Below are 55076 nucleotides of genomic sequence, written 5' to 3' on the forward strand. Positions count from 1 at the left end.
CCAGCAACGGCTTGCCGGCAAACTGGCCGCAGAGGTCGATCCGCTCCTGGCTGCGCAGCTTCGGCAGCTCGCCCTGCAGCAACGCTGGACAATCAGCCGCCAGGGCCGGCGCGGACAAGGCCAGGAGCATGGTGCTCAGAACAAGGGAGCGCAGCATGGCAGACACCTCGAGAGTGGAAGAAATTCAGGCTACTCGCCGGACAGGCAGGCGGCAATTTTCGCCTGGTAACAAAACGCTATGGACTGACGACACAGCAGCCGGCTCAGCACACGCCTATGCCCAGCTGCAAAAAAGCTAACCCACTCTGCCGCCAGGCCCACCACAACAGCCCCAGGCAGAGTAAAGCCGCCAGTGCCGCCAGGGCGCTCAGGTAATGCTTGCGCATCATGCCGCTACCCCCTGGTTACGCAGGCGCGCCACCGGCTGCTCGCGCACCGGCCAGTTCAGCGCCGCCGCCAGCAGGCTGAGGACAATGGCGATCTGCCAGACCAGGTCATAGCTGCCGGTGCGGTCGAACAGATAACCGCCCAACCAGCCGCCGAGAAAGGCCCCCAGCTGATGGAAGAGGAAGACGATGCCACCGAGCATCGACAGATTGCGCACGCCGAACATCGTTGCCACCGTGCCATTGGTCAAAGGCACCGTAGACAGCCACAACAGGCCCATGGCGATACCGAAGGCATAGGCACTCCACACCGTCAGCGGAGCCATGACAAAGGCGCTGATCACCAGCGCCCGAGTCAGGTACAGGGCACTGAGCAGACGCGGCTTGGACATGCGCCCGCCAAGCCAGCCGGCGATATAGGTGCCGAAGATATTGAACAGGCCAACCAGCGCCAGCACCGTGGTACCGACCAGCGCCGGCAGGTGCTGATCGACCAGAAACGCCGGTAGGTGCACGCCGATAAACACCACCTGGAAGCCGCAGACGAAAAAGCCCAGGGCCAGCAGCCAAAAACCCGAATGGCTGCAGGCTTCACGCAGGGCCTCGCCCAGGGTCTGTTCGTGACCCAGCAGCGGCAGCGGATTGTCCTTGAGCATCGCCGCCAGCGGCACGATCAGCGCCACCAGCAGGCCCAGGGCGAGCAGCGCCGCTGACCAGCCGAGCCAGCCGATCAGCCCCAGGGTCCCGGGCAACATGGCGAACTGGCCGAAGGAGCCGGCCGCAGCAGCGATGCCCATGGCCATGCTGCGTTTTTCCATCGGCACGGCGCGGCCAACCGCACCGAGAATCACCGAAAACGAGGTGCCGGACAGGCCGATACCGATCAACAGCCCGGCGCTCAGGGACAGGCTCAGCGGCGAGTCGGCCAGGCCCATGCAACCCAGACCGATGGCATACAACACGCCGCCGACAATTACCGTGCGGCGGGCTCCGAAGCGGTCGGCCAGCGCCCCGGTAAAGGGCTGAGTCAGGCCCCAGATCAGGTTCTGCAAGGCAATGGCGAAGGCAAACACCTCACGCCCCCAGCCAAACTCGGCGCTCATCGGCGGCAGAAACAGGCCAAAGCCGTGACGAATGCCCAGCGACAGCGCCAGGATCAGCGAGCCGCCTAACAGCAGCCATAGGCTGCTGCGTGCCAATGTTTTCATGGAGCGGCCTCCGGGCCATTTACCGAGCCGCACAGATTGCCCCGCAGCAGCGCCCGGGGCAAGGCGACTCTAGTCGAAGATCGATGCTGTGGCGCTGGCCCGCTGGCGCAAGAACGTCAGCAATTGCGGCCAGTGGTGAGCGAAGACATAGTCGAGGCGGCGGTGGCTGACCAGCAGCAGATTCTCCCCAGCCAGGCTGCCGCCCAGGGCCTGCATGCGACCTTCGCGCACCGTCTGCTACAAGCGCGGGTGGATATCGCCGGGTAAAACCGACTGGCGAAAGGGTGCCGGAACATCGGCAAAAAACTGAACATAGGATTGCCAGGGCCGGTCAACCGATATCCCCAGCTGATTTAAAGGAGTTCGCCATGACCCCGCCCAAATATGCTTCCTGCATCCAAGCCTGCAGCGCCTGCGTTATCGCCTGCGAGGTCTGTGCGTCGGCCTGCCTGCAGGAAGAGGATGTAGCGATGATGGCCAACTGCATCAAACTCGATCGCGACTGTGCAGACATCTGCCGCCTGGCCGAAACCCTGATGGCTCGCGAGAGCGCCCTGGTCGACGAATTTTGCCGACTCTGCGCCATTGTCTGCCAAGCCTGCGCGGAAGAATGCGCCAAGCATCGCCACGAGCACTGCCAGCAGTGCGCCCAGGTCTGCCAGCGTTGCGTGGAGGAATGCGAGGCCATCAGCATGGCCACCTGAGTCGTTTACCAACAGGCCGTTGAAGAATCTGGGCGAGGCAGCCGAGCCTGTTTTAAGCGCCCTTATCTTTTCAAGAAGCCGGGCAACCCAGCTCGCTTGTCAACGGCCTGCCAGGGCCAGGGCCAGCAGCACGGCGCATTCGGCTATTTCCAGCAGCGCCCCGGCGGTATCGCCGGTGGTGCCGCCCAGGCGCTTGAGCATCATGCTGCGCAGCCAGAGGAAAATCCCACCAGCCACCAGCAAGGCGAGCAACGCCGGCCAGCCCAGCAGCACCATAAGCGCAACGTTAGCGACCAGCACCCAGGGCAGCTGCCGACGCGGCAGATGCTCGGCCAGGGCCTGACCCAGGCCACCGGCCCGCACATAGGGGGTGGTAAGAAACAGCAGCGGTAACAGGCAACGCGCCAGCCAGGGCACCAATAACAGCAACAACCCTGAGCCGCTTTCCAGCAAGGCCACCAGCGCGGCAAACTTGAGCAATAGCAGCAGTACCAGCACCACCACCGCAATCGGCCCGCTACGCGGGTCTTTCATAATGGCCAGGGTGCGCTGTGTATCGCCAAAGCCGCCGACCCAGGCATCTGCGCTATCAGCCAGGCCATCCAGATGCAGGCCACCGCTGATGCCCACCCACAAGGTCAGCAATAACGCCGCCTGCAGCAGCACGGCGCTATCGCCCAGCAGTTGCTGCGCGGCGAGCAGCAACAGGCCGATCAACAGCCCCACCAGCGGATAGAACAGCAGCGAGCGGCCGATCTGCTCAGGCGTCGGCATGCCGGCCAGGGTCACCGGCAGGCGGGTAAGAAACTGCAGGGCGATCCACCAGGGCGTCATCTCAACTCCCGGAGTTCGCCCTGTTTATCCAGGCATAGCTGATAACGCTCGGCATGGCCCACCGCCACCTGCAGCAGATCATTGCGCGGCAAGCCACGGGCGCGGGCCAACAGCAGGCGAATTACCCCGCCATGGGTCACCAGCAGCAAGCGCTCGCCGGCATGGCGTGCCTGCAAACGTTGCAATGCGCCCAATATCCGCGCCTCGAAGGCCAGCAGCGTCTCGCCTTCGGGCGGGGTAAAGCCGTAGGGATCGCTCCAGAAACGGCCGAGTTCGGTGGCACTGGTCTGCATCAGTTCGGCGGTACTGCGCCCTTCCCACGCACCGAAATGCAGTTCCTGCAGATCGGGCTCCAGGCTAAGCGGCACGCCGTGCTGCGTCGCCAGCTCCTCGGCAAAGCGTGCGCAGCGCTGCAAGGGCGAACTGATCAGCCGATCCCAGCGGCTGCCGTCAGCCACCGCCGCGCGCAGCTGCGCCCAACCGGTTTCGGTCAGGGCATCGTCGAGGCTACCGCGCAGGCCACCGCCCAGCTCGGTTTCACCGTGGCGTAGCAGTTCCAGATAGACCGTCATGCAGGGCGCTCGGCCACCTCCGCCTCGGCAAAGGTGGCCATATCGTTGTGCAGGCTGCAGGCCAGTTGCAGCAGCGGCACGGCCAAGGCGGCACCACTGCCCTCGCCCAGGCGCAGGCCCAGATCGAGCAGCGGTTCGGCCTGCAACACCTTGAGCACCCGCTGATGGCCGGGCTCCGCGCCAGTGTGGGCAAATAGCAGCCATTCACGGCAAGCCGGATTCAGCTGTACCGCCAGCAAGGCGGCAACGCTGCAGATATAACCATCCACCAGGGCGGTAATGCCCTGCTGCGCGCAGGCCAGATAGGCACCGCTCAGCGCGGCAATCTCGAAGCCGCCGAGGCGTTGCAAGATGTCGATGGGCTCGCTGATCGCCGGGCGATGCAGCTCCAGCGCGACCTCGATCACCTCGGCTTTATGCGCCACGCCCGCGCTGTCCAGGCCAGTACCAGGGCCGACCAGCTCCCGCGCCGGACACTCCAGCAGCAGGCAAGCCATGGCCGTGGCCGCGGTGGTGTTGCCGATGCCCATCTCGCCGCCGATAAACAGCTGGCTGCCGGCTTCACGGGCGCGCTGCACGCTGGCCTGGCCGGCATCCAGGGCCAGCAGTAACTGCGCGGCAGTCATCGCCGGGCCCTGGACGAAATTCTGCGTACCCTCGCCAATATGTAGATGACGCACACCACGCAGCGGCTCCAGCGGCAGCGCGGTGCCCAGGTCGATCACTTCAAGCGTCGCGCCCAGCTGTTTGGCCAAAACGCTGATAGCCGCACCACCGCTGACAAAGTTGCGCAACATCTGCCCGGTAACCGCCTGGGGGAACGCAGATACACCTTCGGCGACCACGCCATGGTCGCCGGCAAATATGCTGATCCACAGTTGCTCGACTTGCGGCCGCTGGCTGCCTTGCATCGCCGCCAGGTCAATCGCCAACTGCTCCAGCTGGCCGAGCGAGCCGGCCGGTTTGCTCAGCTGCTGCTGGCGCGCCTGCGCCTTGTTGCGCGCGGGCATATCCAGCGCCTGACAGCCCTGTTGCCACCATTGCTCACTCATAGCGCACTCCCCTTGAGAACCATCGGCAAACCCGCCACGGTAAACACCACACGCTCACAGCGCTCGGCCAGGGCCTGATGCAGCCAGCCCGCCTCGTCGACATAACGCCGGGTCAGCTCGCCCAGCGGCACCACACCCAAACCGGTTTCATTGCTGACCAGAATAACCCGCCCCGGCAGATCGACCAGGCATTCGAGCACGGCATCGCGCTCGGCACTTAAGCGCGATAAGTCATCCAGCATTAACAGATTGGTCAGCCACAGGGTCAGACAATCGATCAGCAAACACTTATCCGCGGCGGCCTGCTCGCACAATACCCGGGCCAGGGCCAAAGGTTCTTCCACCAGACCCCAGTGCGCCGGACGACGTTCGCGGTGATGCTGGATACGCGCATCCATCTCGCCATCCAGCGCCTGGCTGGTGGCGATATAGGTCACCGCCAGGCCGGACTCGGCCGCCAGCCGCTCGGCCAGACGGCTTTTGCCGGAACGGGCACCGCCGAGTATCAGTTCATGCATGGTTCACCTTGTCTCCCTGTAGGGTGGATGTCGTTTTTTACATCCACCATCGCGCCGCAAATGGTGGATCGATAAAGCGTGATCCACCCTACAGGCCACATAACGTTCGCAGTTTTGTCGTATCCAGATGCGCCTCGACCAGATCGGCAAGGCGTTCGATATCGCGTTCACGCAAGGCGTGGTAATCCACCTGCTGCACCTCGCGCAATCCGGCCCAGCGTAGCAAGGCGCTACAGGCCTCAGGGCTTTCAAACAGGCCATGCAGATAGGTGCCGAGCACCTGGCCATCCGCGCTCAGGCCACCATCGGCGCGGCCATCGTCGAGGCGCACAGCCGCGTTCAAACCTGCGCCCGAGCTAACTCCAGCATGAATCTCATAGCCACTGATCGGGGCATTTTCCAGGCACAGCTGGCCGCGCACATTACGCAGCTGCTTCTCAGGCTCCAGCACGGTGCTGAAATCCAGCAGCCCCAGTCCCGGGCTTGAGCCCGCAGCGCCTTCCAGGCCATGGAGGTCGTCGATCTGCGTACCGAGCATCTGCAGCCCGCCGCAAATGCCCAGCAGTTTTCCGCCATAACGCAGGTGCTTGGCGATAGCCGCCGGCCAGCCTTGCTGACGCAGGAAGGCCAGATCGCTGCGTACGCTTTTCGAGCCGGGCAGGATAAGCAGGTCGGCTGCGGGAATCGCCTGGCCGGGGCCGACAAAGGTCAGTTCGACCTGCGGATGCAGACGCAGCGGGTCGAAATCGGTGTGGTTGCTGATGCGTGGCAATACCGGCACCACCACCTTGATCACTTCGGCCGCCTTGGCGCTCTGGCGAATATCGATGGCGTCCTCGGCTTCCAGATGGAAATCCATCAGGTAAGGCAATACGCCGAGTACCGGTTTGCCGGTGCGCTGCTCCAGCCAATCCAGCCCCGGTTGCAACAGAGCGATATCGCCGCGAAAGCGGTTGATCACAAAGCCCTGTACCCGCGCCTGCTCGCTCTCGGAGAGCAACGCCAGGGTGCCGACCAGATGGGCAAACACCCCACCCTTGTCGATATCGGCAATCAGAATCACCGGACAATCCACCGCCTCGGCAAAGCCCATATTGGCGATATCGCCAGCGCGAAGATTGATCTCCGCCGGCGATCCCGCGCCCTCCACTATCACCACCGGATAGGCCGCGCTCAGACGCTGGTGCGATTGCAGAACCGCCTGCATCGCCACCTTTTTGTAATCGTGATAAGCCACGGCATCCATGCAGCTAAGGGCGCGGCCATGGATGATCACTTGGGCACCTGTGTCGCTATTGGGCTTGAGCAGCACCGGATTCATATCGGTGTGCGGTGCCAATCCAGCGGCCTGGGCCTGTACCGCCTGAGCCCGACCGATTTCACCACCGTCGGCGGTGACTGCCGAGTTGAGCGCCATATTCTGCGGTTTAAACGGCACCACGCTAACGCCCTGGCGCTTAAGCCAGCGGCATAGGGCGGTTACCAAGGTGCTTTTGCCGGCATCCGACGTGGTGCCCTGCACCATCAATGTAGTCATTGCGATTCCTTGGCAAAGCTTGCAAGGGCTTGCTGTAAACGCTGCCAGCCTTGCTCGTCGGCCGGCAGACCAAAACGCAGGCTGAGCGGGCTGGCAAACAGCCGAGTGAGGATGCCTTGCGCGGCGAGAAATTCATGCAGCTCGGCAGCACTCGGCGTGCAGCAGAACTGAAATAGCGCACAGCCCCCGGTGGGCGCAAAACCTTGCGCACTGAGCAACGTGGCCAGGCGCTCGCCATCGGCCAACAACCGCTCGCGCTGCAAACGCTGGCCAGCGTGATCCTGCAGCAGCGCGGTGGCCACCACCCGGCTCGGCCCACTGATCGCCCAGGGCCCGAGCAATTCGGCCAGTTGTTCCAGCACGGTCGGCTGAGCCAAAACAAAGCCCAGACGAATGCCGGCCAGGCCGAAGAATTTGCCAAACGAGCGCAGCACGATCAGCCCCGACCGTTCGCTAAAGGCCGCCAGGCTGTGCTCGGGGGTGCAGTCGATAAAGGCTTCATCCACCACCAGCCAGCCGCCGCGCTCGGCCAGGCGTGCGTGCCAGCTCAGCAGTTGCTCGGGGGCAAAACGCCGGCCCGTGGGGTTGTTCGGGTTGATCAGCAGCAGTACATCGAGACGTTCCAGGGCGCGATTAACCCCCGCTTCGCTAAGTTCCAGCAGGCGGTGACCTTCGCGCTGCCAGGCCGCCGCATGCTCGGCATAGGCCGGCGAGAGGATACCGACCCGAGCATCACGCACCAGGCGCGGCAATGCCTGGATCGCCGCCTGGGAGCCGGCCACCGGCAGCAGATTGCTCACTCCGTAGTAATCGCGAGCGGCGACTTCCAGGCCATCGTGCTGCTCGGGCAGACGCGTCCAGGCGCTAGCGGGAATCGCCGGCAAGGGCCAGCCATAAGGCGCGATACCGGTGGACAGGTCCAGCCAGTCGGCCAGAGCAACGCCATAACGCTGCGCCGCGGCGCGCAGGCGGCCGCCGTGCTCAAGCCCGCCCTGCTCAAACATAGAAAGCGCCCCACAACAACAGCAGCGCCAGCCACAGCAGCACACCGGCGTACACCAGATTAAGCGCCCGTTCGATATCCCGCGCCCTGGGTTGTGGCCCTGCACCCAGCTCGGGCCGCTGATGCAACTCGCCATGATATTCCGCCGCGCCGCCCAGGCTAACGCCCAGCGCACCTGCCCCAGCCGCCATCACCGGGCCAGCATTGGGGCTGTCCCACAAGGGTGCCTGGGTACGCCAGCAGCGCAGCGCCAGGACCGTCTTGCCGAGCAGCGCATAGGTCAGTGCCACTAAACGCGCGGGAATGTAATTGAGCCCATCGTCGATCTTCGCCGCGGCCCAGCCGAAGCGCTCGAAACGCTCATTGCGATAGCCCCACATGGCGTCCAGGGTATTGCTCAGGCGATACAGCACTACGCCCGGCGCACCGGCAATCACAAACCAGAACAGTGCGGCAAATACCGCATCAGAGCCGTTTTCCAGCACCGACTCGCTGCCCGCCCGCGCCACCCCGGTGGCATCCAGCTGCGCGGTATTACGGCTGACCATATAACCGACCCGCTCGCGCGCCAGACGCAGATCGCCCAGACGCAGGGCCTGGGCCACTGGCAGGGCATGCTCGCCCAGGCTGCGCAGCCCGAGCGCCGCATAGAGCGCGGCAATCTCCACCGCCCAACCCAACCCGCTGATCTGGCTCAGCAGCCAGGCCAGCAGGGTCAGCGGCAATACCGCCAGGCACCAGGCGCTAACGCCATGGCTGCGCCAACCGCGCCCGGCCGGATTGAAACGCTGCTCGATACGCTCAGCCATACGCCCGAACGCCACCAGCGGATGCCAGCCCTTGGACTCGCCAAACAGCGCATCCAGGGCGACCCCGGCGCAGGTGCTGAGAACCAGGCTCATGCTGCGCCCCACTGATTCTCGAACAGCAAAGCACTGAGCGGCCGTGGCGTGGCCCAGCCTTGCTGCACCAGCATCGGTGCGTCATAAAACTCCGTCACCGGCCCCAGGCACAGCACCGCCAGGGGTTTGCTGCCAGTCGGCATGCCGAGCAGATCCGCCAGAGCCTGGGGCTCGAACAGCGATACCCAGCCCATACCCAGCCCTTCAACGCGGGCGGCCAGCCAGAGGTTCTGGATCGCGCAGGCCAGGGATGCCAGGTCCATTTCCGGCAAGGTACGCCGACCGAACACATGGGCCTCGCGGCCGTCCATCAGCGCCACCACCAGCAGCTCGGCGCAGTCGCGAATGCCCTCAACCTTCAGCTGCATAAATTCGTCGCTGCGCTCACCCAAGGCCTCGGCGGTGCGCACACGCTCCTCGTCCACCAGGCCGTAAATCGCCTCGCGCAAGGCCGGGCGGCTGATGCGGATAAACCGCCAGGGCTGCATCAGGCCGACGCTGGGGGCCTGGTGCGCGGCTTCCAGCAGGCGCGCCAGTACCTCGGGAGCCACCTCGCCGCCGCTGAAATGGCGCATATCGCGGCGTTCGGCAATGGCGCGGTAGACCGCGGCACGCTCCTCGGGACTAAAGGCCTGCTCGTTCATCAAGGCTCACCGGGTAGAAACAGCGCGGCCGCCGCGCGCGGCGCGGACGGCAGATAGAAGTGGATATAGGACGCGGTCAACCGGCCAATACGATAAACCGCTTCGGCCGTGCGTCTGTAGTTGGGGCACTCGCCCCGAGCGATGGGCTCCAGGGCGCTGCTCAGGGCCGAGTGGTGGAAAGTATGGCCGCGCAGGCTGCCTTCCGGCAATTCGACTTGCTGCAGGGCCAGCGCCACCAAGCGCGGTTGCAGACTCGCCTGGCCCGGAAGCAGACCGAGCATGGCGGCGCTGGCCCCCTGTTGGTCGGTCAGCTGCTCGAGCAGGTAAAGCATGCCGCCGCACTCGGCATGGATCGGCTTACCGGCCGCATGGTGCGCACGAATCGCCTGCGCCATGGCCTGGTTGGCGCTCAGTTGCTCCAGGTGCAATTCGGGGTAGCCGCCAGGCAGATAGAGGCTATCCACCACGGGTAGCTGGCTATCGCTCAAGGGCGAGAAAAACTGCAATTTGGCCCCCAATTCCTCCAGCAGATCCAGGTTGGCCTGGTAGAGAAAGGCGAAGGCGCTGTCGCGGGCCACGCCGATACGCACGCCGTCCAACAACCGCGCGGGGCTTGCCGGCTCGGGGGCGGCAAAGCTGACTGGCGGCGGCAACGCGACATCGGCACTGATCGCCAGGGCATCGGCGGCAGCGTCCAAGCGAGCATCCAGGTCGGCGAGTTCGCCAGCCTGGATCAAACCCAGATGGCGGCTCGGCAATTGCACCTCGGCGCTGCGCGGTAACGCGCCGTACCAGCGGATCGAGGCCGGCAAGGCATCGCGCAATATCTCACCATGGCGCGTGCTGCCGACCCGGTTGCCGAGCACCCCGGCGAACGGCAGGTCCGGCTGAAAGGTCGCCAGACCATGGGCCATAGCACCAAAGGTCTGGGCCATGGCCGAACCATCGATCACCGCCAGCACCTGCACACCGAAGTGCCGGGCCAGATCGGCCGCCGACGGCGTGCCATCGAACAGACCCATCACCCCCTCGATCAGAATCAGGTCGGCCTCCCCCGCTGCCTGCCAAAGCAAGCGCCGGCTCTCCACCTCGCCGACCATCCACAGATCCAGCTGATACACCGGCGCGCCGCTGGCCTGGGCCAGCACCATGGGGTCGAGAAAATCCGGCCCACACTTGAACACCCGCACGCGCTTGCCCTGGCGCGTATGCAAGCGCGCCAGGGCGGCGGTCACCGTGGTTTTGCCCTGGCCCGAGGCCGGCGCGGCGATCAGCAGCGCCGGGCAGTGCCGGGCTACTTGCGGCACCTCGGGCGCAGAGCCACCCCCGCTCATTGACCCGCGACCCGCCGCGGGGCGAACGAGCAGGCCCGCGCAGCGCTATAGAACAGCGCGGCCAGCCCGACATACAGGGCCAGGCTGCCCAGGTAACGTGGGTAGTAAAAGCCGATACGCTCGGCCAACAGGGCCAGGGTCGGCTCGGGGTAACGCCCGGAGAAGTACAGAAAGCCGCCGCCGGAGAACAGGTAACAGACCAGGGCACTGGCTGCGACCGTTGCCGCCAGCACCGCCAGGCTGCTTACCCGGTCACGTTGCCAACCTGCATACAGGCGACCACCCAGCCACAGCGAGGCGTAGGCCGGCAGCAGCATCCAGTAGGCCGGCGACATGCACCAGGCGCTGACGTCCGCCCACTGGATGGAGGCGAAATCCAGCAGCGAGGCCTCGACAAACAATCCGGCAAACACCCAGCGCGGCTTGAGCAGCACCCCGGCAAGGAAGAACACCGCCCAGGAGGCACTGGGCAGGTTCAGGGTGGCGAAATGCTGACCGCGGGTCATGGCCAGCAGCGCCGCCAGGGCCAGGCCAATCAGCAGCTGGGTACGGGGTGTCAGGTTCATTCATTTATCTCCGGCTAAACAACTAGGGTGCAGCCTGTTAGAGCGCCTGATAACGCACCGTCAGATAGACCGCCTGGCCAGGCTGGTTGAAGCCTTCGGCAGTCTGATAATCGGCATCCAGCAGGTTGGCCAGCCGCGTTTGCAGACGCCACTCGCGGTTCAGCCGGTACTCGCCACGCAGGTCCAGGGTGGCGAAGCCGGCCAGCTCACGCTGGTTCTCCAGGTCGTCGTAGGTCGAGTTCTGCGCATGCAGGCTGGTACCGACGCTGAAGTCGCCAAAGGCGCGGTCGATGTCCAGGTTGAACAGTTGGCTCGGCCGGCGGTTGAGCTCCTTGCCGTAATAGGCGATGCCGGCGCTGCTGCTGCGGCGAGAGCGGTTCTCGGCATCCATCAGACTGTAGTTGGCGCTCCATTGCCAGCCGAACAACTCGCTGCCCAGCAGCAGCTCCAGGCCGCGGATGCGGGCCTCGTCCACCCCCTCGGCCTGGAGGTTGCCGTCGACCCGCACGTTGGCGATCAGGTTGTCGATTTGCGTGCGGTAAGCATTGACCGCCCAATGGCCCCAGCCGTGACGGCCGGCCAGACCCAGCTCGAGGCTGCGCGACTGCTCGGCCTGCAGCTCCGGGTTGCCGAAGCCGGGGAAATACAGCTGGTTGAAGGTCGGGGCCTTGAACGCCGTACCGTAACTGGCGGTCAGCCGCAGCGCGTCGCTCAGGGCATAGCCCCAGGCGATATTGCCGGTGTCGTGGCGACCGAACTGTTCGTTGTCGTCGTGGCGCAGGGACAGCTGCCAGTCCTGCGCCCCGTGCTGACCGAGGTACTGGACGAAGGCTCCCTGGTTGTCGCGACTTTCCAGGGCATAGGCGACAGTGCCGTTGACCTCGTCACGCTGATAATCGGCCCCCAGGGTCAGGCTGTGGCCGTCGGTCAGGTTCAGATCGTTCTGCCAGCTCAGGCTGTCGCGACGGCTGTCGAAACGCGAGTTGAAATCACCGTCCTGATAATGATCGGCCTTGTCTTCACTGCGCCCGGCCTGCAGGGTCACCTGCCAGGGCTCCAGCGGGGCAAAACGCGCACGCCCGCCGACGACACTCTGCACACCGTCGGAGTTGGCGGAAAAGCCACTGGTGCGCTTGCTGTTGACCTGGTCGTAGTCGCTGTGGGACTTGCTGCGCAGCAGGTTGCCATCCAGCTCCAGGCCATTGTCGAAGCGATAGCCGCCGCTCAGCGTCCCGGATAGGCTGCGAAAGCCGTCGGCATCGTTTTCATAACCGCTGGCACCGACCTGCTTGACGTTGATGCCGTCAGTATCCAGGCCGCTGAGGCCGAGGCTGTACCAGCCCTGCTGACCGCCACCGGTCACTCCGGCGCTGCCGCTGTAACTGTCATGGGTACCAAAACCTGCGGAGAAGAACGGCTTGGCCCCCTCGCCCCGGGCCTTGCGGGTGAAGATCTGGATCACCCCGCCGATGGCTTCCGAGCCATACAGGCTGGAACGCGGCCCGCGCACCACCTCGACCCGCTCGATCAGCTCCAGCGGCAGGTCCTGTAGGGCCGCGCCGCCAGAGGACACCGAACCGACCCGCAGACCGTCGATCATCACCAGCACATGGTTGGCGTTGCTGCCGCGCATATACAGGGCGGTGTTCTTGCCCGGGCCGCCGTTGTTGCTGAGGGACACCCCCGGCACCTTCTTCAGCAGCTCGGGCAGGGACGCCGCCTGGCTCTGCTCGATCTGCGCGCGGTCGAATACCGTGACCGCCGCCAGACTCTCCTGCACGGTTTGCGCAGTACGGGTGGCGGTTACCAGTTGATCTTGCAACTCGGTGGGGCTGGCGGCATGCGCCAGGGGATAACAACCCATAGCGCACAGCAGCGCCATCGGCTTCAACAGGGACTTACTCATCGCGTCGTATGCTCCGTCGCACTCACCCGGGCGACCAAGGCTGGGAAAGGCATACGGAGAACGAAGACGCACAAGTGCCGCAAAGGCGACAGCCCATACGCCAGACAACGCCCTCCGCGATGCCATGGACTGCAGCAGGCCGGTCTCCGGGCTTACGAGCGGCGAACTGAGGGCTCAGATCGCGACCAGACGCACCTTCCCATGCGGAGCACAGTGGTTGAAAAGCGCTGGTTTAACTCGTCTACCGTTGCGGGGGCAGCGTCGGAATTGCTGGCGTGAAGCACAGCGCACCGACTTCCCTGTTTCACCCCTCGCACGCCGAAACGTTGGGGGCACCTATTGCAAGCCGCGCAGATTAGAGGCTTGGCGCAGCCAGGTCAAACCGCGCAGCCAATCAAACGCAGCGCGGTACTAGGGTGGGCGGTGCCTTATTTGCGCACGTTCTGATAGAGCATCAGGCGCGAGGTTTCGTGCAGGCCACGGGTCAGCTCAAGCAGGCGCTGATATTCGGCGGGATGTTGCGCGGCGACGTTGTCCAGCGGCGTCAGGGACGCCAGATCGTGCAGCGATGGCTTGCTGCCGTCATGCTGCATCTGCAGAAGGAAATTGCGGGTAACCCCGCCGATCAGCGGGAAGCTGCCTTCGCGCAGTACCAGCGGCACCATCCGCTCACCTTCCGCGGCCGGCTGCTGAATATCGCGGCCCATGGCACCGTTGCGAAAGCTCATGCCGGTCATGCCCAGTACCGTGGGCAACAGGTCGACCAGGCCCACGGCTTCCTCGACCCGGCGCGGCTCGAGCAGCTTGGGGGCATGGATCAGCAGGGGTACCTGATTGCCGTCCAGGCCCAGCTTGACCAGCGCCGGCGGCATATGCGGCACCTGGCTGATACGGGTGTTGTGGTCACCAAACATGACGAAGATGGTGTTGTCGTACCAGCCGCCAGCCTGGGCGATTTCCATCAGCCGACCGATATTGAAGTCCAGCAGGCGTACCGCGTTGTACTGCGCCACGCTGCGCGAACCGGCGCTCTGGGCCTGCTCCAGGGATATCTCGTGCACCTCGAAGCCATCGTTGTCCTTGGGGATGGTGAAGGGACGATGGTTACCGGCGGTCTGGATATAGGCGAAGAAGGGCTTGTCCTTGGGCAGGTCGCGCAGCAGGCGGTCGCTTTCCTTGAACAGATCGAGGTCGGAGATGCCCCAGACATCGGCCAGCGGCGAGTTCCAGTGGCGCTCGTCGTAGAGCCGAATGCCATCGATGCTCTGACGGATCAGCGCATTCATATTGGCCCAACCGGAGTTGCCGCCGATCATGTAGAGCTTTTCGTAGCCCTGCAGCGCATTGACCAGGCTGTGCTGGCGGGTGATCAGCGGGTTGCGCGTCGAGGTTTCATGCCGCGAAACATCGGGCACCCCGGAAATGCTCGCCCATACGGTTTTGGCCGTACCGGTCACCGGCACATAGAAATTCTCGAAGAACCAGCTCTGCTTGGCCAGGCGGTCGATATTCGGCGTGGGGTTGAGCGGGTTGCCATAGGCCCCCACAGCCGTGGTGCCGAGGGATTCGAGCATGACGAAGACCACATTCGGCGGCTGCTTGCCGGTCAGGGCGTAAGGCTGCGGGCCCTGCTCGCGGATAAAGTTCAGCTGCTCGACATCGGCCTGCTCGACGCCCAGGTACTGGCTGACCACCCCGTAGTGTGCGGCCACCTGTTCAAGGTCATAGGGTTGCTGCGGCACCCTGAGGGTGTCGTAGAGAAAGATCACCGGATTCAGGCCGAGGGCCGCCACCTGGTTGTCACCGGAGAAGAAGGCGTCGCTCCAGCGCAGCGGTACCGGGTTTTCCAGATTGATATTGTCGACGCGCCCGAGGATGCCGAGAAATACCAGCACCACCATCAGTGCGCTGCCCCAGGTCAGCGACCAGCGGCTGATGGGTTTGGCCGGACGATCCAGGGTGATGCGCTCCAGGCGCAGCAGCAGCCACCAGGTCAGCGCGCTGGTGGCGAGCCAGCCCAAGGTGATCCAGATCACCGGGTAGGTCTGCCAGACCATATCGGTGGAGATCTGTGCATCGCCGAGAAAACGCAGCACCGTGGCGTTGATGCGCACGCCCAGGTAGGCGTAATGACCGAAGTCGAAGATATACACCAGCACCACCGCGCCCACGGCCAGGGCCAGGTAGAGCCGGGCCAGCCAGCGCAATGGCCGGCTGCGAGTCAGGTTGTAGACTGGCAACCAGGCCAGCAGCGCCACCGGCAGCATCAGCAGGATGGCCAAGCGCAGGTCGAAGCGCAGACCGATGCCGAGGGTTTGCGGCACCGCCGCGACCTCGCTCAGGGCACTGCCGTCGAAGCCGGAAAATCCGACGAAAAACAGCCCGCGCAGGGCCGCCAGCAATGAAAAAAGTACCGCTATAGCGCCCAGCCAGTAATGCAAGCGGCGCGATTGCAACCAACCCATGGTGCGAACCTCAATCAGCAAATCGTCTGTAATGTCAGGGGCACGCGCAGCTTAGAGGCGCATGGGTAACTGGGTCTTACGCTGCCTCAAGCCGAGTCGAACGACCGCATGCCAGATCAGCGCGCCCCAGCAGTAGAGCGCAAGCAGCGGGTCGAGCAGGTAATCCCAGTAATTGTCCGAGGGTTTGAGGCCCAGGCTGAAGGCCAGCGTGGCCAGCCCGAGCATCCAGACCCCGAGCCAGTTGCGCGCCAGCAGCAAAGCCAGCGCCACCAGGGCCAGCACCACCAGCAAGGGCCGCGGGCTGTAACCCAGGCGATAGGGGTCGGAGGCGGTCAGCCCCAGAGTGGCCGGATAGAGGAACAGCGCCAGCAGGCCAAACAACAGCAGCAGCTGCATCCCCTGCGGGGCCTCCAGCCGGGCCAGCAGGCCAATGCGCACCAGGCTGGCGAATAGCAGCGCCAGCAAGGTGGTGATGGCCAGGTCGTCGGTAAAGCTGCGTGCGTAGGCGGCCAGCGACAGGCCGGCAAGGGGGACAAAGCCGATCAGCAGGCAGCCCAGCAGGACCAGGCAACGGGGCCCGGATGACAGGCCGAAACCGGGAATCAGCAAAAACAGCAGCAGGGCGAAGGTCAGGTGGGCTTGCCAGAGTTCAAGCATTACATGCGCTCCTTGAGCCAGGCATCGTTGAAACTGATGTGTTTGATAAAGCTGTTGTTCCAGGAATACACCAGGTGGTAGTTGCCGTCGGCACTCTTGATGAAATAGGGGTACTCGTACTCGAAGTCGCAGCCATTCTTCTTGCACACCCGCTGATCGAGGTTGCCCAGAAACTCATCAAGCAGGCCCTGCCGGCGCGGGCCGCTGGAGAGACGGAACTTGTCGCCGATGATTTCCCGGTAGACCTCCGGCTCGAACGGATTGCCCTCGAAGTCCGGCGACTCATCGAGCTCGATTACCGGCGTCCAGAAATCCATCTCATCGTTGGTTTCCATCAGGCTCAGGCGAAAGCGCCCGTCTTCCAGATCGTTCATCGCCACCAGCATGCCCTGCCCTGGGGTAACCACCGCGGCCAGGGAGGAATTCGGGTTGGATGGGTCTTCGGGATAAGGCTCGCTCCAGGTCTGCCCCGCGTCCTGAGTGCGACTGGCCAGAATCTGGTGATGGGTGCTGCCGGCATAGCGCAACAGGGCGATGGCGTTCCATTCATCCAGAGCCACGATCGTGGGCTGCAGGGAATGTTTGCCACTGCTAATGCGCATCTTGTCCAACACCTCGCCTGTGGGGCTCAGGTACAGGTACTCGGCAAACTTGCCGAGAAACTCGTGATACACCGGCAGGCCCATGGACCCGTCGGCATGGAACACCGGCGCGCTGCGGACCAGGGTGCTGATATTGAAAAAGGGGGTGGTCACCAGCTGCCTGGGAGTGGACCAGGTCTTGCCCAGGTCATCGGAATGCATGGCATTGATCGCACTGCCCGCCCAGCCGCCAACGGAAACCGAGACATACAGCAACCACAGGCGCTGGTCCGGGGCCAGGGCGATCACCGGGTTGCCCAGCTTGCGAATATATTTGTGCACCGCACCCTGGGTCGACTCGCGTGTGGCCAGGACCAGCTCGTCGCCCCATTCACCGGTCGCCGCATCAAAACGCGCGCCGCGCACCTGTACATCCGCCGCGCCTTCGCGCGAGCCAGCAAACCACACAGACATCAGACCGCCGTCGGGCAACCCGGTGATGGACGAGGAATGCACGAACTCATTGAGGTCGCTGGAGGCGAAGCGGCTGGTATAGAACGGCTGCCACTCCGCCTCGGCGACCAGCGGCGCAGCCTTGGGCACGGCAAAGGAGGAAACCTTATAGGCCGGGCTTAACCACCAGGCCGAGATAAACACCGCCGAAAGGGCTACAAGGCCCAGGCCCATGGAGAGATGGGCGGATCGAAAAGCACGCATTGCATGACCCTTGATAAACCGGAAAAACGGCTGCCGCGTAGAACAACCGGCACCATTAGGTGCTCAAGGAGTCGGGAGGAAGGAGCCATAAACACACTGCAGCGGCGCGTAAAACAGCGCACCGACCCCGCCGCAAACTACTAACTGCGCAGAAGGATCATGGATTAGTCATATAAATGCAACCTTGCCTAGCAGCGCTGCGGGTCGCTCACGCGTCACAGCGCGGCGGCAGCCCAGGGCTCAGCTGAAACGGCAAACAAATGGTGATGGCATAGCGGCTACATACTTCAGCGCTTGCGGCACAGACTCAGGCCATCGCCCAACGGCAGCAGAGACAGATCGATACGTGGATCATCACGCAGCGCCAGGTTGAGTGCCTGAATCGCCCGGGTGTCGGCGCTCTCGGGGTTTGCCTCAAGCACACGCCCGCTCCACAGGGTGTTATCGAACAGAATCAGGCCACCCGGTCGCACCAGGCTCAGGGCCAGCTCGAAATAGGCTGGATAGTTGGCCTTGTCGGCATCGATAAAGACCAGGTCGACCTGCCCTGCCAGGCCCTCGCCTTCCAACGCCGCCAAGGTCTCCAGAGCCGGAGCCAGACGCTGCTCGATACGCGCACTCAGCCCCGCTTCGCGCCAGTAACGCTCGGCGGTGGCATTGTAGTCGCCGGGGATATCGCAGCAGATCAGCCGACCCTCCTCAGCCATGGCCTGGGCCATGCAGATGGCGCTGTAACCGGTAAAGGTGCCGACCTCGACAATCAGCCGGGCCCCGCTCAACTGCACCAGCAGCGCCATAAACTGGCCCTGCTCCGGGGCGATCTGCCACTGGGCGTTTACCAGCTGCGCGGTTTCCTCGCGCAGACGCTTGAGCAGCGGCGTTTCGCGCAGGGACACATCCAGCAGGTATTGATAGAGGGCGGAATCGAGATTAAGCGTTCGGTTAGTCATGCCTACTCCCGCTGCAACCAGCGCCGGTCAGGGATTGCTCGCCAGCTCCGGGGTGAATACGCGCTTGGCATTCAGATAGGTGCGCTGCCAGTAACTGTTGCTCAGGCTGTCCAGGCGCACGGTACCGCCGCTGGAGGGGGCGTGGACGAAGCGACCATCACCGACATAGATGCCGGCGTGGCTAACCTGACTGCCGCCACTGGTGGCGAAGAACAGCAGATCGCCGCTTTGCAGACGGTCGCGACTGACAACCGGGGCGCGCATGCGGATCAGTTCACGGGTCGAGCGCGGCAGGCTGATGCCGGCAGCATCACGGTAGACGTAGCCGATCAGGCCACTGCAATCGAACCCGCCGGCCGGGGTATTGCCGCCATAGCGGTAAGGGGTGCCGACCAGGCCCAGGGCACGAAACAGCACATCCTCGGCACCGCCGTACTGGTAGCCGATAGGAGCATGGACTTGGGGTTTCACGGCCGGGGCCGGAGCTGGCGCACGTCCCGCACAAGCAGTCAGCAGGGCGATGAGGCCAATCAGGGCGAAACGGGTGATAACGGTCATGGACGAGCCATCCTGAGCCGGGATGCGCTCTACTCTGCCGGCTTGCACATCCTAGTGCAAGCTTTAGCTTTATGCGGCAGGTTGTTGAAAACTATCGACATGAACCCTGTCGTAGGCCGCCGAGCACTTTCGGCAGCCCAGAAGCAGGTTCAAGGGTGGCGCGCGACGGGCTCGCTCGGGGCCAAAGCCAGGGCCCGTTTGGCCTCGAGAAAGGTGCGCGACCAGTAGCGGTCGTCCAGGCTGTCGATCCGTACACCGCCGCTGCGGCTGCTGCTGGAGTGGATAAACTGGTTATCCCCCATATAGATACCGGCATGGCTGACCCGGCGACCGCCGTTGGTGCTGAAGAACAGCAGGTCACCCGGCTCCAACTCTTCGCGCTCAACCAGCGGGGCATCGATATTGATCATGTCGCGGGACGAACGCGGCAATTGCATGCCCAGTTCTTCCTTGAACAGGTAGCCGATAAAGCCGCTGCAATCGAAGCCCGACTTCACCGAACTGCCGCCGTAACGATAGCGGGTGCCTACCAGGGACAGGCCATGGGTCAGGATGCTGTCGGCCAGTTGAGGCAATTCGTAGGGTTTGTCGTCGGAGAAGTCCGCGAGCTCTTCCGGCTCATCGACAAAAACGGGCAACCGCTTGGCGGCGTGGCCCTGCTGTTCAGCAACAACCGGAGTTGCTACAGACGGCTGTGGCGTATGGCTGGCGCAGGCGGCCAGAGCCAGGGAAAGTGCGAGAGGCACGAGGGGTGCGAGGCATTTGAGCATGGGCACGACCGTGTCGATAAGTTCTTTAAGGGCGCGACTATGCCTTCTATGACATCGATTTGCAAATTCTATAGCACTAAATGTGACTCAGCAGTTTCGGCAAAACATCTAACGCCCGCCCTGCCAAATGGACCTCCACCAGGGCGCTCAAATCGGTGCGACTCGGGTTGATCTCCACGCTCAGGCCACCGGCCTGACGGGTGCGTAGCACGGGCTCGACGATATAGGGGAAGCTGGCGCTGGTGCCAACACTGAGTACCACCTCGAAGCCCCGGCGCACCTCATCATAAAGACGACCGATGGCCTGCTCCGGCAAAGACTCCTCGAACAACACCACCGGCGGACGCAGAATCCCGCCACATTGCCGGCACCTGGGCGGTAGCGGCCGGCTCAGGTGCTCGGCCAGCTCGGCATCGACCGCCCCGCAAGACTGGCAATACAGCGGGGCCAGCTCGCCATGGATCTCAATCACCCGCTCCATCGGGCTGCCGGCGGCGCGGTGATAGCCATCAATATTCTGGGTCAGCAACCAGCAGCCGGGCTTTCTGCGCTGCAGTTCGGCGATGGCATAGTGCCCGGCGTTGGCCTGGGCACCCAGGCAGGCCTTGCCCAGCTCGGCGAGGTACTTCCAGCACAATGCCGGGTCACGTTGCAGCATGGGCCCGGACAGCGCCGCCTCGATGGGCAAGCCCTCGGCGGTATGGCCGTTATACAAGCCGCCCAGGCCGCGGTAGGTGGGCAAGCCGGAATCGGCGGAAAGCCCGGCACCAGTGATAACCAGAATGCGCTCGGCCGCTACGATGGCCTGGGCAACACGGGCAATGGCCTCGTCCATCTCAATCTCCCGCGTAGCTGTTCAATGATTGACCGTATACGCCAGCATCATTGACAGCTGGCACAGCGGCCGGCCGCTCTGTGCCTGCCATTGATTGAACGCGGCCTGTACCGCGGCGCGGTCTCGCAGGCTGGTGGGCGGCTTGTCGATTATCTGCTGCGCCTTGAGCGCGGCGACCATGTCATCGGTAGGAACGAACGTATCCTTGCCGACCATGCGCAGAAAACGCGGCGCGGAGAGGCCGCCGAGCTGGCTGCCATGCGTGGCCAGGTACTTCCACAAGCCGACGATATCGCTCACCGGCCAGTCGGCGATCAGGGTGCCAAAGCTGCCCTTTTCCTGGCGCACATCGAGAATAAACTGTGCATTGCGCGGCACGCTCTTGAGCTTGCCCAAGTGGCGAATGATGCGCGCATCCTGCATCAGGTTTTCCAGACGCTCGCCGCCCATCAGCACGACCTTTTCCGGATCGAAGCCGAAGAACACCTGCTCGAACGCCGGCCACTTGGCGTCCACCAGGCTGTGCTTGAGGCCGGCGCGGAAGATTCGTAGGCTGAGCACCGACAGATAGCGGTCGTCGCTGATCGCACGCAACTCCTCGGCGCTGCGCGGCTGCGGCAGACGCGCCTCCAGCTCGGCGGCCGAGCCGAAGCGGTTCAGGCAGTATTCGTTAAGCCATTTATAGTCGCGCATCGGACAGTCCTTGAGCCGGGAAACCGCTGAATCAGAGATTCATCACATCGACAAAGCGCGGGGTGGCGCTGTCGTCGATCTTCAGGCTCTTGAAGTCGAACAGATTGCGATCGGCCAGCTGCGACGGCACCACATTCTGCAGGGCGCGGAACATGATCTCGGTGCGCCCCGGCGACTTGCGCTCCCAATCCTGGAGCATCTCCTTGACCACCTGACGCTGCAGGTTTTCCTGGGAGCCGCAAAGGTTGCACGGAATGATCGGGAACTCCTTGAGCTGGCTGTAGGCTTCGATATCGCTCTCGCTGCAGTAGGCCAACGGGCGGATTACCACGTTGCGGCCGTCATCGGCGCGCAGCTTGGGCGGCATGGCCTTGAGCGTGCCGCCGTAAAACATATTGAGGAAGAAGGTTTCCAGGATATCGTCGCGGTGATGCCCCAGGGCCATCTTGGTCGCGCCGATCTCATCGGCAAAGGTGTACAGCGTGCCGCGGCGCAGGCGCGAGCACAGCGAGCAGGTAGTCTTGCCTTCCGGGATCTTCTCCTTGACCACCGAATAGGTGTCCTTCTCGACGATGTGATACGGCACACCGATGGACTCCAGGTAGGCCGGCAGCACATGCTCAGGGAAACCTGGCTGCTTCTGGTCCATGTTTACCGCAACGATCTCGAACTTGATTGGCGCGACCTTCTGCAGGTGCAGCAGCACATCCAGCATGGTGTAGCTGTCCTTGCCGCCGGACAGGCAGACCATGACCTTGTCGCCATCCTCGATCATATTGAAGTCGGCAACGGCTTCGCCGGCCTGGCGACGCAGGCGTTTTTGCAGTTTGTTCTGATTGACCGAGAGGGTGCCCATGGTGCGCTGGAATCCGGAAGTCGTTGAGGATGCGGCATTTTACGCAGAAAGCGTGGCACGCCCTACCCCGCAGTTGCTGAAATGCTAGGCTCGACCGATGAACGACGATCTAGACCCCAGTCTCGACCTCTCCGAGCACATCCACCAACTGCTGCTGGCCGCCCCGGCCGGCATGGGCGAGTACCAGCTGATCCAGCAGCTCAAAGACCGCCACTGCAGCCATATCCCCCACTTGCCACTGACCGACAAGCTGGTGCTGTTTCGCACGCATTTTCTGCTGTTCAACGCGCTCTACCGCCTACGCGAGCGGCTCTGGGCCGAGGGTGCCGGCTTTGTACGGATCGACCCCCTGCATATCCAGTTGCTGCCCTATCAGCCCGGGCGCATCGAACTCGCTGAACATGATCCCTTGCGCGACTACTACCTGGACCTCGACCAGCTGCGCGCAACCGACGAGCGCGACGTGGAAAAACTTCTGGCCAGCTTCTGGACCCGCATGCAGGGCGGCGAGGAAAAACGCGCGGCGCTGGAACTGTTCGAACTGGACAACGCGCCGCAAGAACTCAGCCTCGCCATTATCAAGCACCGCTATCGCCAACTGGTCAGCCAGCACCACCCCGACCGCGGCGGTAGTACTGCCCGCCTGCAATCGATCAACAAGGCCATGGAAATCCTAGAACGCTATTACGGAAGGCTTTGAGAGTCCGATTTGCTCTAAGCAGCACCCTCCTCCTGCGCACATCGCTGCCTATACTGCGACATACGGTCGCACAGGTTCGGCCGCGTACCCGGTGGCGCTGCACATGCGCGCCGGGCACCGCGCTGGGGGGCGACCGCATAATAAGAGGAGGTGTTTGGCATGATCCATCACGTTTGGGGGCTCTTCACCCATCCCGATCAGGAATGGCAAGAAATTCGTGGCGAAGAAGAAACCATCAGCCACATGTATCTCACCCATGTATTGATTCTCGCGGCAATTCCCGCGATTTCGGCCTATATCGGCACTACCCAGGTTGGCTGGTCAATTGGTGACCGAGCACCGGTGATGCTGACCGAAGCAAGCGCACTACAGATGACCATCATGACCTACCTGGCGATGCTCGCCGGTATCGCAGTGATGGGGGCCTTTATCCACTGGATGGCGCGCACCTACGACGCCAGCCCCAATCTGACTCAGTGCGTGGTGTTCGCCGCCTACACCGCCACCCCGCTGTTTATCGGAGGTCTGGCAGCGCTCTATCCACATATGTGGCTGGCCATGGTGATGGGCACGGCAGCCATCTGCTACACGGTGTATCTGCTGTATGTCGGCATACCGACCTTTATGGGCATACCCGAGGACGAGGGCTTTATGTTCTCCAGCTCGGTACTGGCGGTAGGCCTGGTGGTACTGGTGGCGATGATTGCCACCTCGGTGATTCTCTGGGGCTTCGGGGTTGGCCCGGTCTACACCAGCTAGCAAGGCCTGATACAAACAGACGAAACCACCGCCAGGTGGTTTCGTCGTTTCAGGGCTGTGCTCGGCCTGCGCCTTGGGCATAATCGCCTACCCGCTCCTGACGACCCGCCGTCCATGCCCGAACATCTGCTCAGCCACGTCGAACGCTGCTACCAGCAGGCCGAAGCCTTTTTCAAGCGACCCTTTGCCCGCGCCGAAGTGAGTTTCAAGCTGCGTGGGCAAAAGGCCGGCGTCGCCCACCTAACGGAGAACAAGTTGCGCTTCAACCCGCAGCTGTACCGGGAAAACCGCGAAGACTTCCTCAAGCAGACGGTGCCCCACGAGGTCGCTCATCTGATCGCCCATCAGCTGTTCGGCCTGAAAATCCAGCCCCATGGCGAGGAATGGCAGCTGATCATGCGCGGCGTCTACGAGCTACCGCCCAACCGTTGCCACAGCTATGCCGTGCAGCGGCGTGCGGTCAGCCGTTATATCTACAGTTGCAGCTGCCCCCAGGGCGAATTCCCTTTCTCGGCGCAGCGTCATGCCATGGTGTCCAAGGGACGCCGCTATTACTGCCGGCGCTGCAAGGTGACCCTGAGCTATACCGGCGAACAGCGCGTCGAATAAGGCCATGCCCAGGCGTCGGCGTTTAAATGCGCAGAGCCCTGACCCTAGGGTGCGCCGCGCGCACCAACGTCGCTGCTGTTTTTTGGTGCACTCCGCGCGCCCATCGCGGCCCATCAGACCGCACTACAGAACGTAAAACAGCACCGCAACAAAGTGCATCAGGCTGCCGGCCATCACAAACAGGTGCCAGATGCCATGCCAGTGACGGAAGCGGCTGTCGTAGACAAAAAAGATGATGCCCACCGTATAGAGCACGCCACCGCCCGCCAACCAGGTAAAACCCGCGGTACCCAGCGCCGCGAGCAGAGGCTTGACCGCCACTAGCACAATCCAGCCCATCAGCGCATAGATCACGATCGACAACACCCGCGCCTCGGAGCGCGGCTTGATCTCCTGCAGCACTCCCACCAGCGCCAGCCCCCAGACCACGCCGAATAGCGACCAGCCCCAGGGGCCGTAGAGGGTAACCAGGCAGAACGGCGTATAGCTGCCGGCGATCAGCAGGTAGATCGACAGATGATCGAGCTTGCGCATCACCACCTTTGCCCGGCCCTGCAGGCTGTGGTACAGGGTCGAGATGCTGTAAAGCAGCACCAGGGTCATACCGTAGATGGCCACGCTGACGATCTTGCGCGGCTCACCGTCCAGGCTCGCCAACACCAGCAACCAGACAGCCCCGACACAGGCCAGAACGGCTCCGATCAGATGAGTCCAGGCATTGAATCTTTCACCCTGATACATAGTTTCCGTTCCCCAAACGGCCATAGCGGCGCGGATGCTGCAGGCTTATGACTGAAAACGCAGCGTTTTGCGAACCCAAAACGCCACGCCGCAGCGCCTCGGGTAGAGAAAAACCATGGATTGTCAGCAAAGCATGCAACAGTACCGGCCTGGCGACTGTCATAACCCTGGATGCCTTGCCCCATCGAGTATCTGCCCCTGGTTGCCCAAAATCGCAAGGACCCGTCGATGATCGAACCCATACTACTCAGCACCGCCCGGATTTCCACCTTCAACCAGCAGTGCCTGCGCACCAACGCCAGCAGCTTCTTCTTCGAGCGCGATGAACGACTGTTTCTGGTCACCAGCCGCCACGTGATGCTGGATGCCGACAGCGAGCATTTTCCCGACCGGATCGAGATCGAACTGCATACCGACGCTAACAACATGGCGCAGTCCATCGGCTTCTCAGTGCCCCTGTACCGCGATGGCCAGAGCCTCTGGCGGCAAGGTAATGACGCCACCGGCGAGATCGACGTGGCAGTGATCGAACTGGAACGTGCGGCACTGCCGGACACCATGGTCTACCGCGCCTTCACCCCAGAGCACCTGTTGCAGGCCAGCGATCAGGTCGAAGTGGGCTGCTCCCTGCTGGTGGTTGGCTTCCCCCTGGGCTTTCACGACCAGCTGCACCATATGCCCGTGGTACGCCAGGCGGTGATCGCCTCCTCCTTCGGCCTGCGCTTTCAGGGCGAGGGTTATTTCCTCAGCGATGCCCGCACCCACCGCGGCACCAGCGGTGCCCCTGTGGTCACCCGGGCAGAGGCCAACCGCGCGGAACGCCTCGGCGATCTGCCCTGGCTGCTACTGGGCGTGCATTCGGCGCGGCTGGACGTCGGCACCCGCGACCTCAAGCTGGATGAGGCCCTGGGCCTTAACTGCACCTGGTATGCCGATATTCTGCTGACGCTGACCGAGCACTAAAGCCGGCAGCTGTGGTGCCCCCCGCTTACGCCACGACCTTGTTGGCCTTTAGCTCGGCAATCCGTTCAGCCGAGTAGCCCAGCTCGGCCAGCACCTGCTCGGTATGCGCGCCCAATGCCGCGCCGATATGGCGGGGCGCTGGCAACCCCGAGGAGAACTTGATCGGGCAGGCGATCTGCCGCTGCGGCTCACTGCCAGCCCGCGGCACTTCGGTGACCAGGCCGCGAGCCTTGATCTGCGGGTGCTCAACCGCTTCGCTGAGGTTGAGCATCGGTTCCACGCAGGCATCCAGGCCGGCGAACACCTGGCCCCACTCGGCAAAATCGCGTTTCTCGAACTCGATTTCGATCTCGCGTTTAAGCGCCTGCTGATCTTCGGGCTTCTGCGACAGGCCACGCGCGGCCAGTTCCGGGCGGCCGATGGCGGCGCAGAACTGCTGCATAAACTGCGGCTCCAGGCTGCCGACCGAGAACCAGCGGCCATCGCGGGTGCGGTAGTAGTCGTAAAAGCTGCCGCCATTGAGCGCCTGGTTTTCCATCGCAGGCTCCACACCCGCCGCCAGATATCCCGCGCCGGCCATGCCGTGCAGGCTGAAGGCGCAGTCGGTCATGCTGATATCGACCTGCTGGCCCTGCCCCGTGGCCTGACGCTGGATTACCGCAGCGAGAAGGCCGATCACCCCATGCAGCGAGCCGCCGGCAATATCTGCCGCCTGGATGCCCAGCGGCAACGGCCCGGTTTCACGCCGCCCGGTATAGCTGGCGATACCGGCCAGGGCCAGGTAGTTGATGTCGTGGCCGGCGCGGTCTTTGTACGGGCCACTCTGGCCGTAGCCGGTGATCGACACATAGATCAGCTTCGGGTTGATCGCCTTCAGCGCTTCATAGCCGACGCCAAGCTTGTCCATTACCCCCGGGCGAAACTGCTCCAGCACGATGTCGTACTCGGCCACCAGCTGCTTGACCATCGCCACCGCCTCGGACTGTTTCAGGTCCAGGGCGATGCAGCGTTTGTTGCGATTGAGATAGGCATGGCTGGCCGACACGCCGCCGTCATGCGGCGGCAGCACGCGCACCAGATCCATGCGCGAAGGCGACTCAACCCGCAGCACTTGCGCGCCCATATCGGCCAGCAGCAAAGAGGCAAACGGCCCCGGCAACAGGGTGGAGAAATCCAGGACTTTCAGTGACGACAGCGGGCCTGACATAACAGCTCCTTTGGATCTAAATCGGTATTTGGAAAGCCGCATCGACACCTGTAGGAGCCAGCTTGCTGGCGATCAATGACCATATAACAGCATCGTCGGAGTGCCGAGCCACAGCAAGCTGGCTCCTACAAAAGCACACGCCTCACTGCCAATGCAGCGGCTGCTTGGCATCCAGTTCGCTTAGCTGATCGGCAAAGCGTGCTTCCAGTACGTTGCGGCGGATCTTCATGGTCGGGGTCATACAGCCGTTGTCCACGGTCCAGGCCTCGCGCACCAGCACAAAATGGCTAAGCCGCTCGTGGGCCTCAAGCTGGGCATTAAGCTGCGCCAGGGTCTGCAGCAGATCGGCCGTCACCCGCTCGCGGGCGTGCTCGCGAGCCGCCGGCGACAGTTCGATCAGCGCTAGCGGCTGATCCAGGTTGCTGCCCATCAGGCACACCTGCTCAACCCAGAGGTTCTTGGCGATCTCGCCTTCAATCGGTGCAGGGGCGATGTACTTGCCCTTGCTGGTCTTGAAGATATCCTTCACCCGCCCGGTAATTTTCAGGTAACCGGCCGCATCCACCTCGCCCTTGTCACCGGTATGCAGCCAGCCGTCGCTGATGGTTTCTGCGGTTTTCTCCGGGTCCTGGTAGTAGCCCAGCATCAGGCTCGGGCAGCACAGGAGGATTTCGCCATTCTCGGCGATGCGCAATTCATTGCCCGGCATCGGCCGGCCCACGGTGCCGAAACGCACCTGCCCCGGCCGGTTGAAACAGCCATAGGCCAGGTGCTCGGTCATGCCGTAGCCCTCGCAGATGGTGATGCCGATGCTCTGATACCAATCGAGTAACGCGCGCGGAATCGCCGCCGCGCCGCTGACCAGAATACGCGCGCGATCCAGCCCCAGGCCCTTGCGAATTTTGCGCGCCACCAGGCCGCCAATCAGCGGAATACCCAGCAACCGCGCCAGCTTGGGCTGCGGCAATTTCTCCAGCACGCCCTGCTGAAAGCGCGTCCACAGGCGCGGTACGGAGAAGAACACGGTCGGCCGCACATGGCGCAGATCGTTGGCAAAAGTCTCCAGCGACTCGACAAAAGCCACCCGCCCACCGCTATACAGCGCATTCATCTCCACCAGAAAGCGCTCGGCGGCATGCGACAGCGGCAGGTAGGAGAAATACTGATCCTGCTCGGTAATCTGCAGCTCATTCACCGAACGCCCGCCGGCAATGGCAAACGCCTTGGCCGAAAGCATCACGCCCTTGGGCTGACCGGTGGTGCCGGAGGTATAGAGGATGCTCAGCAACTCATCCGGCAACTGCGAATGACCGTCGCGTAACGGCTGATGCGCCGCCAGCAGCACCTGCCAATTGTGCTGCGCCTCGATAGTCGGATAAGGCATGGCGATGCGTATGACTTCAGCCGGAATGCCCGGCGCGAGCTTGGCCGGCTCATCCAGCTTGCCGAGAAAGATCGCCTTGCACTGCGAATGGCGCAGCACGTAATCAATGCTTTCGGCCGACTGCAACGGATATAACGGCACGCTGACCAGCCCTGCGAGCATGATCGCCAGATCGGCGATGATCCACTCGGCGCAGTTCTTCGCCAGCAGCGCGACCCGATCACCCGGCGCGCAATCCAGCGCCAGCAAGGCCGTGGCCATACGCCGCGCCTGATCATCCACCTGGGCCCAGGTGAAGTCATGCCACTGGCCGTTTACCGGCTGGCTAAGCCAGACCGCATCGGGGCGTTTCTCAACCCAGAGCGCCAGGCGCTCCAGGGGCAGTTGATCATCCATGTGCAGACCTCTTGTTGTTATTGTCTGTCTCGCCTCTGCTCAGCCACTAGCCCTCGATCAGAGCTTCATCCCACGACTGATGATCTCTTTCATGATCTCCGAGGTGCCGGCGAAGATGCGCTGGATGCGCGCGTTCGCGTACATCTTGCAGATCGGATACTCCCACATATAACCCCAGCCGCCGTGCAGCTGCACCCCCTCATCGACCACCTTGCACAGCAGCTCGGTGGTAAACAGCTTGGCCTCGGCAGCCACTTCCGGGGTGAGTTTCTTCTCGTTGTGATCGGTTACGCAGCGGTCGACAAACACCTGCGCCACGTCGATCTGCGTGCGCATTTCCGCCAGCTTGAAACGGGTGTTCTGGAAGTGCGAGATCGGCCGGTCGAAGGCCTTGCGCTCGCGCACGTAATTGATGGTCACCTGCAACGCCGCCTCGGCCGCCGCCACCGCGCCGCAAGCGTTGGTCAGGCGTTCCTGGGCGAGCATGTTCATCAGGTAGAAGAAGCCGCCCTTGGCGTCGCCCAGCAGGTTGGCCTTGGGCACCTTGACGTTATTGAAGAACAGCTCGGCGGTGTCCTGGCTCTTCATGCCGAGCTTTTCCAGGTTCTTGCCGCGCTCGAAACCTTCCATCCCGCGCTCAACCAGAAACAGGCCCATGGCGTGTTTGTTGGCCGGATCGGTCTTGGCCGCCACGATCACCACATCGGCCAGCAGGCCGTTGGAGATAAACACCTTGGAGCCGTTGAGCACGTAGTGATCGCCCTGATCCACCGCGCTGGTGCGCATACCGGCCAGGTCGGAACCGGCGCTCGGTTCGGTCATCGCCACCGCCAGAATCAGCTCACCACTGATGATGCCCGGCATAAAGCGCGCCTTCTGCTCGGCATTGCCGTACTCGGCGATATAGGGGCCGCACAGCGCCGAGTGCAGTGGCAGCATAAAGCCCGGCTCGTTAATCTTCGCCAGTTCCTCGCACATGATCTGCTCGTAACGGAAGTCCTTGAGCCCAGCACCGCCGTACTCCTCATCCGCCCAGGGCAGCAGAAAGCCCATGTCACCGGCCTTCTTCCACACCTCACGACTGACCACGCCGGCCGCTTCCCATTCGTCCTGATGCGGCACCACTTCCTTTTTCAGAAAGGCAGCGAACGCGTCGCGGAACATATTGTGTTCGATGTCGAAAATAAGGCGCTGCATGCGGGTGTGCTCCCTGAGCTGAAGTCGTACAGCAGGTTAGGCCCCACGCCCCCGCCGCCTCAATGACCCATGCGCTCAGCCTGGATTGACTCAATCGCTCGACCGGCTTGTCGGCGGCGCAATCAGCTGCCTACCATCGGCGAACAGGCCGTTGAAAAACTACCTGCGTTGGCAATACTGCGTTAAAAACGGCCTCAAAATGCTCATTTACAGCACGTAAACTCCGCTTTTTCGGCCGTTTTTGCCTTGTCTTGCCTGCCTCGCCAACATTTTTCAACGGCCTGCTAACCCACTAGGAACCGTCATGCGCGAACGCACCATCGCCAGCCATTTTGTCCGCGCCGCCCTGCGTGGGGCCGAGCGCCAGGGCCACGACTGCACACCGCTGCTGCGCCAACTGGGCATCCAACCCGCCCTGCTCGACGAGCCCCGCGCACGGGTCGCCCCAGAACAGTTCGCCCGCCTGGTGCAACTGCTGTGGGAAAGCCTGGACGACGAATACCTGGGCTTTGGCCGCCTGCGCAGCAAGCGCGGCACCTTCGCCATGATGTGTTACGCCATCATCCACTGCCGCTCGCTGGAAAAGGCCCTGGGCCGTGGCGCGCTGTTCTACAGCCTGTTCCCCGAAGCCCCGACCATTAGCATCCAGCGCGAAGGCGACTGGGCGCGACTGACCGTGGACGACTCAACGCTGTGGGACCCCGACCACTTTCTAGTGGAAAGCCTGCTGGTGATCTGGCATCGCCTCGGCAGCTGGCTGATCGGCCAGCGCATCCGCCTGGAAGAGGCCACCTTCAGCTATACCCAGCCCGCCCATGCCGGCGAATACGAACTGCTGTTCCCCTGCACCCGGCGCTTCTCGGTCGAGCGCACCAGCCTGCTGTTCCAGGCCCGCTACCTGACCATGCCGCTGCTGCAGGACGAACGCACCCTCAAGCAATTCCTCCAGCACTCCCCTGCCGACCTGCTGGCCCGCCCGGATGGCGGCGACAGCCTGACCAGCCAGATCCGCCGCCTGCTCGGCCGCGACTGCAGCAACTGGCCGGACCTGGATGCCGTCGCCCAGCAACTGCATATGAGCCCACAAACCCTGCGCCGGCATTTGCGTGAGGAAGGGTCGAGTTTTCAGGAACTCAAAGACCACCTGCGCCGCGACCTGGCGATTTACCACCTGGGGCGCGATGAATTGGCGATTCAGGACATTGCCGAACAGCTGGGCTTCTCCGAGCCGTCGGCGTTTCATCGTGCGTTTAAAAAATGGACGGGGCTAACGCCGGGGGCTTATCGGGCGCAGGAGGGGTGAGGGTTGGGCGGGCTTGATGTTTGCGACGCGCAATGCATTAAGGTCGGGGCATCTGGATGGCCAGCAGCCATCTGATAATTTGATCTCTATTCCTTTACCATAAAAAATCTGTCCTCTTTTCCATGTTTTCCACCGCTTGTATCGCCCACTTATAGTTAGAACCTATCCTCCTAGAGAACTCACGAAATGCGCGGCCCCTGCATCCTCTGTCTAAAGCCTGCTGAACCGCTGACCGAAGAGCATATCTTTCCCGAAGCCGCCGGCGGAAACATTGCAAAGTACATTCTCTGTAAACCTTGCAACGATAAATTAGGGCACTGGGTAGATGCACCTTATGTGGACCAAAAGCACATTCAACTCGCCCGTGTTACATACAAAATTCCGGGAAAGAGGGGGAACATTCCGCAGCCGTTTTCAGACACTTACTCTATAGATGGCTTCGACAGCCAACTGAAGGTCAAGCTGGATAAAAACTTTGCACCACGAGTGGTGCGTCAAGCACCGAAGATATGGGTTACAGAGGATGGAGAGATTGGCCTCAGCCTATCCTTAGATATCACGGACAGGAAAGACATTCCGAAAATTATCAGAACGGTACTCTCACGATTCTTCAAATCAGAGGCGGGCATACGTCTCGAATGGTCCGATGATAAAAAGGAAAGTGCAATTCAAAGATCAATAGACGGGGCTCATAAAATTGAACCAAGATCCGAGCAGATTCAATCCCCCCTGCATGGCAGTTGGACAATCGAACTCAAGGCCTTATTTACCGAATATGTAAAAGTCATCTATGAAATTTGCTACTTAGAGTTCGGCTCAGCCTTCATCGATAGTTTGTCAGGAGAGCGACTTCGAGCTTTTCTTACAGCTCAGTGCTGCGATGAACCAGAGCCATGGGAGCTAATTGACATGGCTAAGCATCTAAATATTGCCCCGCAGGTTCCACCAAATCTTGATGATTTTATTAAGCATCTCACAAACGGCAATCCATATACCCATCATCTAGCCATAGTAACACCAGCCGGAGTGGTGTGTTCTATGCTCGGCATGGGAGCCATTTTCCATATTAGGGATCTCGTTCGAACTCTGGGAGCGACGGACGTTGCAACGGTCTATATCAGCAGCATCACTGAGGGCAAGTCCGGGATATTCTCTCTTGATGAACTACTGGTTGACCACCAATAAATTTAGAACTGCTGTTTCGACTTCTCATCTTTCTCTTTAACAGCTATCGCGCAGACGAAGTTCTAATCGCCTTCAGCTCGTAGGATGGGTTGAGCAACGCGATACCCATCAAATTGCTGTGGTGGAAAACGCTTCGCGGTTTTCCACCCTACGCCGCCGCAAACGGCCGTTATGTTTGGTTAACCCAGGCGTTTCGTGCAGGCGACGCGAGGATAGAAGTGTTTGGGCTTTTGTAGGGTGCGCCGTGCACACCACCGACAATCGTTATCTACGAGCAGGCAAAGCCCCCCTCTCACTCACTGGCAAGCAACCGCTCAATGGTCGCGCGCAGTTCCGGATGCTCCGGCACCTGAATGGCGAATTCATCGCGCAGCACTTTAAGCACCGCATCGGCATCCTGCAGCTGCACACGCTGGCTGGGTTCGCCCAGGCGATGGATGGCGAAGCTGCCGTTGTTCAGGGTCTTGCGCAGGCGATGCCCGGTGCGGGCCACCATAAGTCGGCCGAGAAATGGCGAGTCCGGATGAGTGGACACGTACCAGCTGCCAACCGTGTAATCGATCTCCGCCACCGCTTGCAGGTCGAACAGGTACATGGCCCGCCAGCTGTCGGCTACCAGGGCGCGCAAGGTGTAGGCGCCGTCGACCAGGGTAAGTCGGAAAGGCTCATGCGGGGTGCTTTGCTGCGCTTCGCTGTCCAGCAGCAGGGGGCCGGTCGGCACCATGCCGCCGAAGCCCACATCGACGATATAGCGCACGCCCTCGATAGTCACCAGCACCAGCATATGCGTGCGGGCAGTCTGCGCGTCTTCCGGCCCGTCCATGACCACTCGCCCGGTCAGGCCGCGCGCCTCGAAGCCCAGCGCCTGCAACAACAGCAGAAACAGCTGATTAAGCTCAAAGCAATAACCGCCGCGCCCCTGGCACAGCAGCTTGTCCTGCACGCTAGGCAGGTCGACGTGCACCGGGGCATAGAGCATCGACGACAGGGTTTCAAAGGGGAATTCAGCGGTGTGGCGCAACTGCAGCTCGCTCAGGGTTGCCAGGGCCGGCGGCGGTGCCGACGAGTAACCCAGGCGTTTGAGGTACGTATCCACTTCCAGCATGAACGGCTCGTTCATTGAGGTTTCTCCTTTTCTACCTGCCGAACCTTTTACCAGAACAGCTGCTGGGATAGGCGAATAAACGCAGCTCAAAGCCAAATCGCAGCAACAGCATCAAAAGCTCGCGGCTAAAGCCCCCTCTACAGGGCTGGCGTCATGCCTTCAGAAGAAAAGTGTCGAACCCTGACGGGGTGACGCCCTCTAAAACTATCTCTAGTGGAGGAAATATCTTATGAGCCAACTACCCGAGCCCGTCTTGCAGGCCATGCAACGCGGCGAGCACGACCAGGCCATTCGCATGCTCAGCCTGAATCAGGGCATTAGCCAGGAAGCCGCCCAAGAGCAGATGAATCTCTATCTCGAAGAGAACCCGCCGGTTCGCCTGCGCGGTGCCGGTATCGTCGCGCTGAGCAGGACCAACGCCCTGATCTGGCTGGGCCTGATCGTGCTGATGGTGGTGGTTTATCTGCTGCTAGCGAGCTAAGTACCCAGGATGGGCGGGCCGCGTAAGGCCGACGTTATGCCTCAATCACTCAGCCGCAGCCACCGCGGTTTGCCGCCTTACAATTTGCGTACGCTGATTCCGGCGGCGACAAACAGCGCGGCCAGTACCGCTAGCATCGACTGCCACAAAGGCATCGCCCACAAACTGCCGGATATGAGCGGCGTACAGGGTGGTAAAGGCCCACGGAAAGCCGTTACAGGCTGCATAGGGCTTGTGTAGGGTGGATGACGCTTTATCCATCCACCACTTATGCGGACGTCTTGCAGGACGAAAATCTCACCCATCCTGTCTGTAGAGGCAGCGGGGACGCCTAGTCCATGCCCGCGAAACGCAATCGCGGACAAGTCCGCTCCTACATGGCCAGTGCATATCGTGTTCAGGAACCGGTGAGCGTAGGGCACTCAACGCCGCCTAGGCAGTGGGCAGCAAAAGCCCGCGGCCTAAGTCGGTGCGCACGGCGCACCCTACCCATTGCATGCGACATCTGACGGGTATCTAGCCCTGGTAAAGCCCCGCTGCAAAAAAGCACGATGCCAGTCACCTGCTGCAAGATTGCGCGGCTTACGCTGATCAGTCCCCTCGCCCCTCAGGGGAAAGGGTTAGGGAGAGGGGCAAGAGGTCGCAAACCACGTCTGGCATTACCATGCCTAACGGGGCCATAGCTGCAAAAAAAAACGGGAGCCCAAACGGGCTCCCGTACTCATTCTCAGAGAAATGCCGGCACAAACCTGAGTCCGCGCCTGCTACAACCTCACCTGCACTGCCGAAGCAATGCAGCCAGCAGTGTGGCAAAAAACTCCTGGGCGCTTCGTGTCGCTTTGTTGTGCCATTGCAAAGAAATGTAAAGCGCAAGCCGACTGGCCGCCGCCGCCGCGGCACGGCAGAATGACGCGATGAACAGAGCCTACCTGCCCGCCTGCTGCGCCCCCCTGGACGCTGCCTGGCCACTGCCGCACCCCTTGCCTGGGGTGCAACTGATCAGCACCCGCTTCGATCCAACCCAACTGGATGCAGCCGACTTCAACCATTGCAGCATTGCCCCGGTACCCGGCGTGGCCAAGCGCCAGGCGGAATACCTGGCCGGACGGCTGTGCGCCCGTGAAGCCCTGCAGCGGCTGACCGGTACGGCCAGTGTGCCGGCCAGCGGAGCCGACCGCGCGCCGCAGTGGCCAAGCGGTATTGCCGGCTCGATCAGCCATGGCGGCGGCTGGGCCGGGGCCATAGTTGGTCACCGCCACACCTGGCGAGGGCTGGGGCTGGACGTGGAAAAACTGCTGCCCGCCGCCCGCGCCGAACGCCTGGCCGCGGAAATTCTCACCCTGGCCGAACTGCTGCGCCTCGACAGCCTGCCCGCCGCACAGCGAGCGCAGCGTATCAGCCTGACCTTCTCGCTCAAGGAAAGTCTGTTCAAGGCGCTCTACCCGCAGGTGCTGCGCCACTTCTATTTCCAGGATGCCGAACTGCTGAGCTGCGATAGCGAACAAAAGGCGCGCCTGCGCCTGCTGATCGATCTGCATGCCGACTGGCCCGCCGGCAGCGAAGTACAGGGCCAGTTCGCCGAGTTCGATGGTTATCTGCTCAGCCTGGTCAGCATCCCGCGCTAAGCGATTGCATACAAACAATGCTGGCAGGCGATCACGGCCCCGAAAGCTCGCCGCTAAAGCGCCTCCCACAACATGAAACTGCCGCCTGAGGCAAAACCGTGGGAGGGGCTTCAGCCGCGACAAGCGCCTCACGCTTATGCGATTGCCCTGACAAGCAGCGTTGCGGCACAACAGCGCCTTTAGCAAATCCGCTAAACTCCGGCCATTGCCGCCTGGAGTACCACATGCGTGACTCACTGAACCAAGGCCTGATCGAATTCCTCAAGGCCTCGCCCTCCCCCTTCCACGCCACCCGCAGCCTGGCCCAGCGCCTCGAGGCCGCAGGTTTTCAGCAGCTGGACGAACGCGCCAGCTGGCATACCGAAGCCGGTGGCCGCTATTACGTAACCCGTAACGACTCCTCGATCATTGCCTTCAAGCTGGGCAAGCGTTCGCCCGTGGAAGGCGGTATCCGCCTGGTCGGCGCGCACACCGACAGCCCCTGCCTGCGGGTCAAGCCGCAGCCGGAGCTGCAGCGCCTGGGCTTCTTCCAGTTGGCGGTGGAGGTCTATGGCGGTGCCCTGCTCGCGCCCTGGTTCGACCGCGACCTGTCCCTGGCCGGCCGCGTGACCTACCGCCGCGACGGCAAGGTGGAAAGCCAGCTGATCGACTTCCAGGACCCCATCGCCACCATTCCCAACCTGGCCATTCACCTCAACCGTGAAGCCAACCAGGGCTGGGCGATCAATCCGCAGACCGAGCTGCCGCCGATCCTGGCGCAGCTGGCCGATCCCGAGGCGGCGGATTTTCGCGCCCTGCTCACAGAGCAACTGGCCCGCGAGCACGACTTCAGCGCCGATGCCGTGCTCGACTATGAACTGAGCTTCTACGACACCCAGAGTGCCGCGGTCATCGGCATCAATCGCGACTTTATCGCCGGCGCGCGCCTGGACAACCTGCTGTCCTGCTACGCCGGCCTGCAGGCCCTGCTCGCCGCCCCGGACGAGGAAAGCTGTGTGCTGGTGTGCAGCGACCACGAGGAAGTGGGCTCCTGCTCGGCCTGCGGTGCCGACGGCCCGATGCTCGAACAGGTGCTGCGCCGGGTACTGCCCGACGGCGACGACTTTGTACGCAGCATCCAGCGCTCGCTGCTGGTTTCCGCCGACAACGCCCATGGCGTACACCCCAACTACCCGGACAAACACGACGAAAACCACGGCCCCAAGCTCAACGCAGGCCCGGTGATCAAGATCAACAGCAACCAGCGCTACGCCACCAACAGCGAAACCGCCGGTTTCTTCCGTCATCTATGCCTGGAAAATGAAGTGCCGGTGCAGAGCTTCGTCACCCGCAGCGACATGGGGTGCGGCTCGACCATCGGCCCGATCACCGCCAGCCAGCTGGGCGTGCGCACCGTGGATATCGGCCTGCCGACCTTCGCCATGCACTCGATCCGCGAACTGGCCGGCAGCCATGACCTGGCGCATCTGGTCAAAGTGCTGACGGCGTTTTACGCCAGCGCCGAGCTGCCTTGATGCTGACGGGGAGCTGTTTGTGCGGTGCGCTGGCCTACAGCGTCGCGCGCCTGGACAAGCCCATTGGTCACTGTCACTGCCTGACGTGCCAGAAAGCTCATGCAGCCCCGTTCGCCACTACGGCTGGCGTGCTGCGTGAGGATTTTCGCTGGCTGCGTGGTGAAGACAAGCTCTCCAGCTATGAGTCTTCGCCGGGAAAGCTGCGCCACTTCTGTTCGGTCTGCGGCTCTCAGCTGGTTGCTGAACGACCTGCCCAGCCCCATGTGATCATCCGCGTGGCCACGCTGGATCAGGACCCCGGCGAACGTCCTACCCAGCATATCTGGACCAGCCACGACCGACCTTGGCTGGCAACCGAAGCGCTGCCTAGCCATGACGAGTGGCCACCAGGCCGCTAAATCACTCCGGCACCTCGACGCTTACATGCAGAGCGTCGTGGCGCCAGAACTCCAGGTCGCAATCGATCAGGCGGCCATGCTGATCGCGGTTGATCCGCACGATACGCAGCGCCGGGCTGCCCACTGCCACTTTCAACGCCGCCGCGGCTTCGCTGTGCAGGGCCGTGGGCACCATATCGAAACGCACCCGGCCGTAATGAATGGCGTATTCGCTGGCGTATAGCTCGGTCAGCGAACGGGTCAGGTCGAAATCGAGAATGCCGGCGAAGTAGTTGGGGTTGAGGTAGTGCTCGACATAAAGCACCAGCCGCCCATCGATGCGCCGCGCGCGGCGAATCTGGTAGACGCTGGACAGCGCCGGCAAGGCCAGGATCTGGCAGATCTCGGCGCTGGCCGGAATCAGCCGCGCGCTCAGCACTTCGGTGGCCGGCACCCGGCCCTGCTCGCCGACCATGGCATGGAAATGGCTGCGCACCAGCGGGTTGTAGGCCACCCGCGGCGGCGAGACAAACCAGCCGCGACGCTCCTCGCGGTAGATCAGACCCTGGGCCTCGAGCTGGCCCAAGGCCTCGCGCAGGGTAATGCGGGTGGTATCGAATACTTCACTGAGCTTACGCTCGGCCGGCAACTGGCTGCCGGAAGGCAGCAGACCATGTTCGATCTGCTCCTCCAGTGCCCGGCATATGGCAGTGACTGCCCGCGGCGCTTCATCGCGCATCAAGACCTCCAAGATTGGACTAGTCCAGCCCCATTCCAGGGCATAAAACGGCTTACGCAGCCGAGACAACTCTGTTGCAAGTTTAAGCAATCTAGATGACCGCGCCGTGACAGTTTTCCGGCAAGGCCAGCACAAACCCAGCAATCCCTCGTCTGCAGGCGGGTAATCACCTGCTTATTCATGGTCTACGCTTGTCATTCGCCAGTCTGGCGAAGGGTTTGCAGATCGGCAAATAGCCAACTTACATAAAACTGTCATTTAACTGGCCTAAATTGGCCTGGGTCTTGCTGATCTAGACCAGAACTTTTCACCGCACGCACTTTGATCGCAAAGGAGTTTCCAATGAAACAACTGCTGCTGGCCTCCCTGATGGGCTCGGCCATTGCTCTGGCCACCTCGGCCATGGCTGCTGAAACGGACTTGCAAGCACTGGAACAAGCCGCGCGCGCCGAAGGCGCGGTGAACAGTGTGGGCATGCCGGACAGCTGGGCCAACTGGAAAGACACTTGGGTTGACCTGAACAAGCTGTATGGCTTGAAGCATATGGACACCGACATGAGCTCGGCCCAGGAGATCGCCAAGTTCGCCGCTGAAAAAGACAACGCCACCGCCGATATCGGCGACGTCGGCGCGGCCTTCGGCCCCATCGCCGTACAGCAAGGCGTAACCCAACCGTACAAGCCAAGCACCTGGGAGCAGATTCCAGCCTGGGCCAAGGACACCGACGGCCACTGGATGCTCGCCTACACCGGTTCCATCGCCTTTATCGTCAACAAGCAGCTGGTCAAGGATATTCCGCGCTCCTGGGCTGATCTGAAAAAGGGCACCTATAAAGTCTCTGCCGGCGATGTCAGCACCGCCGCCCAAGCAGTAAACGGCGTACTGGCTGCCGCCATCGCCATGGGTGGCGATGAAAGCAACGTCAAACCGGCTCTGGAATTCTACGGCGAGCTGGCCAAGCAAGGCCGTCTGTCGCTGGCCAACCCGACCATCCAGACCCTGGAAAAAGGTGAAGTGGAAGTTGGCGTGGTGTGGGACTTCAACGGCCTGAGCTACCGCGACCAGATCGACCCCGAGCGTTTCGAGGTGCTGATCCCTTCCGATGGTTCGGTGATCTCCGGCTACAGCACCATCATCAACAAGTGGGCGAAGAACCCCAACGCCGCCAAACTGGCGCGTGAGTACATCCTCAGCGACGCCGGCCAGATCAACCTGGCCAAGGGCAACGCCCGGCCGATCCGCGCCGAGCACATCGAGCTGCCAGCCGAAGTGCAATCCAAGCTGCTGCCGCAGGAGCAATACGCCAAGGTCCAGCCAATCAAAGATGCCGCCGCCTGGGAGAACACCTCCAAGGCCCTGCCACGCCTGTGGCAGGAACACGTCATTATCAATATGAACTAAACCACAGAACCGTAGCCCGGATGCAATCCGGGGCACTCACCAAATGCGCCCCCGGATTGCATCCGGGCTACGGCTGACAAGAGAGAAGTAAATGAATCACAACGTCATCCTGGTGGTACTCGATGGTCTGAATTACCAGGTGGCCGAGCACGCACTGGGGCATCTGCAGGCTTACTGCCACGCCGGACGCGCCGCGCTGTACAAACTCGACTGCGAACTGCCGGCATTGTCCCGGCCGCTGTACGAGGCGATTCTCACCGGTGTTGCGCCTATCGACAGCGGCATCGTGCACAACGAGGTGGTGCGCCTGTCGAATCAGCGCAGTATCTTCCATTACGCCCGCGACGCTGGTCTGACGACCGCCGCGGCGGCCTATCACTGGGTCAGCGAGCTGTATAACCGCGCGCCCTTCGTCGCGGCCCGCGATCGCCATACCAGCGATGCGGCCCTGCCGATCCAGCATGGCCATTTCTACTACGCCGACCATTACCCGGATTCACACCTGTTCGCCGACGCGGAAAGCCTGCGCCTGCGCCACCAGCCGAATTTCCTCCTGGTACACCCGATGAATATCGACGACGCCGGCCACAAGCATGGCCTCGACAGCGCGCAGTACCGCAACAGCGCGCGCCGGGCCGATGTGCTGCTGGCCGACTATATCCAGCCCTGGCTGGATGCCGGCTACCAGATTCTGGTCACCGCCGACCACGGCATGAACAATGACCGCAGCCACAACGGCCTACTGCCGGAAGAGCGCGAAGTGCCGCTGCTGGTACTCGGCAGCGCCTTTAGCCTCGACCCCAACGCCCAACCCAAGCAGCTGGAGTTGTGCGGCACGGTCTGCCAATTGCTCGGTATCACCCACGACAAACCCTTCTGCCGGGAGCTTTTGCAGTGATCAAAGCCCTTCGTGGCAAGTGGCTGGCCATCTTGTGCCTGCTGCCGTTTGCCCTGTTCTTTATTGCCTTTCAGGTCGCGCCGCTGCTCTGGGTCGCCAGTAATAGCCTGAACACCAGCGATGGCTGGGGGCTGGGCAACTTCAGGGAAGCCTTCGCCTCTCCGTTCTACCGCCAGGCGATCCGCCACAGCCTGGAGGTGAGTTTCTGGTCAAGCCTGATCGGCATCAGCATCGCCATTCTCGGCAGCTACTCGCTGCGTCAGGTCGACAGCCGGCTGCGCGACTTCGTGATGGCGTTTTCCAATATGACCAGCAACTTCTCCGGGGTGCCGCTGGCCTTCGCCTTTATCATTCTGCTGGGTTTCAACGGCGCGCTGACCATCCTGCTCAAGCAGGCGGGGATCATCGAGGATTTCAACCTCTACTCGAAAACCGGCCTGATCGTGCTCTACAGCTACTTCCAGATTCCCCTCGGTGTACTGCTGCTCTACCCCGCCTTCGATGCCCTGCGCGAAGACTGGCGCGAATCCGCTGAATTACTAGGCGCGAGCAACTGGCAGTTCTGGCGGCATATCGGCCTGCCGGTGCTGACCCCGGCACTGCTCGGCACCTTCGTGATTCTGCTGGCCAACGCCCTGGGTGCCTATGCCACGGTGTATGCGCTGACCACCGGCAACTTCAATATCCTGCCGATCCGTATCGCCGCCATGGTCTCCGGCGACATCTTCCTCGACCCGAATATGGCCAGCGCCCTGGCGATGATTCTGGTTGGCCTGATGACCCTGATCACCATCGTCCATCAATGGCTGCTGCGCAGGAGCTACCATGTCGCCCGCTGAAAAACGCTCGCCACTGTTCCACCAGTTGGTGGTCTATGCGCTGTTTATGATCCTGCTGCTGCCGCTGCTGGGCACCCTGCTCTACTCGCTGTCGACCAGCTGGTCGGCGAGCATTCTGCCCAGTGGCCTGACCTTCAAGTGGTACCTGGCGCTGTGGAGCGATGCTCGCTTTCTCACCGCCTTCGGCCGTTCGCTGCTGGTGTGCTTTGCCGCCCTGGTGCTGGCGCTGGTGTTGATCCTGCCGCTGTTGTTCGTGGTCAACTACCACTTCCCCAAGCTCGACAGCCTGATGAATGTGCTGATCCTGCTGCCGTTCGCCATTCCCCCGGTGGTGTCCTCGGTGGGCCTGATGCAGCTGTTCGCCGGCGGCCCGTTGCCGATCCTCGGCACCCCCTGGATCCTTATCGGCACCTACTTCACCATCGCCCTGCCCTTTATGTACCGGGCGATCAGCAACAACCTGCAGGCGATCAATCTGCGCGACCTGATGGACGCCGCCCACCTGCTGGGTGCCAGCACCTGGCGCGCGGCCTTTATGGTGGTGCTGCCGAACCTGCGCAAGGGCCTGATGGTTTCGGTGTTCCTCTCCTTCAGCTTCCTGTTCGGTGAGTTCGTCTTCGCCAACCTGCTGGTGGGCAGCCGCTACGAAACCCTGCAGGTGTACCTCTACAACATGCGCAACGACAGCGGTCACTTCACCAGCGCCCTGGTGATTTCCTATTTCATGTTCGTGCTGCTGATGACCTGGGCGGCCAACCGCCTGAATAAGGACAAGTCATGAGTTATCTGAGTATCCAAGGCCTGCACAAGAATTACGGTTCAACCGCGATCTTTAGCGATATCAACTGCGAGATCGCCAAGGGCGAATTTATCACCCTGCTCGGCCCGTCCGGCTGCGGCAAATCCACCCTGCTGCGCTGCATCGCCGGCTTAACCGGGGTCAATGGCGGGCAAATTCTGCTCGACGGCGAGGATCTAGTGCCCGTCGCCCCGCAAAAGCGCGGCATCGGCATGGTGTTTCAGAGCTATGCGCTGTTCCCCAATATGACCGTGCAGCAGAACGTCGCCTTCGGCCTGCGTATGCTCAAGGTCAAAGGCAGCGAAGCCGAGCAGCGGGTCAAACAGGCTCTGGAAATGGTCGAGCTCAACGACTTTGCCGGCCGCTACCCGCAGCAACTGTCCGGCGGCCAGTGCCAGCGCGTGGCCCTGGCCCGCTCGCTGGTCACCCGCCCGCGCCTGCTGTTGCTCGACGAGCCGCTGTCGGCCCTGGATGCGCGGATTCGCAAACACCTGCGCGAACAGATCCGCAACATCCAGCAGGAACTGGGCCTGACCACCATCTTCGTCACCCATGACCAGGAAGAAGCCCTGGTCTTGAGCGACCGTATCTTCCTGATGAACGCCGGCAAAATCGTCCAGAGCGGCGATGCCGAGACCCTCTACACCGCCCCGGCCGATGCCTTTGCCGCCGGTTTTATCGGCAACTACAACCTGCTCGATGCGGCGACCGCCAGCCATCTGCTCGGCCGACCAATCGGCAGCCGTGTGGCGATCCGCCCGGAAGCCATTCAGATAGGCGCGCAAGGCAGCATCCAGGCGCAAATCCGCAGCCACAGCCTACTCGGCAACGTGATTCGTTACCGCGTCGAGGCTCGTGGCGTCGAACTGCTGGTCGATGTGCTGAATCGTTCGGCCAGCGATATGCACGCCAGCGGCCAGCACATCAACCTGAACATCGAAGACAACGCAATTTGTGAGGTGGCCTGATGGCCCTGGCAATATTCGACCTGGACGAAACCCTGATCGGCGGCGACTGCGCCAGCCTGTGGAGCCAGGAAATGGTCAAGCTCGGCTGGGCCGATGGCGACAGCTTTATCGCCCATGAACAGGAGCTGATGCGCCAGTACGCCGCCGGCAGCCTGGCCATGGAAGACTATATGGCCTTTACCCTCTCGCCCCTGGTCGGGCGCACCGCCGAGGAAGTCGCCCATGTGGTCGAGCCCTTTGTCGAGGACGTGATCGAGCCGATCTTCTACAGCGACGCCACCCGCTGCCTGGCCAACCACCGCGCTGCCGGCGACCGCCTGCTGGTGATTTCCGCCTCGGCACACTTTCTGGTCAGCGCCATCGCCGCACGCCTGAATGTCGAAGAAGTGCTGGCCATCGACCTGGAGCAACAGCACGGCCACTACAGCGGCCGCACCCAGGGCGTAATGACCTACCGCGAAGGCAAGGTCACGCGCCTGCACGCCTGGCTGCAAGAACACGACGAAACCCTCGACGGAGCCTACTTCTACTCCGACTCGCGCAACGACCTGCCGCTGCTGCAAGTGGTCGACAAGCCCCATGTGGTCAACCCCGACCCGACGCTGTTGCAGCACGCCCAGCAGGCCGGCTGGCCGATCCTTAGCTGGCGTTGATTGGCCAGCCGCTGAATGCAAAAGACCCACACCTGTGGGCCTTTTGCTATGCGCTCGGGTAAAGTGCCAGCGCTGTGCTGATCCGATTGTCTCGCCCAGATGGACGCCCATGAACTTTTACCATCACCCGCCAGCTGCGGCCGCCAAGACGTTACTGGCAGCTGAAGGGCTGCCCACGGCCGACCTTGCAGCCGAGCACTTCGCGCACTTTATCGCCTGCGGGCCAGAGGATTCGCCCGATGCAGTGGTCGGTCTGGAGCTGTATGGCGATGTGGCGCTGCTGCGCTCACTGGCGGTCAGCCCAGGGGCCCGCGGCAAGGGTTATGGCGGCGCGCTGGTCGCCGAGATCGAGGCCTATGCACAGCAACTTGGCGTACGTGAGCTGTACCTGCTCACCAACAGCGCAGAAGCCTTCTTCAGCCGCCGTGGTTACAGCAGCGTCGAGCGAACCAACGTGCCTGAAACAATTCGCCAAACCGCCGAATTCTCCAGTCTCTGCCCCGCCAGTGCAGTCTGTATGCACAAGCGTATCGAGGCACGCTGATGGACTGTAGCTCCCCGCTCACTGCCTACCAACAGGCCATCGACCGCGACGGCTTTAAATCCGACCCGGCGCAATGGCAGGCCGCCCAGGCGTTGCATGACTGTCATCAGGCCCTGCACCAGGCCGCACCTGCGCAACCCATCAACGGGGTGTATCTGTGGGGGCCGGTTGGCCGTGGCAAGACCTGGCTGATGGACTGCTTTTACAAAGGACTAAAGGTCCCGGCACGGCGTCAGCACTTTCACCACTTTATGCGCTGGGTGCATATGCGCCTGTTTCAGCTCACCGGTACGCCTGATCCGCTGCAGGCCCTGGCCGTGGAACTGAGCGAGGAAGTCCGGGTGTTGTGCTTCGACGAGCTGTTTGTCAGCGATATCGGCGATGCGATTATTCTCGGTCGCCTGTTTCAGGTGATGTTCGAACAGGGCGTGGTGCTGGTGGCCACGTCCAACCAGCCGCCCGAGCAGCTGTATGCCGAAGGCTTTAACCGCGAGCGTTTTCTGCCTGCAGTGGCCGCCCTGCAGCGGCATATGCAGGTGGTAAGCATCAACGGTGAGGAAGACCATCGCCTGCACCCAGGCACCGCCCACACCCGCTACTGGGTCGCCACGCCTGGGCTGCCTAGCGTGCTTAGCCGGACCTTCAGTCAGTTGGCCGCAGGCAGGCCCAGCAGCGATCAACCACTCACGCTCGGCAACCGCAGCGTGCAGACCCTGCGCCACTGCGACGGCGTGCTCTGCCACTGCGACGGCGTGCTCTGGTGCCGCTTTGCCGACCTGTGCGAACAGCCTTTGGCCGCGCCAGACTTTATCGCCCTGTGCGACCGCTTCCAGGCCATTCTGCTCAGCGAAGTGCCAAACCTGAGCAGCCCGCAACGCGCGGCGAAGATTGCCCGTGGCACCGAAGATGGCGCGGAGCGGGTGCAGGCAGGCGATCGGCAGCTGCCCGCCCTGTCGGTCAAGGATGACAGCGTGCGGCGCTTTATCACCCTGGTGGATGAGTGCTACGACCGCAAGGTGCCGCTGTACCTCGAAGCTAAGGTGCCGCTCGCCGAACTCTATACCGAGGGCTACCTGAGCTTCGCCTTTCGCCGCACCCTCAGCCGTTTGCAGGAGATGCAGTTGCAGCGCTTTGGCGCTTAAGCCTGCATGGCCCAGCCGTGCACATTCATCGCCGCCTGGCGTAGCGCTTCCGAGCGGGTTGGGTGTGGATGGCAGATCAGCGCAATATCTTCGGCCGAAGCGCTGAATTCCAACGCGACGCAGTACTCGCCGATCAGTTCGCCGGCGCTGGGGCCGATGATATGCACGCCGAGAATCTGGTCGGTGCGCTCATCGGCCAACACTTTGACGAAGCCTTCGGCCTCGTGATTGATCTTCGCCCGGCTATTGGCGGTAAAGGGAAACTTGCCAACCTTGTAGGCGCGCCCTTCGGCCTTCAGCTGCTCCTCGGTCTTGCCCACGGTGGCGACTTCCGGCTTGGTGTAGATTACCCCGGGAATCGCCTCGTAATTGACCTCGGCGGCATGCCCGGCGATGCGCTCGATACAGGCGATGGCCTCATCTTCGGCCTTGTGCGCGAGCATCGGCCCAGAGGTCACGTCGCCGATAATCCAGATACCCGGCACGCTGCTGCGGTGCTGCTGGTTTTCCAGCATGCCGCGCTTGTCGGTGGCCAGGCCGACGGTTTCCAGCCCCAGGCCGGCGGTGTAGGGGCGGCGACCAATGGCGACCAGCACATAGTCAGCCTGTAATTGCTCGACAGCGCCGCCAGCAGCGGGCTGCAAGTCAAGGGTGACGCCTTTGGCCGTGGCCTTGGCGGCACTGACCTTGGTTGCCAGTTTGAAATTCATGCCCTGCTTGCTCAGGGTGCGCTGCAGGGTTTTCGCGGTTTCGTCATCCAGGCCTGGGCAGATGCGGTCGAGGTACTCCACCACCGTCACCTGGCTGCCCAAACGCCGCCAAACCGAACCCAGCTCCAGACCGATTACCCCGGCACCAATCACCACCAAATGCTGGGGCACCTTAGGCAAAGCCAGCGCGCCGGTGGAGTCGAGGATGCGCTGATTATCAATCGTCACCCCGGGCAACGGCGTCGGTTCCGAGCCGGTGGCAAGTACGATGTCCTTGGCCTGCAACTCGCGCACGCTGCCATCGGCGAGGGTCACCGTGACCTTGCCCGGCCCGTTCAAACGACCCCAGCCCTTGATCCATTCGACTTTGTTCTTGCGAAACAGAAACTCGATACCCTTGGTCAACGCCGTTACGCTCTCATCCTTCTGCTTCATCATCTGCGCCAGATTGAGCGTTGGCGTGACCTCGATACCGAGGTTGTTGAGCTCGCCGCTGGTCGCCGCTTCGTACAACTCCGAGGCATGCAGCAGCGCCTTCGACGGCATGCAGCCGACATTCAGGCAGGTGCCGCCCAGGGTTTCGCGCCCCTCGATACAGGCGACTTTCAGGCCCAGTTGCCCGGCACGGATGGCGGCGTTGTAGCCGCCAGGGCCGCCACCAATGATCAGCACGTCATAGTTGCTCATTGAGTTACTCCTAGGCTGCAGAGGTTTAGCGAACCAGCGCCGCGTTCGCTGCCGGCCGTGGGCGCAGCAGATGGAAGGCGCAGAACGCCGCGACGGCGAATAAACTGTTCAGCAACACCATAGGCCAAGCCGAGCCATCCGCCAGCAGGCTGAGCAAGACGCCACTGCAGGTGGCGCCGGCCATTTGCGCAAAGCCCATAAAGCCTGCAGCAAGGCCTGCGCGGTGGGCATTGGGGATCACTGCGCCAGCCACCGATGCCGGCAGCAACATGCCACCGCCCAGGGTGACCAACACCTGGGGCAACGACAGGCCGAGCAATGACAAACCAAACAGCAGATAAATCGCCAAAGTGGCCAGGGCGCCGCTTACCACCAGTGCCGCGCCTATGCCGACTATCTTCTCGGGGCCCAGCTGCAGAATGCGCCGCTGGGTAAACATCGCGCCGGCGATCAGCGCCGAAACAATTGCCGCAAAGGTGATGCCGTATTGCGCCGGGCTCAGCCCCAGCAGGCCCACATACACAGCCGAAGAGCCGGCAACTACCGCAAACATCGCGCCATAGGTGCAGGCCAGCGTCAGGGCCAGCGCGCGAAACGAGGCGGCGCGCAGCAGATCGGCATAGTTGCCAGCCAAGCGGCTGAGCTGCCCGGCCTGCGGGTCGAGCTGCCGATTGCTTTCCCGGTACAAGCCCAACACCGCACAAACGATGGCAACGCCGATCAGTAGCGCCAGGGCAATCGGCGCGCGCCAGCCGCCATACAGCGTCAGCACGCCGCCCAGCATCGGCGACAGGACGATGGCGCAGAGCATGCCGATCACCGTCAGCGCCAATGCAGGCCCAGCCTGCGCCTGCCACACATCGCGGACGATGGCCCGCGCCAGAACCAATGCCGCGCAGGCCCCAAGCCCCTGCAACACGCGGGCGGCAATAAACTCGCCCATGCTGCTGGCCAGCAGCATCCACCAGGTGGCGAGCAGATAGACCAACAGCCCGGCGATCAGCACCGGACGCCGGCCGATGCGATCCGACAGCGGGCCGAGCAACAACTGACCCAGACCAAAGGCGGCGACGAACGCCGATAAAGCCAGCAGGCTGCTGCCGGGGCGGGCCGCCATGATCAGCTCGATAACGCCCAGGCTGGGGATGATCAGCTGGGTGGAAATCTCTCCAAGGGCGGTCAGGGCCACCAGAATCAACAGCAGGCTGCGCGAGGGCAAGGGATAGCGATGCATGGGCGTGGGTCCTGTTATCACGGGCTGGCGTGGCTCGCCAAACACTAATATTTCAACCATAATATAAATAATTAAATTACGCTTTTAATTTTAAAGCCACCAGCCGACGAGGCCTGATTCATGAGCATCCCATCACGCGAAGAAAAACTGGCCGAATGGCTCGCCGCCGAACAAGCCATGCGCGCCAGCCTCGGTGCACCCGGCAGCATGAGCCTGGCGCAGGTCAGCGAACTGTTGCCGCAGGAGTTCTTTGACGGCATCGGCCGTGGTGAACTGCCCTCTCCGCCCATCGGCCATCTGCTGGATTTTGTCCCGCTGGAATGGTCATCCGGGCGCTTCGTCTTCCAGGGCACGCCCGATGCGCGCCACTACAACCCGCTGGGCAGCGTGCACGGCGGCTATGCGGCCACCCTGCTCGACTCCTGCATGGGCTGCGCCATCCACACCCAATTGCAGCGTGGCCAGGGTTACACCACCACCGATCTGCGCATCAGCTACATCCGCGCCCTCAGCACCAAGGTCGGGCCGATCCGCGCCGAAGGCCGCATCGTGCATATCGGCCGCACCACGGCGCTGGCCGAAGGGCGCATCTACGATGTCGACGACCGCCTGTACGCCGTCGGCTCAACCACCTGCCTGATTCTCAGCATGCCTGGGACAGCGCCTACACCCGGCACTGAAACACCGGGTCGAAGCGAGTAAGATGGCAGGCAACATCTGAACCCAGCGGCCAGGTACTCCATGCGTTATTCCGAAGACCACAAAGCCCAGACCCATCAGCGCATCATCGAAGAGGCCGCGCGCCTGTTTCGCCGCGATGGCGTCGGCGCCACCGGCCTGCAGCCGCTGATGAAGACCCTGGGCCTGACCCATGGCGGCTTCTATGCCCACTTCAAATCGAAAGATGAACTGGTGGAAATCGCCCTGCGTCACAGCGCTGAAAAACTGACAGCCGTCACCGCCGAGATGGCCAATAGCGACAAGCCGCTGACCCGCCTGATCAGCGGCTATCTGTCGTCCGCCCACCGCGCCGATCCGGGCGATGGCTGCCCATTGCCGACCATGTCCGCCGAGCTGGGCCAGCGCGGTGCGCCCAGCCCGACTACCGACGAACTGGTCCGCGACCGTTTGAAAGCAATCGAAGCCGGCCTTAGCGTTGAGCATGCCGATGAACAGAGCGTGCTGATTCTTAGCGCCATGGTCGGTGCTCTGCTGCTGTCACGCAGCGTAAGCGACCCGGAACTGTCTGACCGATTGCTGAAAACCACCCGCCGCCTGCTGATCGAACAGAACACCGGCGACGCAGGAAAAAGCGCCTGATTGCAGAAAACTAGTGCCACACAGCGAAAGCCCTGACTGTTTGCAGCCAGGGCTTTTGTTGTTACGGCCAGCGGCTTATTTGTAACGAGCTGCCGCGCTGCTGCGGGAAAGGTTCGGCGCAAGCTTGCCGCGGGCATCGGTAAAGGCCTGCCAGTCAGCGGCGTCAGGCAGCGATGGAATGGTGATCAGCTCGCCCTGGTCAAAGCCGGCCAGCGCCGCATCGACCATCTCGCCGACTTCCATGATCATGCTCGCCGGCAGTGCCGAATCATCCATGCCGCTGCGCTCCCAGATCTCGGTGCGAGTAATGCCGGGCAGTACGGCCTGAACCTGCAGACCCTGCGCCTTCACCTCACCGTTAAGGGTCTGGGTCAGGCTCAGTACATAGGCCTTGGTGGCGCTGTACACGGCATTGAACATTTCCGGAGCCAGGGCCACCACCGAGGCGATATTGATAATTGCCCCGCGCCCGGAGGCGGTGAAATTGGCGGCGGCTGCAGTGGACAAGTGAGTCAGCGAAACCACGTTGAGCAGGATCATCCGGTCTACGGTGTCGAGATCGGCCTCGGCCAGCTGACCGTGCATGGCCATACCGGCGTTGTTGATCAGCAGGCTGATGGCCTTGTCAGCGCGCAGACGCTGGGTAACGGCGTGCAGATCAGCCTTGTCGGTGAGGTCGGCCTTCAGCGCTTCGACCTTTACCCCGTACTGCTCAGTCAAACGCGCAGACAGCGCCTGCAAGCGCGGCAAATCGCGGGCCACCAACAGCAGGTCATAACCGCGCTGCGCCAGGCGCTCGGCGTAGGTGGCACCAATGCCGGATGAAGCGCCGGTGATCAATGCAGTGCCTTTCTCGTTATGCGTGCTCATGCTGCGTCTCCTGGGGGTGTACGGGGTCGTTAGGCTATCTGGAGGTATAGTGCGCCGAATCACATTACGCGCATAATATAAATATTATATGTCGCTCATAATAAAAACTATCAGCAGCGATTCCACAAACGCTCCAGGCGTAAAAACCGCAGGAAATGGCAGCTAAGCACCTGATGACAGAGCACAAAAAAGCGGACAACCCGTAAAGGTTGTCCGCTCTTATGCGACGTAGAGCTTCTAGCTTATTTAGCTGCGGATCAGATGATCGAAGGCGCTCAGGGATGCCTTGGCACCCTCGCCCACGGCGATAACGATCTGCTTGTACGGCACTGTGGTGACGTCACCGGCGGCGAAGATTCCCGGCAGCGAGGTCTCGCCACGGGCATCGACGATGATCTCGCCACGCGGGCTCAGCTCCACCGTCCCCTTGAGCCAATCACTGTTGGGCAGCAAGCCGATCTGCACGAAGATGCCTTCCAGCGCGATGGTGTTGAACTCGCTGGAGTTACGGTCTTTGTAGACCAAGCCGTTAACCTTCTGACCATCACCTGTTACTTCGCTGGTCAGGGCGCTGGTGATCACATCGACGTTGGGCAAGCTGTAGAGCTTTTTCTGCAGCACGGCATCGGCACGCAGTTGGCTGTCGTATTCCAGCAGAGTCACGTGGGCGACGATACCGGCCAGATCAATCGCCGCCTCGACGCCGGAGTTACCGCCGCCGATCACCGCCACGCGCTTGCCCTTGAACAGCGGACCATCGCAGTGCGGACAGAAGCACACACCTTTGGCCTTGTATTCCTGCTCGCCCGGCACACCCATCTCGCGCCAGCGCGCACCGGTGGAGAGGATTACGGTCTTGGCCTTGAGGCTGGAACCGTTCTCGAACTTCACCTCATGCAGGCCGCCTGCGCTGCTCGCCGGAACCAGTGCGCTGGCGCGCTGCAGGTTCATGATGTCGACTTCGTACTCGCGCACGTGCTCTTCCAGGGCGCGTACCAGCTTCGGCCCTTCGGTTTCCTTTACCGAGACAAAGTTCTCGATGGCCATGGTGTCGAGCACCTGACCGCCGAAACGCTCGGCGGCAATCGCGGTACGGATCCCCTTGCGCGCAGCGTAGATGGCAGCTGCAGCGCCAGCTGGGCCACCGCCGACTACCAGCACGTCGAAGGCCTGCTTGGCGCTCATCTTATCGGCGTCGCGGTTGGCCGCGCCGGTGTCGATCTTGGCGAGGATTTCCTTCACGTCCATACGGCCGGAGGCGAATACCTCGCCGTTCAGGTAGATGCTCGGCACGGCCATGATCTGGCGGCGCTCGACCTCTTCCTGGAACAGCGCGCCGTCGATGGAGACGTTGCGGATATTCGGGTTGAGCACAGCCATCAGGTTCAGCGCCTGGACCACGTCCGGGCAGTTCTGGCAGGACAGCGAGAAGTAGGTCTCGAACTCGAACGTGCCTTCAACGGCCTGAATCTGCGCGATGGTTTCGGCATCCAGTTTGGAGGGATGACCGCCCACCTGCAGCAGCGCCAGTACCAACGAGGTGAACTCGTGGCCCATGGGGATGCCGGCGAAGGTCAGGCCGATGTCTGCACCCGGGCGGTTAAGCGAGAACGACGGACGGCGAGCGTCGCTGCCATCGGTCTTCAGGGTGATCTTGTCGGTCAGGCCGACGATGCTCTGGAGCAGTTCAAGCAGCTCCTGGGATTTCGCACTGTCATCGAGGGACGCGACGATCTCGAACGGCAGGGTGACCTTTTCCAGGTAGGCCTTCAACTGGGTTTGCAGGTTAGCGTCCAACATGGCGGATAGTCCTCAATGACAAAAATTCTGGGCAATAAAATGCCCGGGCGGATCGCGCCCAGGCATCGGGCACCACTAGGGTCGGGTCTCGACCCTGACAGCGCTAAGTACTTCCCTCCCCGCGCCTAGGCCCTGGGAAGGTGTCGGCAGATTTAGATCTTGCCAACTAGGTCCAGGGAAGGAGCCAGAGTCTTCTCGCCTTCTTTCCACTTGGCTGGGCAGACTTCGCCTGGGTGAGCAGCGGTGTACTGAGCAGCTTTCAGCTTGCGCAGGGTTTCCGATACGTCACGCGCGATTTCGTTGGAGTGGATTTCAACGGTCTTGATCACGCCTTCCGGGTTGATCAGGAAGGTGCCGCGCAGGGCCAGACCTTCTTCTTCGATGTGCACACCGAAAGCGCGGGTCAGGGCGTGGGTCGGATCACCGATCAGCGGGAACTGAGCCTTGCCTACGGCAGGCGAGGTTTCGTGCCAGACCTTGTGGGAGAAATGGGTGTCGGTGGTGACGATGTAAACTTCAGTGCCGGCATCGCGGAACGCAGGGTAGTTGTTGGCCGCGTCTTCGATTTCAGTCGGGCAGTTGAAGGTGAAGGCAGCCGGCATAAAGATCAGTACCGACCACTTGCCCTTCAGGGACTCCTCAGTCACTTCGATAAACTTACCGTTGTGGAACGCATTGGCCTTGAACGGTTGAACCTGGGTGTTGATAAGGGACATTGTGGATTCCTTGTGAGGGTTGAAAAAGCTACAGGGCGCATCTTAGCCACTTCGGCGAAGAAAGCTTATTGATTGGTGCCATGGTTACGATTGATTAAGCCAATCGACCCCGGTTCATACCAGGGTCGAGTCTATTACCAGTACCAGCTTGCCATTGACTTGATTGCTCGCCAGCTCGGCAAAGGCCGCCTCAGCCTCTTCGACCGGAAAACTGCCTTGCAGGTTCGGCTTGAGCCGTCCTTCGGCGAACAGTGGCCAGACGAACTGCTGCAAGTCGTGCAGCAACGCGGCCTTGAACTGCTCGTCGCGGCTGCGCAAGGTCGAGCCGATCAGCTGGATGCGCTTACCCAGCAGCAAGGCAAAGTCCAGTTCGGCCTTGCGCCCGCCCATCAGGCCGATATTGAGCCAACGCCCATCCTGAGCCAGCAGCTCCAGATTGAGCGCCGCGTAATTACCGCCGACCGGATCGAGAATCACATCGAAAGGGCCGAAGTCGCCCAAGGCCTGCAGCTGCTCATCACCGCGTAGCGCGCCACCTTGAGCCCCCAGAGATTGGCAATAGGCCAGCCGCTGCGGGGAGCCGACACTGACCCAGCACGGGCTGCCAAAGGCCCGGCACAGCTGGATAGCCGCCGAACCGACGCCACTGGCACCGGCATGCAGCAGCACCTTCTCGCCGGGCCTGAGGCCGGCCAGCTGGAATAGATTGAGCCAGGCGGTGGCGAACACCTCGGGCAGCGCCGCGGCTTCCTGCAGGGTCATGCCCTCAGGCACCGGCAAGGCATGACGGGCATCGACCACCACCTCCTCGGCCATACCGCCGCCGGCCAGCAGCGCGCAGACCCGATCACCGATCTGCCAGTCGCAACCGGCCCCCACTTCGCTGACGATACCGGCACACTCCAACCCCAGCACCGGGCTGACGCCTGGGGGCGGCGGATAGAGCCCGGCACGCTGCAATAAATCGGCACGATTGAGTCCGGCAGCCCCTACGCGAATGCGAATTTCACCCACATCACAGACCGGAGCGGGCTGTTGCGCCCATACCACACGGCCTTCAACGCCTTGCAATGCCTTCACGCTGCCTCCATAGTGCATTTAAACCCTGGCCTGGCGCTGAGCGCCGGGCTTTTGCATTGCGCCGATGGAACTGGGCGCCCTTATTGACGGCCTAATATGCGTTATCAACTGCCCACACGTCGAATCAGCATGAAGCGATCCCTGCTTAGCGTCACCCTTGCCTTCTCAGTTGCCCTGAGCGCCTTGCCGTTGGCGGCGAAAACCACCAGCGCCGACCCCTGGGAATACCTGCAGCCGGACCGCGAGCAGGTGATTGCCAGCCTCAACGTGGTCGAGCTGCTCAAGCGCCACCACTACAACAAGCCACCGCTGAATGACGAGCGCTCGGTAAAGATCTATCAGGGCTACCTGAAGATGCTCGACCCCTCACGCAGCTACTTCACCGCTGACGACATTGCCGAGTTCGATCGCTGGAGCACCAGCTTCGACGACCTGCTCAAAAGCGGCAATCTTGAGCCCGGCTTTATCATCTACAAACGCCACCTGCAGCGTTTGCAGAGTCGCCTGCAGTTTGCCTTGAACATGCTTGAGCAAGGTGTCGACAAGATCGACTTCGGGGTCGATGAAACCCTGCTGATCGACCGCGAAAACGCCCCCTGGGCCAAAGATCTCGCCGCCCTCGACGACCTCTGGCGCAAACGCGTCAAGGACGAAGTGTTGCGCCTGAAAATCGCCGGCAAGGAGCCCAAGGCCATCCAGGAGCTGCTGGTCAAACGCTACAAGAACCAGTTGGCGCGCCTGCAGCAAACCCGTGGCGAAGATGTGTTCCAGTCCTACATCAACGCTTTCGCTATGTCCTACGACCCGCACACCACCTACCTCTCCCCGGATAACGCGGAGAACTTCGACATCAATATGAGCCTGTCGCTGGAAGGTATTGGT

The 55076-nt window shown here is 62.2% G+C and carries 58 protein-coding genes and 1 riboswitch (2 of these 59 running past the window's edge); of the genes, 23 read left to right on the forward strand and 35 right to left on the reverse strand.

Annotated features, from left to right (window positions below; genetic code table 11):
* From VMP31_RS17895 to VMP31_RS17905, 3 genes are all read right to left on the reverse strand, one after another.
* Window positions 1-157: the beginning of a glutathione peroxidase gene (locus VMP31_RS17895; protein ID WP_325509059.1), read on the reverse strand. It extends 392 nt beyond the left edge of the window; 157 of the gene's 549 nt are visible here — the first part of the coding sequence; it begins with the start codon at window positions 155-157; the stop codon falls past the left edge of the window.
* Window positions 158-263: 106 nt separating this feature from the next.
* Window positions 264-389 carry a hypothetical protein gene (locus VMP31_RS17900; protein WP_325509482.1) on the reverse strand — a complete coding sequence of 42 codons (126 nt, stop codon included), beginning with the start codon at window positions 387-389 and terminating at the stop codon, window positions 264-266.
* Entirely contained in the window at window positions 386-1594 is a 1209-nt protein-coding gene (locus VMP31_RS17905) for an MFS transporter (RefSeq protein ID WP_414705472.1), read from the reverse strand. Before VMP31_RS17905 ends, VMP31_RS17900 begins: the two co-directional genes overlap by 4 nt.
* A 135-nt stretch (window positions 1595-1729) precedes the next feature.
* Between VMP31_RS17905 and VMP31_RS17910 the strand changes: the two genes are divergently transcribed.
* Complete coding sequence (locus tag VMP31_RS17910) at window positions 1730-1861, forward strand: hypothetical protein (protein WP_325509060.1); 132 nt, start codon at window positions 1730-1732, stop codon at window positions 1859-1861.
* Between the two features lie 101 nt (window positions 1862-1962).
* On the forward strand, window positions 1963-2298 hold the full coding sequence (locus VMP31_RS17915) for a four-helix bundle copper-binding protein (protein ID WP_325509061.1): 336 nt from the start codon (window positions 1963-1965) through the stop codon (window positions 2296-2298).
* A gap of 99 nt (window positions 2299-2397) precedes the next feature.
* Here VMP31_RS17915 and VMP31_RS17920 read toward each other — a convergent pair whose 3' ends face one another.
* From VMP31_RS17920 to ttcA, 20 genes are all read right to left on the reverse strand, one after another.
* Window positions 2398-3132, reverse strand: a complete 735-nt coding sequence (locus tag VMP31_RS17920) for an adenosylcobinamide-GDP ribazoletransferase (RefSeq protein WP_325509062.1) — start codon at window positions 3130-3132, stop codon at window positions 2398-2400.
* A complete protein-coding gene (cobC, locus tag VMP31_RS17925) occupies window positions 3129-3704 on the reverse strand; it encodes an alpha-ribazole phosphatase family protein (protein WP_325509063.1) in 576 nt (191 codons plus the stop codon). The genes VMP31_RS17920 and cobC overlap by 4 nt, the downstream gene beginning before the upstream one ends.
* Window positions 3701-4756 (reverse strand): nicotinate-nucleotide--dimethylbenzimidazole phosphoribosyltransferase, encoded by a 1056-nt coding sequence (gene cobT, locus VMP31_RS17930; RefSeq protein WP_325509064.1) that lies wholly within the window; start codon window positions 4754-4756, stop codon window positions 3701-3703. Before cobT ends, cobC begins: the two co-directional genes overlap by 4 nt.
* Window positions 4753-5274 carry a bifunctional adenosylcobinamide kinase/adenosylcobinamide-phosphate guanylyltransferase gene (cobU, locus tag VMP31_RS17935; RefSeq protein WP_325509065.1) on the reverse strand — a complete coding sequence of 174 codons (522 nt, stop codon included), beginning with the start codon at window positions 5272-5274 and terminating at the stop codon, window positions 4753-4755. The genes cobT and cobU overlap by 4 nt, the downstream gene beginning before the upstream one ends.
* 88 nt (window positions 5275-5362) lie before the next feature.
* Complete coding sequence (locus VMP31_RS17940; RefSeq protein WP_325509066.1) at window positions 5363-6811, reverse strand: cobyric acid synthase; 1449 nt, start codon at window positions 6809-6811, stop codon at window positions 5363-5365.
* Window positions 6808-7815, reverse strand: coding sequence for a threonine-phosphate decarboxylase CobD (cobD, locus tag VMP31_RS17945; RefSeq protein WP_325509067.1), 1008 nt, complete (start codon window positions 7813-7815; stop codon window positions 6808-6810). The genes VMP31_RS17940 and cobD overlap by 4 nt, the downstream gene beginning before the upstream one ends.
* Window positions 7808-8716 (reverse strand): adenosylcobinamide-phosphate synthase CbiB, encoded by a 909-nt coding sequence (gene cbiB / locus VMP31_RS17950; protein ID WP_325509068.1) that lies wholly within the window; start codon window positions 8714-8716, stop codon window positions 7808-7810. The genes cobD and cbiB overlap by 8 nt, the downstream gene beginning before the upstream one ends.
* A complete protein-coding gene (gene bluB / locus VMP31_RS17955; protein WP_325509069.1) occupies window positions 8713-9360 on the reverse strand; it encodes a 5,6-dimethylbenzimidazole synthase in 648 nt (215 codons plus the stop codon). The genes cbiB and bluB overlap by 4 nt, the downstream gene beginning before the upstream one ends.
* The gene (locus VMP31_RS17960; RefSeq protein ID WP_325509070.1) at window positions 9360-10694 is read right to left on the reverse strand and encodes a cobyrinate a,c-diamide synthase; all 1335 of its coding nucleotides are present in this window, start codon (window positions 10692-10694) and stop codon (window positions 9360-9362) included. Before VMP31_RS17960 ends, bluB begins: the two co-directional genes overlap by 1 nt.
* Window positions 10691-11260, reverse strand: coding sequence for a hypothetical protein (locus VMP31_RS17965; RefSeq protein ID WP_325509071.1), 570 nt, complete (start codon window positions 11258-11260; stop codon window positions 10691-10693). The genes VMP31_RS17960 and VMP31_RS17965 overlap by 4 nt, the downstream gene beginning before the upstream one ends.
* Window positions 11261-11297: 37 nt before the next feature.
* Window positions 11298-13166, reverse strand: a complete 1869-nt coding sequence (btuB, locus tag VMP31_RS17970) for a TonB-dependent vitamin B12 receptor (RefSeq protein WP_325509072.1) — start codon at window positions 13164-13166, stop codon at window positions 11298-11300.
* A gap of 120 nt (window positions 13167-13286) precedes the next feature.
* Window positions 13287-13521, reverse strand: a riboswitch (cobalamin riboswitch).
* A gap of 73 nt (window positions 13522-13594) precedes the next feature.
* Complete coding sequence (locus VMP31_RS17975) at window positions 13595-15631, reverse strand: LTA synthase family protein (protein ID WP_325509073.1); 2037 nt, start codon at window positions 15629-15631, stop codon at window positions 13595-13597.
* Window positions 15632-15682: 51 nt separating this feature from the next.
* Window positions 15683-16288: a hypothetical protein gene (locus VMP31_RS17980; protein ID WP_325509074.1), complete on the reverse strand. Its 606-nt coding sequence runs from the start codon at window positions 16286-16288 to the stop codon at window positions 15683-15685.
* Window positions 16288-17586 carry a sialidase family protein gene (locus VMP31_RS17985; RefSeq protein ID WP_325509075.1) on the reverse strand — a complete coding sequence of 433 codons (1299 nt, stop codon included), beginning with the start codon at window positions 17584-17586 and terminating at the stop codon, window positions 16288-16290. The genes VMP31_RS17980 and VMP31_RS17985 overlap by 1 nt, the downstream gene beginning before the upstream one ends.
* A 287-nt stretch (window positions 17587-17873) precedes the next feature.
* Window positions 17874-18536: an O-methyltransferase gene (locus tag VMP31_RS17990; protein ID WP_325509076.1), complete on the reverse strand. Its 663-nt coding sequence runs from the start codon at window positions 18534-18536 to the stop codon at window positions 17874-17876.
* A gap of 27 nt (window positions 18537-18563) precedes the next feature.
* Window positions 18564-19094, reverse strand: coding sequence for a C40 family peptidase (locus VMP31_RS17995; RefSeq protein ID WP_325509077.1), 531 nt, complete (start codon window positions 19092-19094; stop codon window positions 18564-18566).
* Window positions 19095-19243: 149 nt separating this feature from the next.
* A complete protein-coding gene (locus VMP31_RS18000; protein ID WP_325509078.1) occupies window positions 19244-19864 on the reverse strand; it encodes a C40 family peptidase in 621 nt (206 codons plus the stop codon).
* 76 nt (window positions 19865-19940) lie between these two features.
* Entirely contained in the window at window positions 19941-20699 is a 759-nt protein-coding gene (locus tag VMP31_RS18005; protein WP_325509079.1) for an NAD-dependent deacylase, read from the reverse strand.
* A 21-nt stretch (window positions 20700-20720) separates the two neighbouring features.
* A complete protein-coding gene (locus VMP31_RS18010; RefSeq protein ID WP_325509080.1) occupies window positions 20721-21392 on the reverse strand; it encodes a DNA-3-methyladenine glycosylase I in 672 nt (223 codons plus the stop codon).
* Between the two features lie 31 nt (window positions 21393-21423).
* Window positions 21424-22248 (reverse strand): tRNA 2-thiocytidine(32) synthetase TtcA, encoded by an 825-nt coding sequence (gene ttcA / locus VMP31_RS18015; protein WP_325509081.1) that lies wholly within the window; start codon window positions 22246-22248, stop codon window positions 21424-21426.
* 97 nt (window positions 22249-22345) lie between these two features.
* Between ttcA and VMP31_RS18020 the strand changes: the two genes are divergently transcribed.
* The 3 genes from VMP31_RS18020 (at window position 22346) to VMP31_RS18030 (ending at window position 24316) form a co-directional block, all read left to right on the forward strand.
* Window positions 22346-22948 (forward strand): DNA-J related domain-containing protein, encoded by a 603-nt coding sequence (locus tag VMP31_RS18020; protein WP_325509082.1) that lies wholly within the window; start codon window positions 22346-22348, stop codon window positions 22946-22948.
* A gap of 159 nt (window positions 22949-23107) precedes the next feature.
* A complete protein-coding gene (locus VMP31_RS18025; RefSeq protein WP_325509083.1) occupies window positions 23108-23707 on the forward strand; it encodes a Yip1 family protein in 600 nt (199 codons plus the stop codon).
* 114 nt (window positions 23708-23821) lie between these two features.
* Window positions 23822-24316, forward strand: a complete 495-nt coding sequence (locus tag VMP31_RS18030) for a SprT family zinc-dependent metalloprotease (protein WP_325509084.1) — start codon at window positions 23822-23824, stop codon at window positions 24314-24316.
* A 123-nt stretch (window positions 24317-24439) separates the two neighbouring features.
* Here the strand turns inward: VMP31_RS18030 and trhA are convergent, their stop codons facing one another.
* Window positions 24440-25057 (reverse strand): PAQR family membrane homeostasis protein TrhA, encoded by a 618-nt coding sequence (gene trhA, locus VMP31_RS18035; protein WP_325509085.1) that lies wholly within the window; start codon window positions 25055-25057, stop codon window positions 24440-24442.
* Window positions 25058-25285: 228 nt separating this feature from the next.
* On the opposite strand from trhA, the gene VMP31_RS18040 reads away from it, so the two are divergent.
* Complete coding sequence (locus VMP31_RS18040; RefSeq protein WP_325509086.1) at window positions 25286-26020, forward strand: serine protease; 735 nt, start codon at window positions 25286-25288, stop codon at window positions 26018-26020.
* A gap of 25 nt (window positions 26021-26045) precedes the next feature.
* Here VMP31_RS18040 and VMP31_RS18045 read toward each other — a convergent pair whose 3' ends face one another.
* The 3 genes from VMP31_RS18045 to VMP31_RS18055 all read right to left on the reverse strand — a co-directional run bounded on the left by VMP31_RS18045 (window position 26046) and on the right by VMP31_RS18055 (window position 30204).
* Window positions 26046-27227, reverse strand: a complete 1182-nt coding sequence (locus tag VMP31_RS18045) for a CaiB/BaiF CoA-transferase family protein (protein WP_325509087.1) — start codon at window positions 27225-27227, stop codon at window positions 26046-26048.
* A gap of 142 nt (window positions 27228-27369) precedes the next feature.
* A complete protein-coding gene (locus VMP31_RS18050; protein WP_325509088.1) occupies window positions 27370-29007 on the reverse strand; it encodes an AMP-binding protein in 1638 nt (545 codons plus the stop codon).
* A 57-nt stretch (window positions 29008-29064) separates the two neighbouring features.
* On the reverse strand, window positions 29065-30204 hold the full coding sequence (locus VMP31_RS18055) for an acyl-CoA dehydrogenase family protein (protein ID WP_325509089.1): 1140 nt from the start codon (window positions 30202-30204) through the stop codon (window positions 29065-29067).
* Between the two features lie 304 nt (window positions 30205-30508).
* Between VMP31_RS18055 and VMP31_RS18060 the strand changes: the two genes are divergently transcribed.
* Window positions 30509-31507, forward strand: a complete 999-nt coding sequence (locus VMP31_RS18060) for an AraC family transcriptional regulator (protein WP_325509090.1) — start codon at window positions 30509-30511, stop codon at window positions 31505-31507.
* Window positions 31508-31693: 186 nt separating this feature from the next.
* Window positions 31694-32692 (forward strand): HNH endonuclease, encoded by a 999-nt coding sequence (locus tag VMP31_RS18065; RefSeq protein WP_325509091.1) that lies wholly within the window; start codon window positions 31694-31696, stop codon window positions 32690-32692.
* A 292-nt stretch (window positions 32693-32984) separates the two neighbouring features.
* On the opposite strand, the gene VMP31_RS18070 is transcribed toward VMP31_RS18065, so the two are convergent.
* On the reverse strand, window positions 32985-33812 hold the full coding sequence (locus VMP31_RS18070) for an arylamine N-acetyltransferase family protein (RefSeq protein WP_325509092.1): 828 nt from the start codon (window positions 33810-33812) through the stop codon (window positions 32985-32987).
* A gap of 214 nt (window positions 33813-34026) precedes the next feature.
* On the opposite strand from VMP31_RS18070, the gene VMP31_RS18075 reads away from it, so the two are divergent.
* The 4 genes from VMP31_RS18075 to VMP31_RS18090 all read left to right on the forward strand — a co-directional run bounded on the left by VMP31_RS18075 (window position 34027) and on the right by VMP31_RS18090 (window position 37815).
* Window positions 34027-34278 carry a hypothetical protein gene (locus VMP31_RS18075; protein WP_325509093.1) on the forward strand — a complete coding sequence of 84 codons (252 nt, stop codon included), beginning with the start codon at window positions 34027-34029 and terminating at the stop codon, window positions 34276-34278.
* Between the two features lie 914 nt (window positions 34279-35192).
* Window positions 35193-35903 carry a 4'-phosphopantetheinyl transferase family protein gene (locus tag VMP31_RS18080; RefSeq protein ID WP_325509094.1) on the forward strand — a complete coding sequence of 237 codons (711 nt, stop codon included), beginning with the start codon at window positions 35193-35195 and terminating at the stop codon, window positions 35901-35903.
* A gap of 224 nt (window positions 35904-36127) precedes the next feature.
* Window positions 36128-37417, forward strand: a complete 1290-nt coding sequence (locus tag VMP31_RS18085; protein ID WP_325509095.1) for a M18 family aminopeptidase — start codon at window positions 36128-36130, stop codon at window positions 37415-37417.
* Window positions 37417-37815, forward strand: coding sequence for a GFA family protein (locus tag VMP31_RS18090; protein ID WP_325509096.1), 399 nt, complete (start codon window positions 37417-37419; stop codon window positions 37813-37815). Before VMP31_RS18085 ends, VMP31_RS18090 begins: the two co-directional genes overlap by 1 nt.
* A gap of 1 nt (window position 37816) precedes the next feature.
* Here VMP31_RS18090 and VMP31_RS18095 read toward each other — a convergent pair whose 3' ends face one another.
* Window positions 37817-38533, reverse strand: a complete 717-nt coding sequence (locus VMP31_RS18095; RefSeq protein ID WP_325509097.1) for a UTRA domain-containing protein — start codon at window positions 38531-38533, stop codon at window positions 37817-37819.
* Between the two features lie 342 nt (window positions 38534-38875).
* Here VMP31_RS18095 and VMP31_RS18100 point away from each other — a divergent pair, with 342 nt between their 5' ends.
* The 8 genes from VMP31_RS18100 (at window position 38876) to zapE (ending at window position 45777) form a co-directional block, all read left to right on the forward strand.
* Complete coding sequence (locus VMP31_RS18100) at window positions 38876-39934, forward strand: ABC transporter substrate-binding protein (protein WP_325509098.1); 1059 nt, start codon at window positions 38876-38878, stop codon at window positions 39932-39934.
* A 91-nt stretch (window positions 39935-40025) separates the two neighbouring features.
* The gene (locus VMP31_RS18105; protein WP_325509099.1) at window positions 40026-40832 is read left to right on the forward strand and encodes an alkaline phosphatase family protein; all 807 of its coding nucleotides are present in this window, start codon (window positions 40026-40028) and stop codon (window positions 40830-40832) included.
* On the forward strand, window positions 40832-41671 hold the full coding sequence (locus VMP31_RS18110; RefSeq protein WP_325509469.1) for an ABC transporter permease subunit: 840 nt from the start codon (window positions 40832-40834) through the stop codon (window positions 41669-41671). The genes VMP31_RS18105 and VMP31_RS18110 overlap by 1 nt, the downstream gene beginning before the upstream one ends.
* A complete protein-coding gene (locus tag VMP31_RS18115) occupies window positions 41658-42452 on the forward strand; it encodes an ABC transporter permease (RefSeq protein WP_325509100.1) in 795 nt (264 codons plus the stop codon). The genes VMP31_RS18110 and VMP31_RS18115 overlap by 14 nt, the downstream gene beginning before the upstream one ends.
* Window positions 42449-43438 carry an ABC transporter ATP-binding protein gene (locus VMP31_RS18120; protein WP_325509101.1) on the forward strand — a complete coding sequence of 330 codons (990 nt, stop codon included), beginning with the start codon at window positions 42449-42451 and terminating at the stop codon, window positions 43436-43438. Before VMP31_RS18115 ends, VMP31_RS18120 begins: the two co-directional genes overlap by 4 nt.
* Window positions 43438-44091 (forward strand): HAD family hydrolase, encoded by a 654-nt coding sequence (locus tag VMP31_RS18125; RefSeq protein ID WP_325509102.1) that lies wholly within the window; start codon window positions 43438-43440, stop codon window positions 44089-44091. Before VMP31_RS18120 ends, VMP31_RS18125 begins: the two co-directional genes overlap by 1 nt.
* Before the next feature lie 109 nt (window positions 44092-44200).
* Window positions 44201-44635: an arsenic resistance N-acetyltransferase ArsN2 gene (arsN2, locus tag VMP31_RS18130; protein WP_325509103.1), complete on the forward strand. Its 435-nt coding sequence runs from the start codon at window positions 44201-44203 to the stop codon at window positions 44633-44635.
* Complete coding sequence (gene zapE, locus VMP31_RS18135) at window positions 44635-45777, forward strand: cell division protein ZapE (RefSeq protein WP_325509104.1); 1143 nt, start codon at window positions 44635-44637, stop codon at window positions 45775-45777. The genes arsN2 and zapE overlap by 1 nt, the downstream gene beginning before the upstream one ends.
* Here zapE and lpdA read toward each other — a convergent pair.
* Both lpdA and VMP31_RS18145 read right to left on the reverse strand, forming a co-directional pair.
* A complete protein-coding gene (lpdA, locus tag VMP31_RS18140) occupies window positions 45774-47174 on the reverse strand; it encodes a dihydrolipoyl dehydrogenase (protein ID WP_325509105.1) in 1401 nt (466 codons plus the stop codon). The genes zapE and lpdA overlap by 4 nt on opposite strands.
* 25 nt (window positions 47175-47199) lie before the next feature.
* Window positions 47200-48408, reverse strand: coding sequence for an MFS transporter (locus VMP31_RS18145; RefSeq protein ID WP_325509106.1), 1209 nt, complete (start codon window positions 48406-48408; stop codon window positions 47200-47202).
* Window positions 48409-48528: 120 nt separating this feature from the next.
* On the opposite strand from VMP31_RS18145, the gene VMP31_RS18150 reads away from it, so the two are divergent.
* Window positions 48529-49110, forward strand: a complete 582-nt coding sequence (locus VMP31_RS18150; RefSeq protein ID WP_325509107.1) for a PaaI family thioesterase — start codon at window positions 48529-48531, stop codon at window positions 49108-49110.
* A 39-nt stretch (window positions 49111-49149) separates the two neighbouring features.
* Entirely contained in the window at window positions 49150-49728 is a 579-nt protein-coding gene (locus VMP31_RS18155; RefSeq protein ID WP_325509108.1) for a TetR/AcrR family transcriptional regulator, read from the forward strand.
* A 75-nt stretch (window positions 49729-49803) separates the two neighbouring features.
* Here the strand turns inward: VMP31_RS18155 and VMP31_RS18160 are convergent, their stop codons facing one another.
* From VMP31_RS18160 to VMP31_RS18175, 4 genes are all read right to left on the reverse strand, one after another.
* Window positions 49804-50598 carry an SDR family oxidoreductase gene (locus tag VMP31_RS18160; RefSeq protein WP_325509109.1) on the reverse strand — a complete coding sequence of 265 codons (795 nt, stop codon included), beginning with the start codon at window positions 50596-50598 and terminating at the stop codon, window positions 49804-49806.
* A gap of 246 nt (window positions 50599-50844) precedes the next feature.
* Entirely contained in the window at window positions 50845-52398 is a 1554-nt protein-coding gene (gene ahpF, locus VMP31_RS18165) for an alkyl hydroperoxide reductase subunit F (RefSeq protein ID WP_325509110.1), read from the reverse strand.
* Between the two features lie 152 nt (window positions 52399-52550).
* Window positions 52551-53114, reverse strand: a complete 564-nt coding sequence (gene ahpC, locus VMP31_RS18170) for an alkyl hydroperoxide reductase subunit C (protein ID WP_325509111.1) — start codon at window positions 53112-53114, stop codon at window positions 52551-52553.
* A 114-nt stretch (window positions 53115-53228) separates the two neighbouring features.
* Window positions 53229-54194, reverse strand: coding sequence for an NAD(P)H-quinone oxidoreductase (locus tag VMP31_RS18175; RefSeq protein ID WP_325509112.1), 966 nt, complete (start codon window positions 54192-54194; stop codon window positions 53229-53231).
* Window positions 54195-54323: 129 nt separating this feature from the next.
* Here VMP31_RS18175 and VMP31_RS18180 point away from each other — a divergent pair, with 129 nt between their 5' ends.
* Window positions 54324-55076 carry the start of a carboxy terminal-processing peptidase gene (locus VMP31_RS18180; RefSeq protein WP_325509113.1) on the forward strand. It continues 1329 nt past the right edge of the window, so only the first 753 of its 2082 coding nucleotides appear in the window; its start codon is at window positions 54324-54326; its stop codon lies off the right edge, out of view.

The sequence above is a fragment of the Pseudomonas sp. genome (assembly GCF_035512415.1).
Lineage (GTDB): Bacteria > Pseudomonadota > Gammaproteobacteria > Pseudomonadales > Pseudomonadaceae > Aquipseudomonas.

What these genes read in the sequence shown, in the direction of transcription:
- VMP31_RS18160 (WP_325509109.1), bottom strand. Translation starts at nt 50,598, where the DNA reads ATGAGCACGCATAACGAGAAAGGCACTGCATTGATCACCGGCGCTTCA.
- VMP31_RS18155 (WP_325509108.1), top strand. Translation starts at nt 49,150, where the DNA reads ATGCGTTATTCCGAAGACCACAAAGCCCAGACCCATCAGCGCATCATC.
- cobT (WP_325509064.1), bottom strand. Translation starts at nt 4,756, where the DNA reads ATGAGTGAGCAATGGTGGCAACAGGGCTGTCAGGCGCTGGATATGCCC.
- VMP31_RS18080 (WP_325509094.1), top strand. Translation starts at nt 35,193, where the DNA reads ATGAACAGAGCCTACCTGCCCGCCTGCTGCGCCCCCCTGGACGCTGCC.
- VMP31_RS18125 (WP_325509102.1), top strand. Translation starts at nt 43,438, where the DNA reads ATGGCCCTGGCAATATTCGACCTGGACGAAACCCTGATCGGCGGCGAC.
- VMP31_RS18065 (WP_325509091.1), top strand. Translation starts at nt 31,694, where the DNA reads ATGCGCGGCCCCTGCATCCTCTGTCTAAAGCCTGCTGAACCGCTGACC.
- VMP31_RS18105 (WP_325509099.1), top strand. Translation starts at nt 40,026, where the DNA reads ATGAATCACAACGTCATCCTGGTGGTACTCGATGGTCTGAATTACCAG.
- cobC (WP_325509063.1), bottom strand. Translation starts at nt 3,704, where the DNA reads ATGACGGTCTATCTGGAACTGCTACGCCACGGTGAAACCGAGCTGGGC.
- VMP31_RS17900 (WP_325509482.1), bottom strand. Translation starts at nt 389, where the DNA reads ATGATGCGCAAGCATTACCTGAGCGCCCTGGCGGCACTGGCGGCTTTA.
- cobU (WP_325509065.1), bottom strand. Translation starts at nt 5,274, where the DNA reads ATGCATGAACTGATACTCGGCGGTGCCCGTTCCGGCAAAAGCCGTCTG.
- VMP31_RS18115 (WP_325509100.1), top strand. Translation starts at nt 41,658, where the DNA reads ATGTCGCCCGCTGAAAAACGCTCGCCACTGTTCCACCAGTTGGTGGTC.
- ahpF (WP_325509110.1), bottom strand. Translation starts at nt 52,398, where the DNA reads ATGTTGGACGCTAACCTGCAAACCCAGTTGAAGGCCTACCTGGAAAAG.
- VMP31_RS18075 (WP_325509093.1), top strand. Translation starts at nt 34,027, where the DNA reads ATGAGCCAACTACCCGAGCCCGTCTTGCAGGCCATGCAACGCGGCGAG.
- VMP31_RS18070 (WP_325509092.1), bottom strand. Translation starts at nt 33,812, where the DNA reads ATGAACGAGCCGTTCATGCTGGAAGTGGATACGTACCTCAAACGCCTG.
- VMP31_RS18150 (WP_325509107.1), top strand. Translation starts at nt 48,529, where the DNA reads ATGAGCATCCCATCACGCGAAGAAAAACTGGCCGAATGGCTCGCCGCC.
- trhA (WP_325509085.1), bottom strand. Translation starts at nt 25,057, where the DNA reads ATGTATCAGGGTGAAAGATTCAATGCCTGGACTCATCTGATCGGAGCC.
- VMP31_RS17940 (WP_325509066.1), bottom strand. Translation starts at nt 6,811, where the DNA reads ATGACTACATTGATGGTGCAGGGCACCACGTCGGATGCCGGCAAAAGC.
- VMP31_RS18085 (WP_325509095.1), top strand. Translation starts at nt 36,128, where the DNA reads ATGCGTGACTCACTGAACCAAGGCCTGATCGAATTCCTCAAGGCCTCG.
- VMP31_RS18010 (WP_325509080.1), bottom strand. Translation starts at nt 21,392, where the DNA reads ATGCGCGACTATAAATGGCTTAACGAATACTGCCTGAACCGCTTCGGC.
- VMP31_RS18025 (WP_325509083.1), top strand. Translation starts at nt 23,108, where the DNA reads ATGATCCATCACGTTTGGGGGCTCTTCACCCATCCCGATCAGGAATGG.
- VMP31_RS18030 (WP_325509084.1), top strand. Translation starts at nt 23,822, where the DNA reads ATGCCCGAACATCTGCTCAGCCACGTCGAACGCTGCTACCAGCAGGCC.
- VMP31_RS17990 (WP_325509076.1), bottom strand. Translation starts at nt 18,536, where the DNA reads ATGACTAACCGAACGCTTAATCTCGATTCCGCCCTCTATCAATACCTG.
- VMP31_RS18120 (WP_325509101.1), top strand. Translation starts at nt 42,449, where the DNA reads ATGAGTTATCTGAGTATCCAAGGCCTGCACAAGAATTACGGTTCAACC.
- ahpC (WP_325509111.1), bottom strand. Translation starts at nt 53,114, where the DNA reads ATGTCCCTTATCAACACCCAGGTTCAACCGTTCAAGGCCAATGCGTTC.
- VMP31_RS17920 (WP_325509062.1), bottom strand. Translation starts at nt 3,132, where the DNA reads ATGACGCCCTGGTGGATCGCCCTGCAGTTTCTTACCCGCCTGCCGGTG.
- VMP31_RS17985 (WP_325509075.1), bottom strand. Translation starts at nt 17,586, where the DNA reads ATGCGTGCTTTTCGATCCGCCCATCTCTCCATGGGCCTGGGCCTTGTA.
- btuB (WP_325509072.1), bottom strand. Translation starts at nt 13,166, where the DNA reads ATGAGTAAGTCCCTGTTGAAGCCGATGGCGCTGCTGTGCGCTATGGGT.
- ttcA (WP_325509081.1), bottom strand. Translation starts at nt 22,248, where the DNA reads ATGGGCACCCTCTCGGTCAATCAGAACAAACTGCAAAAACGCCTGCGT.
- VMP31_RS17960 (WP_325509070.1), bottom strand. Translation starts at nt 10,694, where the DNA reads ATGAGCGGGGGTGGCTCTGCGCCCGAGGTGCCGCAAGTAGCCCGGCAC.
- VMP31_RS17975 (WP_325509073.1), bottom strand. Translation starts at nt 15,631, where the DNA reads ATGGGTTGGTTGCAATCGCGCCGCTTGCATTACTGGCTGGGCGCTATA.
- VMP31_RS18090 (WP_325509096.1), top strand. Translation starts at nt 37,417, where the DNA reads ATGCTGACGGGGAGCTGTTTGTGCGGTGCGCTGGCCTACAGCGTCGCG.
- VMP31_RS18145 (WP_325509106.1), bottom strand. Translation starts at nt 48,408, where the DNA reads ATGCATCGCTATCCCTTGCCCTCGCGCAGCCTGCTGTTGATTCTGGTG.
- VMP31_RS18020 (WP_325509082.1), top strand. Translation starts at nt 22,346, where the DNA reads ATGAACGACGATCTAGACCCCAGTCTCGACCTCTCCGAGCACATCCAC.
- cobD (WP_325509067.1), bottom strand. Translation starts at nt 7,815, where the DNA reads ATGTTTGAGCAGGGCGGGCTTGAGCACGGCGGCCGCCTGCGCGCCGCG.
- arsN2 (WP_325509103.1), top strand. Translation starts at nt 44,201, where the DNA reads ATGAACTTTTACCATCACCCGCCAGCTGCGGCCGCCAAGACGTTACTG.
- VMP31_RS18100 (WP_325509098.1), top strand. Translation starts at nt 38,876, where the DNA reads ATGAAACAACTGCTGCTGGCCTCCCTGATGGGCTCGGCCATTGCTCTG.
- cbiB (WP_325509068.1), bottom strand. Translation starts at nt 8,716, where the DNA reads ATGAGCCTGGTTCTCAGCACCTGCGCCGGGGTCGCCCTGGATGCGCTG.
- VMP31_RS17995 (WP_325509077.1), bottom strand. Translation starts at nt 19,094, where the DNA reads ATGACCGTTATCACCCGTTTCGCCCTGATTGGCCTCATCGCCCTGCTG.
- VMP31_RS18050 (WP_325509088.1), bottom strand. Translation starts at nt 29,007, where the DNA reads ATGGATGATCAACTGCCCCTGGAGCGCCTGGCGCTCTGGGTTGAGAAA.
- VMP31_RS17965 (WP_325509071.1), bottom strand. Translation starts at nt 11,260, where the DNA reads ATGAACCTGACACCCCGTACCCAGCTGCTGATTGGCCTGGCCCTGGCG.
- VMP31_RS18005 (WP_325509079.1), bottom strand. Translation starts at nt 20,699, where the DNA reads ATGGACGAGGCCATTGCCCGTGTTGCCCAGGCCATCGTAGCGGCCGAG.
- VMP31_RS17915 (WP_325509061.1), top strand. Translation starts at nt 1,963, where the DNA reads ATGACCCCGCCCAAATATGCTTCCTGCATCCAAGCCTGCAGCGCCTGC.
- VMP31_RS18045 (WP_325509087.1), bottom strand. Translation starts at nt 27,227, where the DNA reads ATGTCAGGCCCGCTGTCGTCACTGAAAGTCCTGGATTTCTCCACCCTG.
- zapE (WP_325509104.1), top strand. Translation starts at nt 44,635, where the DNA reads ATGGACTGTAGCTCCCCGCTCACTGCCTACCAACAGGCCATCGACCGC.
- VMP31_RS17905 (WP_414705472.1), bottom strand. Translation starts at nt 1,594, where the DNA reads ATGAAAACATTGGCACGCAGCAGCCTATGGCTGCTGTTAGGCGGCTCG.
- bluB (WP_325509069.1), bottom strand. Translation starts at nt 9,360, where the DNA reads ATGAACGAGCAGGCCTTTAGTCCCGAGGAGCGTGCCGCGGTCTACCGC.
- VMP31_RS18040 (WP_325509086.1), top strand. Translation starts at nt 25,286, where the DNA reads ATGATCGAACCCATACTACTCAGCACCGCCCGGATTTCCACCTTCAAC.
- VMP31_RS18055 (WP_325509089.1), bottom strand. Translation starts at nt 30,204, where the DNA reads ATGCAGCGCCTTATTTTCGACATCGAACACAATATGTTCCGCGACGCG.
- VMP31_RS18060 (WP_325509090.1), top strand. Translation starts at nt 30,509, where the DNA reads ATGCGCGAACGCACCATCGCCAGCCATTTTGTCCGCGCCGCCCTGCGT.
- VMP31_RS18000 (WP_325509078.1), bottom strand. Translation starts at nt 19,864, where the DNA reads ATGCTCAAATGCCTCGCACCCCTCGTGCCTCTCGCACTTTCCCTGGCT.
- VMP31_RS18095 (WP_325509097.1), bottom strand. Translation starts at nt 38,533, where the DNA reads ATGCGCGATGAAGCGCCGCGGGCAGTCACTGCCATATGCCGGGCACTG.
- VMP31_RS17980 (WP_325509074.1), bottom strand. Translation starts at nt 16,288, where the DNA reads ATGCTTGAACTCTGGCAAGCCCACCTGACCTTCGCCCTGCTGCTGTTT.
- lpdA (WP_325509105.1), bottom strand. Translation starts at nt 47,174, where the DNA reads ATGAGCAACTATGACGTGCTGATCATTGGTGGCGGCCCTGGCGGCTAC.